The sequence below is a fragment of the Pseudomonas bubulae genome, from assembly GCF_037023725.1.
In the GTDB taxonomy this organism is placed as follows: Bacteria; Pseudomonadota; Gammaproteobacteria; order Pseudomonadales; family Pseudomonadaceae; genus Aquipseudomonas; species Aquipseudomonas bubulae.
Window position 1 is genome coordinate 4,654,854 of sequence record NZ_CP146077.1, and the last position, 57,671, is coordinate 4,712,524.

The following is a 57,671-nucleotide window of genomic DNA, read 5'->3' on the forward strand; positions in this document are numbered from 1 at the left end:
CGGGGCTTTTTTTTGCGCAAATATATCTACAACTGTGGGAGCGGGCTTGCTCGCGATGCAGACAGCGCGGTTCGTCAGGCATACCGAGGCGATTCAATCGCGAGCAAGCCCGCTCCCACAACAGAACGTTACTGCTCCAGCTTCGGCGTTTCCTGGCCCAGGCAACGTACGGCCTGTTTCTTGTTGTTGACCAGCACACCGGTCAGGCCTTTTTGCTCGGTATCGAACAAGACGATGATGCCGTCGATGCACTGCGCCACCTGGTTGGCCGGCGTGAGCGAAACCTTATAGTCCTCCCCCGGGATAGTCTTGAGCATGGTGAAGTCGCTGAGCAGCAAGGCGTCCTCGGGCTTGGCAAAATGCAGGTAACCGTAGTACCACAGGGCGCCCACGGTGCCGATGATGCTGCAGATACCGGTGATGATCAGGGGGATGGCGTTGCGTTCTTCACTCATTGTTGGCTCTCGGATTCAAGTTCGGTGTTCGGTGACGCGGGGTAATTGGCAATTTCGCCCAGGCGCCGCACGCCATTGAAATGTTGCGGGTCATCCAGGTAACGCAGCATTACCTGACGCCAGGTCGGGTCGGCAAACGTCTGAACATGGCCGCCACGGGTCAGTTGCAGCACCTTGGGCGGTGGCGCAGCCTGGTACAGGCGCAGGCCATTGGAAAGCGGCACGATGGGATCATCGAGGCTGTGGAAGATCAGCATCGGCGTGTCGCCCATGTTCGGTATCGCGTAAAGAGCACTGTCGGCATCCGGTACCAGCCAGGACAGCGGCACCTGCAGCGGCCAGGTCAGCCAGGACGTACTCAGGGCAAATTGCCCCACTTCGCGGTAACTGGCCGGCACGCCATCGAGCACCACCGCCTTGACTCGCGCGCGCTGCTGCGGGTGCTCGCTCAGGTAGTGGATGCCCATGGCGCCGCCCAGGCTTTGCCCCAGCACAATCAGCGGCAGGCCCCGGGCTTGCGGCTCATGCTGCAACCAGTCAAAAGCGGCATCGATGTCCTGATACACCGCCGGCAGCCCGGGCTCTCCTTGGGACAGGCCGTAACCGCGATAGTCGAGCATCAGCACTTGATAACCCTGCTCCGGCAACCAGGCAGTGGCGCCGAGATGGTAAGCCAGGTTGCCGCCATTGCCGTGCAGATGCAGCACCGTGCCCTTGAGCGGCACGCCTTTCTTGGCCGGTAGCCACCAACCGTGCAGGCGCGTGCCATCGGCGGCAGTCAGGGTGACATCGCTATAATCCAGGCCAGCGGCCTTCGGGGTAACCGGCTGGCCGGGCTCAGGGTAGAACAACAGGGAACTGCATCCGCTGAGGGTCAACAGCAGGCAGAGTGCAGCCAGGGTTTTCATCAGAACGATTCGCCTGAACGAGTGAGTGTGGGAGCGGGCTTGCTCGCGATGGCATCGACGCGGTTCAACTGAAACACCGCAGCGCCTGTATCGCGAGCAAGCCCGCTCCCACAGGGTTCACAAAATGTTGGAGTAATCCGCTTCGATACGGTCAAGGCTCAAATGGTTGAGGAAGTTGCTGAAGCACATCCAGGCCGAGAGCGCGTTCATGTCGCGGAACTGGTCCGGCAGGTACTTGGGCGCTACCACCAGGCCTTCATCCACCAACTGACGCAGGGTTCGCATGTCCTCCAGGGTGGTCTTGCCACAGAACAGCAGCGGCACTTGTTCCAGCTTGCCTTTACGTACGGCCAGCTGAATGTAGTTGTAAACCATGATGAAGCCCTTGAGGTAGGACAAGTCTTTGGTGAATGGCAGTCCATTTGGCACCGACCCACGGAAAACCCGACTCGCGTTGCCATAACTTTCTGGCATCTCGAAGCCTTGCTCGCGGAAAAACTCGTACACCTGCATGAAATCTGCGCCCTCCTCCACCATATGGATGGCGCGGGTTCGGTTGGTCAGTTTGCGCAGGCGACTGGGGTAGGAGGCAAAGGTGATGATTTCCATCAGGATTGCCAGGCCTTCCTGGGTCACGGTGGAAGAAGGCGGCCCCTTGGACAGGAAGGTGCAGATCGGCTGGTTCAGGCCATTGAGCGTGGTGCCCACATGCACCAGCCCTTCGTGGACTTCGAGGGCGCGCACGTCGCGTTCGTTGAACATCGCATCGGTACGGATCTTGATGTAATCGGCACCCGCCGCCGCATCTGCCACGATACCGTCGGACTCGAACACGCGGATGGTTTCTTCAGCCTCGCCAAACACCTTGTTCAGGCGGCTTTGCAGCAGATTCACGGCATCCTTGGCGGTCAGGATCTTGGCTTCGTCCTTGAGCGCCCCGCGCCCGTCGATGTTGTCCAGGTAATCGGACATCATCAGGCCCAGGTCAGCCAGGGTCGGATCGCCAGCATGAAACGCATCGGAAGCGGCGCCATACAGCTCCTGGGAAATAAGCCCGAAATCCTCGGTGCCACGTGCTTCGAGCATGCGCACCACCATGCGGTATTCCTTGCACATGCGCCGCATGATCTGCCCGACCGGGTTGAATTGCCCCAACTGGCGGGTGATATCCCGCTCGATGTTCTGGAACTCGGACTTCACCGCCGCCGAATCAAAAGCCAGTGGCCGGCCCAGGTAATAGTCGCGATCAACTGCAGGCATGGCCTTGCCTTTGGCCTTTAAAAAGCCCTGGCGGATGCTGTCATCCCACTTCACCGCATCCAGCACGCGGATCGGTGTCTGTGCCAACACGATGCGGTCAGACAAGGTGCGTATCGTGCGCTGGTAGTCGTCCACCGGCAGCTTCCTTCAGTTAACAGCGTTATTTGGCCACACGTTTATAGCGGGCCGCTTCGACAAATACGTCGGAATTGGCCGGGTCATCCAGATAGGCAAAGACTTCAGCCGACGGGCTTTTGATCAGGGTACCCGTCCCTTCAGCGGTTTCCACCGGCTCACCGTTCAACGCGGACTGGCCAATGGCCTGCTTGATCTGATCCAGGTCAAGATCGTAGATCACCAGTTCGCCGTTATCGGTCAGCTCAAATCCGCTGAGGGTATGGTTGCCGCCCAGTTTGGCCGGTATCGCGGCCGAGGCATACCAGCGGCTGCCGTGGCGGGCGACGATAAAGACATAGCGCTCACGGGCCTTGGGTTCGCCCTTGGGGTAAACGACGGCCTGGTAGCGTGTTTTGTCGATGGCACTGATATCGAGATTGCGCGCCTGGCCCCAGGCATCCTTGCTGACCCATTTGCCCAGCAGCTGTTTGGGTGCCGGCTGCGCCTCGATCGGGGCCTGGCTGAAGGTCACGAGACAGCCGTTCAACATCAAAAACGACAATGCCATAAGCATCACGCGCCAAACTTTCATGCCTGCATCCTTCTATAGAGCGGCCAACACCAAGTGCATGTAACGCGTAAGAATAGCCAGACGGTCGTCATCCGCCTCGGGCTGCGCGCCATCAAGTAGGGCCTGATATTCCATCCGACCGATAATCGCCGTCAAGACTTTGGCATCCTGCTGAGGTTGTGTGGAGCCTAGCACTTCGAAGATCTGCCCGGCACCCTGCAGGAAAATCTGCTGATGGGCACGTACCAGCACCGCCAGCCGCGGGTTGATCAATGCGGCCTGATGAAAAGCTTGCTCGGCCATCAACTGGTCGCGGCGGGTGAGCAGTTGGCGCTGAAGGTAATCGGCGGTCATCCGTGCAATATCATCGGCCAGCAGCCCCCGCGCCCGGTGGCTGCCATCGCCCTGGGCCATCATTTCCCGCAACTTGCCTTCGGTGCCCTGCCACAACTTGGCCATAAAGGCCGCACTGCGCTCCACATACTGGGCGAAGGTGTCGTTGATCAGGTCATCGATATCCTTGAAGTAATACGTGGTTGCCGACAACGGCACCCCCGCTTCGGCGGCCACCGCCCGATGGCGCACGCCCCGCACGCCGTCGCGTATGACGATGCGCATGGCAGCATCGAGAATCAACTGGCGGCGCTGCTCGCTGCCATGCCGGCTGGCCTTGCGACCCTGGTATTCGACACTTTGGGCAAGCGCCACCGCAACATTTGCTGCGCCTTGAGGAGGCATCACAGATTCCTTCTGAATTGAGCGGCGTTACCGAAACTGTGGGAGCGAGCCTGCTCGCGAAAGCCACCTTCACGAGCAGGCTCGCTCCCACAAACTCTCCTGATTATTCTGCTGGCTGCATGCCAGGCAATAAAAAGCCGCCTTTAACGGCGGCTTCTTATTCTGCATCGTTACGCTTGCGGGCGCATATGCGGGAACAGGATAACGTCGCGAATCGACGGTGAGTTGGTCAACAACATCACCAGACGGTCGATACCGATACCTTCACCGGCAGTCGGCGGCATGCCGTATTCCAGGGCGCGGACGAAGTCGGCATCGTAGTGCATGGCTTCGTCGTCACCGGCGTCCTTGTCGGCTACCTGTGCCATGAAGCGCTCTGCCTGGTCTTCTGCGTCATTAAGCTCGGAGTAGGCGTTGGCGATTTCACGGCCACCGATGAACAGCTCAAAACGGTCAGTAACGTTCGGGTTCTCGTCGTTGCGACGGGCCAGCGGCGACACTTCGAACGGGTACTGGGTAATGAAGTGCGGTTGCTCCAGCTTGTGCTCGACCAACTCTTCGAAAATCATCACTTGCAGCTTGCCCAGACCTTCGAAGCCCAGCACCTTGGCGCCGGCTTTCTTGGCGATGGCGCGAGCCTTGTCGATGTCGTTGAGGTCGTCAGCGGTCAGCTCGGGGTTGTACTTGAGGATCGAGTCGAATACCGACAGACGCACAAACGGTTCGCCAAAGTGGAACACCTTGTCACCGTACGGTACGTCTGTAGTGCCCAGAACCAGCTGCGCCAGTTCACGGAACAGCTCTTCGGTCAGGTCCATGTTGTCTTCGTAGTCGGCGTAAGCCTGGTAGAACTCCAACATGGTGAATTCAGGGTTGTGACGGGTCGACACGCCTTCGTTACGGAAGTTGCGGTTGATCTCGAACACTTTCTCGAAACCACCCACCACCAGACGCTTGAGGAACAGTTCCGGCGCGATGCGCAGGTACATGTCCATGTCCAGGGCATTGTGGTGGGTTTCAAACGGCTTGGCCGCAGCGCCACCCGGGATGGTTTGCAGCATCGGCGTTTCGACTTCCAGGAAGTCGCGTGCCATCAGGAAGCTGCGAATGTGGGCAATCACTTGCGAACGTACACGGAAGGTGTGACGCACGTCTTCGTTAACGATCAAGTCAACGTAACGCTGGCGATAGCGCTGCTCGGTGTCGGTCAGACCGTGGTGCTTGTCCGGCAGCGGACGCAGGGATTTGGTCAGCAGGCGCACGCTGGTCATTTCAACGTACAGGTCACCTTTGCCGGAGCGGGCCAGGGTGCCTTCAGCGGCAATGATGTCGCCCAGGTCCCAGGTTTTTACTTCGGCCAGGGTTTCTTCCGGCAGGGTCTTGCGGTTGACGTAGACCTGGATGCGACCGGTCATGTCCTGGATCACCATGAACGAGCCACGGTTAAGCATGATGCGACCGGCAACCTTCACCGGAATGGCGGCTTCGGCCAGCTCTTCCTTGGACGCTTGCGCATACTTCTTCTGCAGGTCAGCGCAGAGGCTGTCACGGCGGAAGTCATTCGGGAAGGCATTGCCCTTGGCACGCACGGCAGCAAGCTTTTCCTTGCGCAGGGCGATCAGGGCATTTTCTTCCTGTTGCAGGTCTTGCGGGTCGAGTTGTTGGTCGCTCATGTCTTTAAAAATTCCATCACAGTTCTGTTGCCCCCGCCTTGCGGCAGGGGGAAGCGGGCTTTGGCGCACCCTCTGGGCATCGCACTGGCTTCGCACACGTTTTGTTGCCGACTTACAGCCCTTGTTTCAGGCTGGCTATCAGGTATTCGTCGATATCGCCGTCGAGCACCTTGTCGCAGTCGCTGCGCTCGATATTGGTACGCAAATCCTTGATCCGCGAGGCGTCGAGAACGTACGAGCGGATCTGATGACCCCAGCCGATGTCCGACTTGGTGTCTTCCAGGGCCTGGGAAGCGGCATTGCGCTTCTGGATTTCCTGCTCGTAAAGACGCGCCCGCAGCATTTTCATCGCGGTGTCTTTGTTCGCATGCTGGGAACGTTCGTTCTGGCAGCTCACCACGGTATTGGTCGGCACGTGAGTGATACGTACGGCCGAGTCAGTGGTGTTTACGTGCTGACCACCCGCTCCGGAGGAGCGATAGGTATCGATCCGCAGGTCAGAGGGGTTGATGTCGATTTCGATGTTGTCATCGATTTCCGGCGAAACGAATACAGCCGAAAACGAGGTATGACGACGGTTGCCCGAATCGTACGGGCTTTTGCGTACCAGACGATGGACGCCAATCTCGGTGCGCAACCAACCAAATGCGTATTCGCCTTTGATATGAACGGTTGCACCCTTGATACCGGCAACTTCACCGGCGGACAGTTCCATGATGGTGGCATCGAAGCCGCGCTTGTCGGCCCAACGCAAATACATCCGCAGCAGGATATTGGCCCAGTCTTGCGCTTCGGTGCCACCGGAGCCAGCCTGGATGTCCAGGTACGCGTTGTTGGCATCCATCTCACCACTGAACATGCGGCGGAATTCGAGTTTTTCAAGGGCTTCGCGCAGGCGTTCAACTTCAGCGGCCACGTCATCGACGGCGCCCTGGTCTTCTTCCTCGGCGGCCATCAACAGCAGGTCTTTGGCATCGGCCAGGCCTGTGTGCATCTCATCGAGGGTTTCAACGATCTGCGCCAGCAGGGAGCGCTCGCGCCCCAGTTCCTGGGCGTATGCAGGGTTGTTCCAGACACTCGGATCTTCAAGCTCGCGATTGACTTCGGTCAGACGCTCATGCTTTTGATCGTAGTCAAAGATACCCCCGAATGGTTTCGGAGCGCTCTGACAGGTCCTTGATGCTGTTAAGGATCGGGTTGATTTCCATGGCTGGCGGCACTCTCAGGCGATTTTTACAAAGCCGGGGAGTATACCGTAAACCGAGCGTATCAGCAGCCCGCCTGGCGGGGTTATGTGGCCAGTGACAACAGGTCGCAAGCCTTCTTCGATGAGCGATACGTCGCACACGATTATGGGCACAGAATTACATCTGAAAGACGAGGCCATCTCAGCCGTACGACAAGTTTGAATACTACATAGGAATAATTACCCAATTTGAGAGAAAAGTACTACACGCCAAATAATTGCACTTAAAAACCTGCACCGCTATACCTACAACACACTTACAACACCTGATTCCCTGATACCCACACGCCATATCCGAACAACCAATAATTAAATGGCAGCCCCATGTCGAACTTAGCGAACGGTCACTCATTCGGTATAGCGACCCCCCACTTCAAGTCCTCGATGATGGCCATGCAGGCCTATCTAACATCAGGGGCGACCCCGCATGCCTTATTAAGTGCAGCCGTGTCACTGACGTATAACCTCCCGCACTTATGCGGCCTGGGAGGCGACGCAATTATCATGCAATCAACCCCCCATAATCTGGCCATCTTCAACGGAACGGGCAGAACAGGTTTTCACCAGCATCACGACAACTACTTGCATAAAGGCCTTGTATCAATTCCTCGCAGAGGGATTTACAGCACCATGATCTATGGCTGCCCTTCAGCTTATGATCGTTATACACGCCTACATGACATCGACTTGAACGGCGTATTTAAACACCTGCACGACAATGACTTGAAACATGGCGTGGTGGCGTCCAGCAGTTTGATTCAGGCGTTTGATAACAGCACTAAAGACTCACTCAGACAGACACGGTTTTCACAATGGAACAAATACTTTATTCAACAGCAAGATCCAGCGCCCTTCTACCGTCAAACCCTGGCCACTTTGGCGCGTGAAGGTTTTGCATCCATGTACAGGGGGCAGTTGGCGGCGCAGGTATTTGACGCGCTGTCGACCTGCGACCCGCATTTGTATACACCTGAAGATTTTTCCGACTTTACCCCTAACCCCTCAGAAGTAAAAAAAACCACCTTCATGCACGCCAATGTCACGGCGCATGGCAGTAACAGCCCATGGAAAGAGCTGTTCCTGCTCTTGAAAGTCTACCAGTGGAGTGCCGAAGACACGGCCTTGCTCACACCGGCACAGCTCTGTACGGCAGCCGGGCTGATCGACAGCTGGGTGGCATCGCCGCTTTCTTCAGAGACGCACAGCGATGACAGCCTGAGCCAACAGGCCGCCCTGATCTATCAACAGCTCAAATTCGACAACCCCGAACCTGTGCCTCAATTGTCCAAACCCTCCCACACCATCTTTATGGCATGTGCCGAGGCCGACGGGACCCTGACCGGCATAACCAACTCGATCTTTACCCCCCTGGGGTCACTGTTCGAGATCGATGACACAGGCATTATCCTGAGCAACCGGGCATTCTCATTCAATGGCCCCCATCTGGGTTCGACCTTCAAAGGCAACACAGCCGCCAAACACACCACCAACTGCGTGCGCGTCACCACCGATCACCTGGAATTTATCATTGGTACATCCGGGGGGCCTGTGCAGTCCCAGACACTGGCGTACGTCATCTACAAAATTATCGCTGAGCAATGCCCGGTTCAAACCGCGCTGTCGAGCCCGCGCTTTGCCAATCTGGGCCGGCACCCGAAGACAAACGGCATTACCTATTTAAGCGAATCCGCACAAACGAACCCGATATTTACCTGTACTCACGGGCTATCCGATAAATTCGGGGTGGTACAGCTGGCTGGCATCAACACCCTGACCGGTCAGGTGTTCGCCGCTGCAGACCCTCGTGGCAGCGGTGTGGCGCTGGCGGTATGAAGGCTCACAGTTGCGGTTCAGGCCATGCAGCCATACTGACTGTCGCCAGTGCTTTCTTTCTGGAAGTACTGGATGCAACCATCATGCTGATGGCCATCATCCCCATGGCCAACGACCTGGGCGCCAGCATCAGCGGCGTGACACTGTCACTGGCCACCTATCTACTGGCCCTGGTCTTGTTCCTGCCCCTGAGCGGGCATTTGTTCAACCGTTTCGCGCTTGCCCAACAATTCCTGTGCGGCCTGGCGATTTTTTGCCTCGCCTCCCTGGCCTGCGCCATCAGCCAGAATATTTACCTGCTGTGCATCGCCCGCCTTGTCCAGGGCTTTGGCAGTGCGTTGGTGGTACCTGCCGGACGAGCCTTGATCCTGGCCAACACCCCGAAGATTGCCATTCCCAAAACCATGGCCTGGCTGATTGCGCCTGCGCTCGTCGCCCCGATGGTTGCCCCCTATATGGCCAACCTGCTGTTAAACATCGGCAACTGGCGACTGATTTTTGCCTCTATCGGACTCTTTGCCGCAGGATTGATTATTGCCTGCCGCATCACCCTGTACTCACTGCCTGCCCCTGAAACCCCGCGTTTACAGCTTGATAAACATGCCTACGCACTATGGGCACTGTCCTCATCGGCCTTGTTCATGATGTTTATGGCGGCTTCAAATAACTGGCTCTTCTGCAGCGTTCTGGCCGCAGGTGCAATGCTCTATGGCAGCAAACGACTTTGCACAAGGCTGCACCAGCACGCGAAGGCGCAATTGTTTGATCTGTCCTTGCTCAATGATCCAGCGTTCAAGTTCAACATTCTCTCCGGCAGTTTGTTCCGTATCAGCATTTATGCATTTCCAACGCTGCTGATTATTCACCTCATGAAAAATTCGAATTATTCGCCCGTTTCGATTGGCCACTGCCTGCTGTTTATCTTCGCCGGCAACCTTGTTTCAAAACCCGTGGCAGCCCGGCTATTAACAGGCTGCCGCTGCCTGAAACGCTATTTTATCTATTCGGCACTGACGACATCCGTCACGTTGGGCCTGTTTCTTTTCCCGCCACTGCTCAACCAACTACCGGCACTGTGGTTGATGTGTTTTCTACACGGTTGCGCACGCTCATTTCAATTTCTCGGCTACTCATCCACCGCACTGCGCAATGTGCAACAGCACCGCATGCATCACGCCAATATCCTGATCAGTTCGGTGATGCAACACAACGCCCTGATCGGCCAGGCACTACCTGCCCTTCTGAGTGCTTTCTTTATTCCCGAACACCTGCCGTTCTTCACGATCGGCATGTCCACCGTGACGCTTGCATCACTTCTTACCGTGCTGGGCGCACTGCGCCTGCCCAACTCAAACAGGAGCCATATCGACCCCATGCACTTCAAGTCCGATTAACGGAAAACCTGGGTATGTCCCGTACTCATGTGGTGTTACGCAAGGAGCTGAAGATGAAAGCATTGACGTTGAAAACCACCGTTGAAATTCCGATAGAGGGCGTTCCTCAACTCACCCGATTTGTGTCCTTTGAAGGTGTCGATAAAGAACACTTCGCGCTATTGATTGGTGACTGTCAAACCACTCCCGTACTCACCCGGGTTCATTCCGAGTGCCTGACAGGCGATGTATTCGGCTCAAAGCGTTGCGATTGCGGCGCCCAGCTCAAAGAAGCCCTGTCGCAAATAGCCGCGCGAGGGGGTGGCGTATTGATCTATCTGCGTCAGGAAGGGCGCGGTATTGGCCTGTACTCCAAGTTCGATGCCTACCTGCTGCAAAACCAGGGCATTGATACCTTCACTGCCAACGAGATGCTCGGGTACGCCGATGACTTGAGAGAGTTTGAAAGTGCGGGGGCCATGCTCAAGGCCCTGCATATTCATCACATCGACCTGATTACCAACAACCCGGCAAAAATCCTGGCCCTGGAAAATTGCGATATCACCATCAATACCACCCTGCCCTCCGGGGTTTTCCTGACCGTCGAAAACGAGGACTACCTGCGCAGCAAAATCAATAAAAAACACCATACGATCAACTTGAAAAACAAAAAATGGTGATCGCAATGAGCACTTACATTCTGAATTTTTCACCTACAGGCATGCTACCGACAAAGCAGATGAACCCCCACACACCCATCAGCACCTCAGAAATTATCGACGATGTATTGATGGCCGCCGAACTGGGTGCGTCCATTGCTCACCTGCACGCCAGGGATCAAAAAACCGGCGAACCGACCTGCGACCTCAACACATTTGCCACTCTCTTCGAAGGCATCAGAAAATATAATAAACAACTGATTTTATGCGCCTCACTCAGTGGTCGAAACATTTCCGATCCAACTCTCAGAGCGCTGCCCCTGTCATTGGACGGTGACGCAAAACCCGATATGGGTTCATTGACCTTGTCGTCCATGAACTTTTCCACGCAGCCCAGCATTAATGCCCCGGCGACAATCAACTACCTCGCCGAACAAATGGCGCTAAAAGGCATCTCGCCCGAGGTTGAGATATTTGATAGCGGCATGTCGAACTACCTGCATTGCCTGATCAAAAAATCGTTAATGCCGCCCACTGTCTACGCCAATATTTTGCTGGGCAATATTTTTGGCGCACAGCCCAGTTTTGCGCACATGGCAGCCATTACCAGCTCACTGCCGGGCAATGTCGTCAGTTCTTTCGCCGGGCTGGGCAGCTATCAACTGCGCAGCAATACCCTGGCTCTCGCCTCTGGTCACGGCATCCGCATCGGCCTTGAAGACAATATCTGGCTCGACCATAAACGCACCACCCTGGCGAGTAATCGCAGCCTGCTCGAGCGCATCACCGCCATTGCCAACCTGCAGGAGTTGACACCCGCCACCCCCAGGCAGGTCAGGGAACAACTAGGACTGCAACCTGGACAAGGTCGCTATGGCTTGCCCCCTATCGTTGACTGATACGAGGAAACAGAAAATGGAGAATGTCTGGTTTACTCCCGAAAATTATCAACGCACCTCCAAAAACCTGCAGAGACGCTGTTTGAAACTATTGCTGTCGTTCGCGCCCCCCCAAGGCACATTGCTGGATGTCGGGTGCGGAACCGGTAATACCCTGCTCTTCACGGACAAAGAAAAGATTGAGCAGTACGTGGGCATTGATATTTCCGCTGACATGATTGCGTACGCCAACCGCGCTCATGCAGCACCCAATATCAGATTTATGGTCAGCGACTTCCTGGACTGTCCCCTCGAACACTGGCCAGCGTTTGACGCAGCCGTCTGTGCCGCCTGCCTGCATTGGTTTATTCCCAACGAACAAACTGTTATCGATAAATTATTCAGGGCTTTGAAACCGGGCGGTTACTTATATTTATCCTGTGCGTTCGACTTCGATTATGTACAAGGTGAGCGATCGATCCAGGAGCGGGTGCTGACCGCTATCCGCCAGCAATACCCCTGTATTGCCGAGCCCGTGGTATTCGATGATTTCAGGTTCAACAGGCACTCCCTTGTCACGGCACTTCACGGTTTCGAGATCATTCGCTCGCACCGTATCGAGGAACCCGTGCACTTCAAGACGTTTGAAGATTTCAGGGATTGGCACCTGGGTAGCGGCTCCGTGGTCTATGGCCAGTTCGAAGAAAGCGTCCGCGACCTGGCAATCGCCGCTTACTATCAAAAACTCTATGAGCACTATTGCGCCGCAGAATACAAAACCGCGTATTCCACTGGCTTGATGCTGCTTAAAAGGAGGGCTGCCTGATGTATACCGGAATTGTTCAAGGCACTGCCCGGGTGCTGTCGGTGCACACGCAGGCTGGGCACAAACGTATCGTCCTGGCCCAGAAAGCGTCTCTATTCGAAAACGTTGATATCGGTGCCAGCGTGTCGGTCAACGGCACCTGCCTGACCGTCGTTGCCTACTCTGCAGGCACCGCGACGTTTGATATTTCTCACCGAACGGCCGAAATCACGACACTCAAACACTTGAGTATCGATGAGCAGGTCAATATTGAACGCTCACATCGAACTGGCGATGAGAATGGCGGGCACGCACTGTACGGCCATGTTGAAAGTACCGCGCAGGTCGTGTCGTGGCAGCCACTGGGCGAAACGGTGACTGCGCAACTCCAGCTGGATGCGTCGACCTTTGCCTACCTGTTCAAAAAGGGTTTTGTCGGTATGCATGGCTGCAGCCTCACCATCGATAGCCTGGACGAAGAGCGGCACTGGGTGACGGTCAACCTGATTGCGCAAACACTCGCCCTGACCAATTTGAGCAGCTTGCGGGTGGGTGACCGGGTCAATATCGAAATCGACCAGACCACCCGCACCCTGGTGGATACCCTTAGGACTACCCTGGCCCGCCTGCTCCCAGGAAACCTGTAGCGTACGGCAAAGCAGTCGTCGTTGATGCCATCGCGCGCAGGCTCGCTCCCACGACAGTGCTGTAAGCACTCCGGCTGTGTGAACGACACAAAACCTGTGGAAGCTGGCTTGCCTGCGATGCAAGCGACAAGGTCTTGAGAGCAATCACTCAATACCCACCTGATTACGCCCATTCTTCTTGGCCAGGTAAAGCCCCTTGTCCGCCGCCGAAATCAGCTCACGGCAGTTGCTACCCTGCTGCGGGGTCATGGTCGACAGGCCAATACTGATGGTCAGGCTGGAGCCTGCTGTCGGCGAAATATGCGGGATTTTCATCGCTTCAACCGCCATGCGCAGTTTTTCTGCCACCAGCCGCGCGCCGCCCTGGGAAGTGTTGGGCAGTACAATGGCAAATTCCTCACCGCCATAACGGGCCGGCAAGTCAGATGGCCGGCTGCTGGCATCACGGATGCCCGCCGCCACCTTGCGCAACGCTTCATCGCCGTCCAGATGGCCAAACGAGTCGTTGTATGATTTGAAGTAATCAACATCGATCATCAACAACGACAATTGGTTCTGCTCACGCATGGCGCGACGCCATTCCAGCTCAAGGTATTCATCAAAGTGACGGCGGTTGGACAGCCCGGTCAGGCCATCGGAGTTCATCAGCCGTTGCAGCACCAGATTGGTGTCCAGCAATTGCTGTTGGCTGACCCGCAGCGCACGGTAGGCAGCATCACGCTGCAACAGCGTCATGTAGGAGCGCGAGTGATAGCGGATACGCGCCACCAGTTCGATGTTGTCCGGCAGCTTCACCAGGTAATCATTGGCCCCGGCCGAGAACGCCGCGCTTTTGATCAACGGGTCTTCTTTGGTGGACAACACGATAATCGGGATATTTTGCGTCGCCGGGTGGTTGCGGTATTCGCGCACCAGGCTCAAGCCGTCCAGGCCCGGCATCACCAGATCCTGCAAAATCACCGTCGGCTTGATGCGGATAGCCTGGGCAATGGCCTGGTGCGGGTCGGCACAGAAGTGAAAATCAATGTTCTGTTCAAGGGCCAACCCTCGGCGCACGGCTTCGCCGATCATTGCCTGATCGTCTACCAGCAACACCATGGCCGCGTTTTCATCAGTTTTAACGTCGTCCAACTGCAAGTCGCTCATGCGCGTTCACCTGAATTACTGCCTTCAAGCCACTCTTGCCGGGTTCTACCAGTCATTTGGCAAATTTCTCCAGCAAGCGTGGCGCAATCTTGTCCAATGGGCGAATCTCGACTGCGGCATCGATGGCCGCTGCCGCTTTGGGCATTCCGTACACCGAGCTGCTCTGCTGATCCTGGGCAATGGTGAGAAACCCCTGCTGGCGCATGAGTTTAAGACCTTGAGCCCCGTCACGCCCCATGCCGGTCAACAGCACTCCCACCGCTTCACCATTCCAGTAGCGAGCAACACTTTCAAAAAACACATCGATCGATGGCCGATAAATCTCATTGACCGGCTCGGCGGTGTAAGCCAGCGTGCCATTTTTCAATAGCCTGATATGGTGATTGGTGCCCGCCAGCAGCACAGTGCCCACCTGCGGCGTCTCCCCGTCGCGGGCCAGGCGCACATCAAGTCCGCACGAAGTGCTCAGCCACTCGGCCATACCTGCAGCAAACACCTGATCAACGTGCTGAACCAGTACGATAGCTGCCTCAAAGTTTCTCGGCAGACCTTTAAGCAGGGTTTCAAGTGCAGCCGGACCACCTGCCGACGAACCGATGGCCACCAGCCCTGCCCGCACACCCGGTACACGAGCATGGGTCACTACCGGCTTGACCCGTTTCTCACTCTGCCCCATCAACCAGCCAACATTGAGTATCTTGCGCAGCAAAGGCGCCGCCGCCTCTCTGGGGTTGCTGCCGCCCAGCACGGGGGTATCCACCACATCCAGCGCACCAAAGCCCATGGCCTCAAAAACACGGTGCACATTCTGCTCGCGGTCGATGGTGACAATCACAATCGCACAAGGGCTTTCAGCCATGATCCGGCGCGTGGCCTCGACGCCGTCCATGACCGGCATGATCAAGTCCATCAGAATCAGGTCCGGGGTGTTCTCGGCGCACAGGCGCACCGCCTCCTGACCATCACCGGCAACCCAGATCACATGGTGCGCGGGTTCGAACGCCAGCGCCCGGCGCAAGGCCTCAACCGCCAGGGGCATATCGTTGACGATGGCGATTCTCATGTCTGGGCTCCACCAATGAGTTCAACCACTGCGTCGAGCAGGGCATCGTCATGGAAACTCGCTTTGGCTAGATAATAGTCGGCGCCTGCATCCAGGCCGCGCCGACGGTCTTCTTCACGATCTTTGTACGACACCACCATCACCGGCATTGATTGCAATCGGTTATCGCGACGCAACAGGGTAACCAGTTCGATGCCATCCATGCGCGGCATATCGATGTCGGTAATCAACAAATCGAAATGCTCGGCACGCAGCGCGTTCCAGCCGTCCATGCCGTCAACCGCCACAGCCACTTCATAACCACGGTTAATCAGCAACTTGCGTTGCAGTTCGCGCACCGTCAATGAGTCATCCACCACCAGAATACGTTTGCGGGTCAATTCGGCGGTGTGCCGGTTACGCCGGTCGATACGCTCAAGACGCCCGGTATTAAGCAGTTTGTCTACCGAACGCAGCATGTCTTCGACATCTACGATCAGCACCGGTGAACCATCATCCAGCAAGGCCCCGGCGGAAATGTCCTGGACCTTGCCCAGACGCGGATCAAGGGGCAGGACCACCAGGGTGCGCTCGCCGATAAAGCGCTCAACGGCCACGCCATAGACCGCGTCGCGTTCGCGAATCACCACCACCTTGAGGGTTTCGTCATCGCTCTGGCTGGCAGGGCGCTGCAACAATTGGCTGGCGGCAACCAGCCCCACATGGCGGCCTTCATGCCAGAAGTGCTGACGGCCTTCGAGCTGCACGATGTCGTCGGGCTCCAGGTCGCGCATGCGCTCGATATGGGCCAGCGGGAAGGCATAGGCTTCGTCGGCCACTTCAACCACCAGGCTGCGCACCACCGACAGAGTCAACGGCACTTCAAGATGGAAGCGGCTGCCATGCTGGGGGGTGTGCTCCAGCACAATGGCACCGCGCAACAGGCGCACCATATGCTGTACGGCATCCAGACCCACACCGCGCCCCGATACTTCGGTGACGGTGTCGCGCAGACTGAAACCGGGTAAAAACAGAAAGGTCAGCAGCTCTTCTTCGCTCAGTTGCGCCACCGTCTCCTCGGTGGACAACTGACGCTCGACGATGGTGCGACGCAAACGGTCCAGATCGACACCGGCACCGTCATCGCTCAACTCCAGCACCAGCAGACCGGCCTGATGGGAGATGCGCAGGCGGATCAGGCCTTCGGCCGGTTTGCCCGCCAGCAAGCGCTGTTCCGGGGTTTCAATACCGTGGTCGACGGCATTGCGCAATAAATGGATCAAGGGTGCTTCGAGCTTTTCCAGCACGTCGCGGTCAACCTGGGTTTTCTCGCCTTCGATTTCCAGGCGGATCTGCTTGCCCAGGGCGCGACCCAAATCACGCACCATGCGCTCCTGCCCGACCAGCACATCGGCGAAGGGCCGCATGCGACACGCCAGTGCAGTGTCGTAGAGCAATTGCGCACGCTGGCCAGCCTGCCAGCAAAATTCGTCAAGTTCGGCGGTCTGCTCGCTGAGCAGGTGCTGGGACTCGGCCAGCATCTGCCGGGCATCGACCAGTGCCTGCTCGGCTTCATGGCTGATGCCCGAGACCTGGAGGTGTTCATTGAGCGTGTCCATGGCCCGCAAGTTGGTGCTTTGCATGCGTTTAAGCCGTTGCAATGTCACCAGAAAGGGTTTGAGGCGCTGGGTTTCCACCAGGGATTTGCTCGACAGATCGAGCAGGCTGTTAAGGCGCTGGGCCGTGACCCGCAGTACCCGCTCGCCGCTTTCGGTCAGACGCTGGGGGCGACGTGCTGGCTCCGCTGCCGGCTCGGCTGGCACCTCGACCTGACGCTCAACCACAGGTTCTGGCGCAAATTCGGGTACAGCTGGCGAGGGCATCAACAACAGCTGCGACACGTCAAATTCGGGCGGCGCCACCCGCGCACCGGGGGCAGACGGATCCAGCAGCTCATTCATGTGCGCCACATAGGCGTCGATGTCGTGAGGCGTGACAGTGTTGCCGGGGGTGGCAATGCGCATCAGCAGGTCGGTACCTTGCAACAAGGCATCAATGTGTTCGCGTTGCAGGTACAAACGGCCTTCCTGGGCACTGACCAGGCAGTCTTCCATGACATGGGACACGCTGACCCCGGCATCCACCCCGACAATCCGGGCTGCGCCCTTGAGCGAGTGGGCCGCGCGCATGCAGGCTTCCAGCTGGTCAGCCTGGGTCGGGTTGCGTTCCAGCGCCAGCAGGCCTTCGTTGAGCACCTGGGTTTGCGCCTCGGCCTCCAGGCTGAACAGCTCAAGCAGCGAGGCGTCGCGCATTTGCTCGGGGGTCATGTCAGGCTCCAGGTGATTGCGCTCAACAGTTGCTCTTCATCCAGTAAACGCAGGCTGCGGGTTTTCCACTGCAGCACACCCCGGGTGTATTTGGCGCTGACATGCTCGCCGGAGAGCGATGCAGCATTGATGTCGCCCTCGGCAATATTATGAATGCCATCCACCTCATCCACCGGCAGTACCACGGCTCCACCGTGGGCGGCCACAATCAGCATGCGCGGCATCACCCGCTGCGATGAGGCTCCCGGCGTGGCTGGGTCAAGCCCCAGCAGTTCAACCAGCGACAGGCACGGCACCAGAGTACCGCGCACATTGGCCACACCGCGCAAGGCCCGGGAACGCTGGTGCGGCAGGGAGTGAATGGTTTGCATCGGTGCCACTTCATCCAGGCAACGCGTGGGCAGCCCCAGCCACTCCTCACTCAGGCGGAAAATCACCAGTGAGCAGGTTGCAACCTTTTGCTCATGGGCCTGCGGGGCATAAAGCTCCTGGCTTTGCTGCTCAAATGAATAGCGGTCGAGCAAACGGGTCGCGGCAGCAGCATACGTGTCGCAGTTGCGGCAATGGATATGCTGGGGCAGCAACGGGCAGCTTTTGTCACCGTAGATGCCAATGCGGTTCCAGCAGTCATCAATGGCCTGCGCTTCGGAGTGAATCAAGCTCTGTGCTGCTAAAGCGCTCATTGTTTACGCTCACTTTGAGTGGAACGCCCGTTACGGGCTGCGCGCTCGTGCAAGCGCCGGGCGCCTGCTTCATCGCCTTGTGAAGCCAACAGCGCTGCCAGATGGGCCAGCGCTTCCGAATGCTGGGGTTCCAGGTACAGCGCCTTGCGATAGAAGCCCTGGGCCTCTGAGGTCTGGCCCTGCACATCGCTGAGCAGGCCCAACCAGTAAAACACCTCGGCCTGCGGGTCATGCCGCTGCAAGAACTGTTCGCAGACCGCACGCGCCTCAAGGCTTTTGCCTTCATTGGCCAGGCTGGCAATCTGTTCAAGCAACAGACCCGGCCCATCCACTGGCGAAGCCGATTTTTGCCCGATCGGGGCTTGCGCGCGCGGGGCAAAAGGCCGGCTGGCCGGTGTCGGCACAGGCGCTGGCGCTTTTGGTCGTGCCAGTGGCTTGAGTTCGGCAAGCACAGGGCGCGCTGCCGGCAATGGCTCATGATTGTGGCAAAAGGCAAACGACTGCGGAGCACCGATCGAACGCATGCCCAGCCGGTTGAGCAAGCTGCCTTCGGCCGGACCTATAAATAAAACACCATCATCACGGGTCAGGCGCTTGAGCACATCCAGGGCCTGCTGCTGGGTTTTAAGATCAAAGTAGATCAACAGGTTGCGGCAGAACACAAAGTCATAAGGCTCGTGGCTGGCGAGCAGTATCGGATCCAGCAGATTGCCTGCGGTGAAGCTGACCTGCCCGCAGACCCGCTCCGACAACTGATAACCATCGCTCTCGACACAGAAGTAGCGCTCACGAAAATCTGTTGGCTGACCTCGAAAGGAGTTTTTGCCATACAGCGCGTTTTGCGCACGCTGCACCGAAAGCGGACTGACATCCAGGGCGTCGACCTTGAATTGGTGTGCAGCAAAGCCGGCATCGAACAGTGCCATGGCAATCGAATACGGCTCTTCGCCGGTCGAACACGGCAGACTCAGGATACGCAACGGGCGTCGGCTGCCGATTTCCGCCAGGCGCTGCCTGGCCAGGCGGCCCAGGGTGGCAAAGGATTCGGGGTAACGGAAGAACCAGGTCTCGGGCACGATCACCGATTCGATCAGGGCTTGCTGTTCATCCTGGGAACTGAGCAGGCGCTGCCAGTAGCGATCGTTATCAGCCATGCCCAATGCAATGCAGCGCTGGCGTACGGCACGTTCGATAATCGCCGGGCCGACCGATGCCACATCCAGGCCGATGCGCTGCTTCAAATAGTCAAAAAAACGCTGATCAAGACTCATGGCGCCACCTGGACGCAGGTGTCATCTTCGCCCTGGGCAAAAAGCAGAGCAGACACCGCAGGGCTGAGCAGATCGTCGACACTTAACCACTGCAACAGCCCGGCCTCATCTTTACGCACCGGTCCCAGGTAAGGCGCATCGCGGTTATCGACACCGTAGGGCTGAAACTCCGCCGGATGGCAGCGCAAAGTGTCACTGGCCTGTTCAAGCAGCAGGCCGAGCAATTGCCCGCGATAATTGACCAGCACCAGCCGGGTGCTGGTGCGGGCTACGGCGGCGGTGCCAAAGGTCATGGCACTGATATCGATCACCGGAACCATTCGATCACGATGAGCAAAAACCCCCGCTACCCACTCGGGGGCATGGGCTATGGGCTTGAGAGGCAAGCGCGGCAACACTTCGACCACATCGCCAGCGGCCAGTGCATAGCGCTCGTTACCAATATAAAACACCAGAAACAGGCGTTTTTGCGACACCTTGGCGCCCGGTTTTTTGGCTGAAAGCTCGCTCATCAGACTTTGAAACGCGAAACGCCGCTGCGCAACCCAACGGCAACCTGACTCAATTCGTCGATCGCGAAGCTGGCCTGACGCAGGGACTCGACGGTCTGGCTGCTGGCATCACCCAATTGCACCAGCGCAAGGTTGATCTGCTCGGCACCGGTAGCCTGAGCCTGCATGCCTTCATTGACCATCAGTACACGCGGCGCCAGGGCCTGAACCTGATGGATGATCTGCGACAGCTGCTCGCCCACTTGCTGCACTTCGGACATGCCGCGGCGTACTTCTTCAGAGAACTTGTCCATGCCCATCACGCCCGCCGACACTGCCGACTGAATCTCGCGCACCATCTGCTCGATATCGTAGGTAGCCACGGCAGTCTGGTCGGCCAAACGGCGCACTTCGGTAGCAACCACAGCAAAACCGCGGCCGTATTCACCGGCTTTTTCAGCTTCAATGGCCGCGTTAAGCGACAGCAAATTGGTCTGGTCGGCGACCTTGACGATGGTCACCACCACCTGGTTGATGTTACCGGCCTTCTCGTTGAGGATCGCCAGCTTGGCGTTGACCAGATCGGCAGCCCCCATCACCGAGTGCATGGTTTCTTCCATGCGGGCCAGGCCCTGCTGCCCGGAACCGGCCAGGATCGAGGCCTGGTCGGCTGCCGAGGTCACTTCGGTCATGGTGCGCACCAGATCACGGGACGTGGCGGCAATTTCCCGGGAAGTTGCACCTATTTCCGTAGTGGTGGCTGCGGTTTCAGTGGCTGTGGCCTGTTGTTGCTTGGAGGTAGCGGCAATTTCCGTAACCGACGTAGTGACCTGCACCGAAGAGCGCTGGGCCTGGGACACCAACGTAGTCAGCTCGGCCATCATGTCGTTGAAGCCGGTTTCCACCGCGCCAAACTCGTCCTTGCGCTCCAGATTCAAGCGCGAGCTCAGGTCACCGGAACGCATCACTTCCAGAATCGTGACGATACGCTGCATCGGCGACATGATTGCGCGCAGCAACAGGAAGCCACACAGCGCTGCTGCAAGTACGGCAATAACCAGGGAAATGATCATGCTGATCTTGGCAGTCAATACGGCGTGCCCAATATTGTCAGTGGCGAGCTTGGCCGACTCGCTGTTGCCTTCAATGATGCTGTTGAGCAACTTGCGGCCTTCCATCCAGGCTGGAGCCAGTTGCTCACTAAGCACCTTGTGGGCCTGGGCGTAATCCTTGTTCTGATAGAGATCAAGAATTTTCGCCAACACCACGCCGTACTCTCCATGCAGACGCTCGAAGTCGTCGAAGTGGGCCCTGTCTTCACCTTCAAAAATAGTGCCGCGATAGTTATCCAGTTCTTTGTTCAAGCGGTCTTCGTAGCTGGCGTACAACTTGCGGTCTTCGTTGGTCAGGTCACGCTGATTAAGCGAGCCCACCAGCTCCAGGGTCAGGACATAGCTGTCGACCCAGGCGCTACGAATCATCGAACTGTAATAGACCCCGGGAATCGAGTCGGTTTGCACCTTTTCTTCACTGGTTTCGATCGACAGCAGGCGCGAGTAAGACGCAACAACCATCAGCAGCATAATGGCGATGATTACAGCAAAGCTCGCCAAGATGCGTTGGCGTAACGTCCAGTTCTTCACAGTCGATCCTCGGGTGCCATTCAAATGAAGGTGAGTATAGCCGAGGGTAAGCAATGATTCGTACAGGCGTTGAGACAGATCTCACAGCAATAGACAAAAATTCCTACATGCAAAACTTCAAACCTGTGGGAGGGCTGTTGTCAGAACATCAATGCATTGGTCAGGTCGCCCATGGGCGCTTGCCCCCGCGCCTTCATGGCATCGTCACGTTGCTTGAGGCCATCCAGCACTTCCAGCTGATGCACCCGGCTAATCAGGCGCAGAATCGAAGCGGTGTCATACACCGTGTGATCCACCGTCCCCTTGCGTGCGAAAGGTGATACCACCAGAGCCGGAATCCTTGTACCCGGCCCCCAGCGATCACCTTTGGGCGGTGCAACGTGATCCCACCAGCCACCGTTTTCGTCCACGGTAAGCACGATCACCATGTTTTGCCATTGCGGGCTGTTGCGCAGCACCTTGAGCACACGGTCAAGGTGCCGGTCACCAGCAGCCACATCGGCATAGCCAGCGTGCAGGTTGAGGTTGCCCTGAGGCTTGTAGAAACTCACGGCTGGCAGGCTGCCAGCCTCGGCGTCAGCCAGAAAGCGGTTGCTGCCGGACTCATCGCCCAGGCCTGCGTCGCGCAGGCGCTTGCTGCGCTCCTGCGGGTTCTGCGGGCCTTGTTGAACAAAGTAGTTGAATGGCTGGTGGTGGTACTGGAAGTTGGGGATCTTGGGGATCCCGTCCGAGCCCTTGAACTGCTCCAGCGTGGCCTGCCAGGCCCCCGCGTACCAGGCCCAGTCAATGTTCTTTTTGCTCAGTTTGTCGCCGATATGCTCATGGCTTTGTGGCACCAGTACGCTTGGCAGGTCGGACTTGGCATAGTCGGGACGCTCGGGGTCGCGGATCCAGGTCGGCCAGTAAGGCGGCGCCATGGTGTTGACTGCAAAACCGTCCGGAGTAAGAGCGCTGGGACCGAACTGCGCGGCGCCGGTCATGGCGCTGGCCGGGGATTTGTCCAGAGCCTTCAAGCGTGTACCGGCAGGGTCATCGCCCTGCAAAACAGCAATCTGCGCCTCGGCAACAGAGGTATTCGCGTTCGGATAGAACGGCACCGCTGCGCTGATCAGGTATTGGTGGTTAAGGAACGAACCGCCAAAAGCCCCCTGGAAGAAGTTGTCGCACAGTACGAATTCACGGGCTACGTCCCACAGACGCAGCGAATACTGCGACTGGGCGTAGTAACCCATGGGCAAGCCGCCGGAATCCCCCCAGGCCACGAACTGGTCGTTCTTGCCATCGTTGATCTGCATCTGGTTCTGATAGAACACATGCCACAGGTCGCGGGTCACCAGATTCAACGGCAGATCTTGCTGATTCGGCCCTTTCAGCGCGAAGGGGGCGTTGGGCAGGTTCTCCTGAAACTGCTCACCCGGCGCATAGGTCACGCCATCTACCGTCTGCGGTCCCACTTGCAGCAGCCCGCCCCATATCGGTGGCAGGGTCTGTAGCAGGCTGCCATCACGGTCGCGTTGCTGGTAGTCGGCGGGTTTGAGGGCCGACAACGGCTTCTCGACACCGGGGAAATTTGCAAACAGGTTGTTGAAGCTGCGGTTCTCGGCATAGATCACCACGATGGTCTTGACCTGTTCGTGGAGCTTTTTGTCCAGCTCGGCCGGGGTCAGCGGTTGCGGCCTGACGGGGGGTTCATGCTGACTGCTGCCGCAAGCGCTCAAGGTGGCCGCGCCAACGCCCAGTGCGGCAGCACCGGCGAGGAAGCGACGGCGGCTGCTGTCGGCAGGGCATTGGGTGTCCTGGTCTTTCTTGTCGCTCATTGCGGCTTCCTGATTACACGTAACAAATTATTTCTGGCGGGCAGGCTAACAGGGGATTATGACGGGGAAGTTGCAGTGGATCGAAGCCACGAAGCATAAAAAAACGCCCCGGGCCGTTGCGGCTCGGAGCGTCTAAAACAAGCATGTTGCGGCGCCTGCATCGTGATGCAGGCTCGCGCCCACAGAGTGCGCTAGCCCTGCGCCTGCTTGACCTGGGCTTCCAGCTCGATCTTGAGCCCCGGGTCGAGCTTGAGCTGTTTGGCCAGCTCTTCCAGATAGGCGCGCTCCATGAAATGTTCTTCATCCACCAGAATCAGGCTGGCGATATACATTTCGGCCGCGATTTCCGGGGTGCTGGCAGCTCTGGCAACCTCTGCCGGGTCCAGCGGCTTGTTCAGTTCAGCTTGCAGCCATTGGCGCAATGCAGGGTCGCCATTGAGTTTGTTCAACTCGCCATCGATCAGTTGGCGCTCACGCTCATCCACATGCCCATCAGCCTTGGCAGCAGCCACCAGGGCCTTGAGGATCGCCTGGCTGTGTTGCTCCACTTGCGGCGCCGGAACACGGTCAATGGTTTGCGGCTCGGTCTGCGGTGCCGTGCCCTGATTGGCCTGCCAGTTGCCGTAAGCCTTGTAGGCCAGAACGCCCAGGGCGGCAAGGCCGCCATAGGTCAGTGCCTGACCACCGTATTTGCGCGCACTCTTGTTGCCCAGCAGCAGCCCCAGGGCACTGGCTGCCAGAGCGCCGCCACCCGCGCCGGAAAGCAGGCCGCCCAGACCACCAGACCCGAGCAGGTCACCCAGGCCGCCTTTATCGTCACGGGAGGCGCTGCCTTGGGCGCCGGTTTTTTTCGCCAGCATCTGTTGGCCGGATTTAAGCAGTTGGTCGAGCAAACTCATAAGCATCCTCTCTTAACAGGGTCAGGGGGCGCCAGAAAACCCGCCCGCAGGCAGGTTTATCGTAAAGAGCACTGGCTATCAGTCGCGCAGGTCGGACTCATGAATCGGTTGGTCGCGATGGGTCGCGCGCTGGTACTGGGCTGGCCAGATGGCCTTTTTACCGCCCAGGTCATCGTCTGCATGCAACGGCCAATACGGGTCACGCAACAGTTCACGCGCCAGCAGGATCAGGTTGGCCTGCCCGGTACGCAAAATATGCTCGGCCTGGGCCGGTTCGGTGATCATGCCCACCGTACCGGTGGCAATGCAGGCCTCCTTGCGCACGCGCTCGGCAAAACGGGTCTGGTAGCCAGGCCCCACCGGAATCTCGGCATTGGCTGCGGTACCGCCCGAAGACACGTCGATCAGGTCCACGCCCAATGCCTTGAGGCGTCGTGCCAGTTCGACGGTTTCGTCAGGGTTCCAGCCGTCTTCCACCCAGTCGGTGGCCGAGACCCGCACAAACAGCGGTAGCTCCTGCGGCCATACACCGCGCACGGCCTCGGTGACTTCCAACACCAGACGGATGCGATTCTCGAACGAACCGCCGTATTGGTCACGTCGCTGGTTGCTCAACGGTGAAAGAAATTGATGCAACAAGTAACCATGAGCAGCATGTACTTCAACCACCGAGAAGCCAGCCTCCAGCGCTCGCTTGGCGGCAGCCACGAACGCCTGGATAACCTCTTTGATCTGGGTCTCGTCCAGTTGCACTGGCGCAGTGTGCTGTGGGTCGAAGGCAATGGGGGACGGCCCGACAGGCACCCAGCCGCCCTCCTCCACCTTGACGCTGCCATGCTTGCCCAACCAGGGGCGGTGGGTGCTGGCCTTACGCCCGGCATGGGCCAGTTGGATGCCGGCTACAGCGCCCTGGGCGCGAATAAAGCGGGTGATGCGTTGCAGGGGTTCAATCTGCTCGTCGTTCCACAGGCCCAGATCCTGGGCAGTGATACGGCCTTCGGGGGTGACGGCAGTGGCTTCGGTAAAAATCAGCCCGGCGCCGCCAACGGCACGGCTGCCCAGGTGGACCAGGTGCCAGTCATTTGCCAGTCCATCGACGCTGGAGTACTGGCACATTGGCGAGACCGCAATGCGGTTAAGAAGGGTCAGTTGGCGCAGGGTATAGGGTTCGAGCAGCAGACTCATGGGTCACCTCTAATTCCAGTGGGCAGGCTCCAAGTACTTCTGAAGAGCCTAGTCGACAACACTGGATGAGGGGGAGTTCATATCGCAACGGGACGTGGTGGTTTTGGTGGGAGCGGGCTTGCTCGCGATGCGGGCACCGCGGCCTGTCAGGCCAACCGCGGTGATAGCATCGCGAGCAAGCCCGCTCCCACAGGGGATTGGCGGATTAGCGCGGCTCGATATGGGCAATCATCAACTGTACGGTTTCGTTGCCGCGAAATTCGTTGAGGTCAAGCTTGTAGGCCAGTTCCACCCAGCGAATGGTCGGGTTCGGCCACACTTCGCGATCGATCCCGAAAGCAATGCCGTCGAGCTTTACGCTGCCGCATTCGGTCTTGAGCACGACTTTCAAATGCCGCTCCCCCACGATGCGTTGCTCCACCAACTGGAATACCCCGTGGAACAGCGGTTCGGGAAAGTGCTGCCCCCATGGCCCGGCATTGCGCAGGGCACGCGCCAGCTCCAGGTGAAACTCTTCCACTGCCAGGCTGCCGTCAGACAGCATGCGCCCGGTCAGGTCTTCTTCACGCAATTGACGCCGCACTTCAGCATCAAAGGCCTCACAGAACAGCGGGAAGTTAGCCTCAGGCAAAGTCAGCCCGGCCGCCATGGCATGGCCACCGTATTTGCTGATCAAGTCCGGATGCTGTGCAGCCACCACACTCAGTGCATCACGAATATGAAAGCCCGGCACCGATCGGCCGGAGCCCTTGAGCATGCCATCCCCGGCATCGGCAAAGGCAAAAGTCGGGCGGAAGTAACGCTCCTTGAGCCGCGAAGCCAGAATTCCGATCACCCCCTGATGCCACTCGGGGTCGAACAGGCACAGGCCAAACGGCATGCTGTCGATGGTCAGATCCTTGAGCTGGGCCAGCGCTTCACGTTGCATGCCCTGCTCGATGGATTTGCGGTCCTGGTTCATTTCGTCCAGTTGCGCAGCCATTTCCCGCGCCGCATTGGCGTCATCGGTGAGCAGGCATTCGATACCCAGGCTCATGTCGTCCAGGCGCCCGGCGGCATTCAGGCGCGGCCCGAGGATAAAACCCAGGTCGGTGGAGGTGATTTTCGCATGGTCACGCTTGGCCACTTCCAGAATAGCCTTGAGCCCGGGCCGGGCACGCCCGGCACGGATGCGCTCAAGCCCCTGGTGTACCAGGATGCGGTTGTTCGCATCCAGCGGCACCACGTCCGCGACGCTGCCCAGCGCCACCAGATCCAGCAATTCGGCAATATTCGGCGCCTTGCTGTTCTGGTACCAGCCCAGGCTGTTCAAGCGCGCGCGCAAAGCGATCAGCACATAGAAGATCACCCCTACCCCCGCCAGCGCCTTGCTCGGGAACTCGCAGCCGGGCTGGTTGGGGTTGACGATGGCATCCGCGGCCGGCAATTCACTGCCCGGCAAGTGGTGGTCGGTAACCAGCACGCTCAAACCAGCTTTTTTGGCTGCGGCCACACCTTCGATACTGGAGATTCCGTTATCGACCGTGATCAACAAGTGCGGCGTGCGGGTCAGCGCAACTTCGACGATTTCCGGGGTCAGGCCGTAGCCATACTCGAAGCGGTTGGGCACCAGGTAATCGACATGGGCCGCCCCCAGCAGGCGCAGACCGAGCATACCCACGGTGCTGGCCGTGGCACCGTCGGCGTCAAAGTCGCCGACGATCAGAATGCGTTGGCGCTGCTCAAGCGCGACCACCAGCAAGTCCACCGCTGAATCAATGCCCTTGAGCTGCTGATACGGGATCAACCGCGCCAGGCTCTTGTCCAGCTCAGCTTGCGACTGCACACCCCGTGCGGCGTAAAGGCGGGTCAGCAGGGTTGGCATTTCGCCCAGAAAAGGCAGGGGTTCAGGCAATGGACGAGGTTCGATGCGCATAAGCAGGTGAAGAGTCTCTAAGCGTAAAAAAGGGTTGGAACTTAGCCGCGTTCGCCTTGCAGCCACTGCAGTTGCACTTCGTGCTGGCCGCGATCATCTGTCACGAAAATCGTACCCTCGCTGATCATCACGTCCCACTTGATAACCCGTGGCATATCTTTGGCCAGCACCTCAAGAATCTCTTGCGGAACGGCTGCGATATTGACGTTCTTCAGGTTCTTGATTGCAGGAATCACCTTGCCTTCCCACACACGCAAGCTGCCATAGGCCAGCAGGCTGGTGCGCTCGGTACGGCGCGAGCACCAGGTCAGACGGTCGGCATCGGGCTGTCCGACTTCGATCCAGTGCAGAACACGGTCATCCAGGCTTTTTTCCCACAGGGCCGGTTCGTCTACATCTGACAGGCCTCGACCAAAAGACAGCTGCTCGTTGTACCAAAAAGCGTAGGCCAGAAGGCGCACAGTCATGCGTTCTTCGGTCTCCGAAGGGTGGCGGGCGATGGTCTGCTTGACGCTTTCATAGACCCCGCGATCGAGATCGGTAAGGTTGAGTTCAAACTTGTAGGTCGTGGACGGCTGTGCCATGAACGGGCTTCTTGATACGGAGAAAGGCGACAAGTCTAACCGATACACCGTGATTGAACGAATCGGCCAGCTTCTTGCCAGCCGCCAGCTATGTTAAAAGGCTGTACTCGCTCGCCCTTGGACAAGGATTCCACATGCCGCTCGCCACCAAACCCCTTTCAGGCCTTAAAGTTGTTGAATTGGGTACCCTGATCGCCGGGCCATTTGCATCGCGCATTTGCGCCGAGTTTGGCGCCCAGGTGATCAAGGTCGAATCTCCTGACGGCGGCGACCCGCTGCGAAAATGGCGCAAGCTGTATGAAGGCACATCGCTATGGTGGTTCGTCCAGGCGCGCAACAAAAAATCCCTGACCCTGAATCTAAAACACCCCGACGGTCTGAGCATTCTCAAGGAGCTGCTGACAGACGCCGATATTCTGATCGAAAACTTTCGCCCCGGGGTTCTGGAGAAACTCGGACTGGGTTGGGATGTGCTGCATGCACTGAACCCCAAGCTGGTGATGGTGCGCCTGTCCGGCTTTGGCCAGACCGGCCCGATGAAAGATCAGCCGGGGTTTGGTGCGGTCGGCGAATCCATGGGCGGGCTGCGTTATATCACCGGTTTCGAAGATCGTCCGCCAGTGCGCACAGGCATCTCGATTGGCGACTCGATTGCCGCGCTGTGGGGTGTGATCGGTGCCCTTATGGCTTTGCGTCATCGCGAGGTCAACGGCGGCCAGGGCCAGGTGGTAGACGTGGCGCTCTACGAAGCGATTTTTGCCATGATGGAAAGCATGGTGCCCGAGTTCGATGTGTTCGGTTTCATCCGTGAACGTACCGGCAATATCATGCCGGGAATTACGCCCTCTTCCATCCATACCAGCCTGGACGGCAAGCACGTACAGATCGGCGCCAATGGCGACGCCATTTTCAAGCGCTTTATGCAGATTATCGGGCGCGACGATCTGGCCAACGACCCGGAGCTTGCACACAACGATGGTCGTGACGCACGCCGTGACGAACTGTATGGCGTGATTGACCGCTGGGTCGGCTCGCTGCCGCTGGCCACGGTACTTGAACAACTGGGCGCAGCGCAGGTGCCTGCCAGCCGTATTTTCTCGGCAGAAGACATGTTCAGCGATCCACAGTTTCTGGCCCGTGAAATGTTCCTGCAGGCCAAACTGCCTGACGGTAAAGACTTCAAGATGCCCGGTATCGTGCCAAGGCTCTCCGATACTCCGGGCACGGCAGATTGGGTAGGCCCCGAACTGGGTGCACATAATATCGAGGTGTTGAACGACCTGGGTTACGACGCTGCAGCAATCGCCAACCTCAAGCAAGCGGGCGCCATCTAGGCGTGTTGCCCATTTTTAGTGGCCACCCAAGGAGATCAGCAGCATGACCCAGCGTTCGACCTTGCGAAGACTTTGGGCAGGCCTGATCACCGCATTGTTTCTGGCCTGGGCCCCTGGCAGTCAGGCAGCACCCACACTCATCTGGTTGTTGCGCGACCTGCCACCGTTAACGGTGTTTCATGGCCCGCAAAAAGGTAAGGGGATAGTCGACCAGGTGATGCCAGCCCTGATCGCAGGCATGCCGCAATACCAGCACGTGATAATGCGGGTTAACCGGGCTCGGGCCCTGCAGATGCTTGAAGAACCCTCGCTGACCTGCGATCCGGCGCTGATCTGGAATCCCGCCCGCGCCCTCTCGATCGTTTACTCCGAGCCCGTTGCGATCATGCACAGCAATGGCATGGCCATACTGCGTGAGAATCAGCATTTGATCGAACCCTTTGTCCATGACGACAAGGTAGACCTGCCGGGGCTGCTCAAGGCGCAAACCCTCAAGCTTGGAGTCATTGCCAAACGCAGCTACGGAGTATTGATTGATAGCCAGCTGAAGCTGAGCCCGCCAGGCCAGATTGTCATGCATTACGGTAACGATCCGTTGGGCAGCCTGCTGCAAATGCAACATGCAGGCCGTATGCCGACGCTATTGGGCTACTGGCCAGAAATCCAGGCCAAGGCCAGTCAGCAAGGTTTGTCATCCGACGAACTGCTGTTTTATCCGATCCAGGGCGCCCCGGAATATCAGTCGATTTACGTTGGCTGCTCGGACACTGCGCAAGGACGTGAGGTCATTAGCAGGGTCAATTCGATACTCACCACATTGGGCTCGCCATCCCTGTCTTACCTGGATGAGCAATGACACGTACGCATAAAAAAACCCCGAGCAGTGGGGAGGCTGCTCGGGGTTTAACAGGGTCATGATAACCCGCTCAACAGGCTACAAGTATCGGAGCAATAAACTTGCTCCTGCTGATGAAAAATCTGACAAACCAAACCTGCTGGAAGTTCCCCCGGTACTGGCAATTAATCTGCATTCGCGCCATCAGCACTTATCTGCTGTAGCTCGAAGGCACCCAACAATTGCCCCAGCGCCCCTATGGTCACGGGTTTTGACAGACACCCCAGCACCCTGAGACCTTGACTGCGGGCCACTCTGGCCGCCCTCTCGACCACCGGAGGTGCAGCAGCACTCAAAATGATCAACGCTGCAGCTTTGCGTTCAAGGGCCAACTCGCTGATCAGCTCCTGCCCTGATGCCCCTTCCATATACAAATCACAAATGGCCACGTCTATGGCACCGCGCCTGAGCAAGGACTCGCGGGCGCAATCAACGCTTTCGGCCGTCAACACGTCAAAAATGCGGAAGGCGTTCAACATCTGATGCAACACCATTAATTGAAACGGGTTGTCTTCAAGAATCAATACTTTCAAAGATCGCATCATGGGCCTTCAGGCATAAACCTAGCGCTACAGAGGAGGTAAACCTTAGTGGGCTCAACACTCAATACACATAGGACATATCTGTAAATACCATAGGAATCCACAACGCCTTTCATTTACTGGATCAAACCAGCTTACTGATCCCACTTTTTAGCTTCAGATTTGTCGAACCATCCTCCTACCAGCCCCTCCAGACGCCCAGTCTCTGAATAAAACGGAACAACCCACTGATAGATTTCCATGCCTCCGGACTTAAACTCCACCCAACGTTTTTGGTAACAGGGTTTGCGGCTTTGAATCATGCGCATTATTTCCCGCTGGAGCTTCTCGGCCAGCTCCTTCGAAAACAAATCAACATCAGTCACCTTTAACCCGCGAATCCGTCCCAACTGGACAGATAAACGCTGCTCATAGCTTTGATTGCAGGTAATCAGCTCTCCCTCCAGGCCAACCACGAAAATCGGGCTGGGAATGCCATCCAGAAAGCGGTGACTGAGCCCCAACTGCTCATTCAGGGTTTTCTCGGATTGACGCGCAATAATCAGTTGCCTGCGCAGAAACCAGTTGTACACAAACAACATAAGCCCGGCCGCAATCAAGACCGCTATCGCCCAATAAAGACGGGCTGAGTGATACAGGCCACTCTCGATGATCAGCGGTTTGCCCACCCCCCCCAGCCACTTGGTTCTCAGCGCCCGAATCTCGGCCATGGGCATGGCTTCCAACGCCTTGTTCATGATGCTGAAAAGCTCCGGGTATAGAACAGGGACCGAAAAGCTGGCGGCAGCCCATTGCCCGTCAACACTGCGTCCGACCTTGAGGCGCCCCGGTGGGTAAAGATGAGCCTGTGTCTCTGTTTGTATCGTCGCATCTGCCTCGCCATTGGCGACCGCGTGACGTGCCTGGGCGTAGGTATCAACCAGATGCAAGGTGATTGCGGGGTATTCACGTCGAATCAAGTCTTCGAGGGCGTGCCTGGCTGGAAGCGCCAGAACCTTGCCGGCCAGTTCGTCCAATGAACCCAGCCGGGAATCATTGACTCGTACAACAAACACCCAGGGTGCCCCACCGTAGGAATAGGTGAAGTTCAAAAAAGCTTTGCGCTCACGACTTCTGGAGAGGCTTGAGTTCATCAGTGCCTCGCCACTTTTGAGCATGTCGAGGATTTGTACCGTTGAAAACGCTTCTGTATGTACAAACTGCAACCCGGTCATGCGAGAAATTCGCGCCAGAATATCCACACTCAGCCCTACCCAACGACCGTCCCCGGTCTTGAATGCGTACAAGGGGAACTGCTGGGTCGCCAGGGCTACAACCGGATTGCGCTGGATCCACTCAAGCTCGCCAGGCAGCAGGTTGATATGCGATTGAACAGCGTGCCCTTCAAGCCCGATGATCCAGCGTGAAAGCACCATGCGCGATGTATTGTCATCAAGGCTGCCCAGCGCGCGGTTGATCAGCAACCCAAGTTCGGGGTCAGAGAGGCGTGTAGCAAATGCAAAACCGGAGGATGGCAAGGCGCTATCACCGATAATGCGCACCCCCGAATGAGGCCGGACACTTTTGAATGACTGCACGATAAGTTCATTGCCGATAAACCCGTCGATATCCCCCTCAACCAGCGCGTCCATTGCATTATGCAGGTCACTGATGGTGGTGATTTCACTGTCAGGGTAAAACGCCTGGGCGGTATGAATATCGACGTAGCCCTCCATAAAGCCGATTTTTTTCCCGACCCAGTTTTTGACCGGCTCTTCCTCACATGAGCGACAAACGATAACCAGTCGATCAGTCATGTACTCCCGGGAAAAAGCTACACCTTCAATCCCTCGCTCAAACCCGCTGGCGCTGGCCAGAATATCGATATTGCCGGCCAGCAGCTCTGCAACGGCCTGATCACGACGCCTGTAGCCCAGGACTTCAACAGGCACGCCCAACGTGTCTCGAACGATGCTCAGGTAATCTGCGCTGATGCCCTGATAGTTATTGCGGTCGTCGGTGATGTCGACCGGTTCGTAATCACCGATGGCGATACCAACCCGTAGCGTTCCATGATTGGCCAGCCATTGCCGCTCCGGGGCATCCAGTTGCAGAGGCTGGATATCCACAAAGCGTGTTGCGAGCCTGAAAGGCGTTCCGGAAGCGCCCATCACCGGCAGGGCCAGGCTCAACAAGGCCATGCCCAGCACTATGCGCATCCATGATTCAAATGTCTGGTGAATACGTGACATGACAGCATCCTTGACCGGGTATTCGCCAGCACAGAAGGGGCGAAGACCTGGCAAGTTTGCCATGCACCAATAAAAAAGCCCGTCAGATGACGGGCTTCAAATTACGTAAGACGAATGCCGTTAAAGCGGCTTGCCACGGTTGCCATGCTGGCTGACAAAGCCCTGGACAGCCTTGAGGTCATTAGCCAGTACGGTGTAACGCTCCTCTCGCTCAAACAAGTCAGAAAGGTGAGACGGCAGTTCGAGCGCTTTTCCTATGCCGGCTTTTTCAACCGCTTCAGGGAACTTGACCGGATGTGCCGTGCCCAGAATGACCATCGGGATATCCAGACTGCGACGGCATTCACGGGCCGCACGCACACCGATAGCGGTGTGCGGATCGAGCACTTCGCCGCTTTCGACAAATACCTGAGCGATGGTTTCGCAGGTTTGCTCATCATCAACCGCCAGCGAATCAAACAGACGACGCGCTTCGGTCCAGCGATCTTCATCAACGCTGAAATTACCGGTTTGCTTGAAGGTATCCATCAGACCGGCAACGGCTGCGCCATTGCGACCATGAAGGTCGAACAGCAAGCGCTCGAAGTTCGACGACACCATGATGTCCATCGACGGCGACAGAGTCGCGTGCAAGGTGTCCTTGGCGTACTGATTGCCGCTCATGAAGCGGTGCAGGATGTCGTTGCGGTTGGTGGCAACGATCAGCTGGTTGATCGGCAGGCCCATGTTGCGTGCCAGGTAGCCAGCAAAGATGTCGCCGAAGTTGCCGGTAGGCACCGAGAACGACACGGAACGGTGTGGCCCGCCCAGTTGCAGGGAGGCATGGAAGTAGTAAACGATCTGGGCCATGATCCGCGCCCAGTTGATCGAGTTTACGGCGACCAGGCGTGTACCCTTGAGGAAACCCTGGTCGGCGAAGCTGGCCTTGACCATTTCCTGGCAGTCATCGAAGTTGCCTTCGATGGCGATGTTATGAATGTTGTCACCGAACAGCGTGGTCATCTGCCGACGCTGGACTTCCGATACCCGGTTGTTGGGGTGCAGGATAAAGATGTCGACGTTTTCGCAATGCTTGCAGCCTTCGATCGCCGCCGAACCGGTATCCCCGGAAGTCGCGCCGACAATCACCACACGCTCGCCACGCTTGGCCAGCACGTAGTCGAGCAAGCGGCCGAGCAGTTGCAGGGCAAAGTCCTTGAACGCCAGGGTCGGACCGTGGAACAGCTCAAGTACCCATTCATTGCCGTTTAGCTGACGCAGTGGCGCTACAGCTGCGTGGGAAAACGCGCCGTAGGTTTCTTCGAGAATCTTCTTGAAGTCAGAATCCGGAATGCTGCCGGTGACAAACGGGCGCATGACCCGAAAGGCCAGCTCGTGATACGGCAGGCCGGCCCAGGAGGCGATTTCTTCCTGGGTAAAGCGCGGCAGGTTTTCCGGTACATACAAACCGCCATCACTGGCCAGACCGGCCAGCAACACATCTTCAAAATTCAGGGCCGGTGCCTGGCCACGGGTACTGATATAGCGCATGGGTTCAAACCTTCGGTTTGAGCGCCAAGCGGTTTAGCGCCAGGCAACAAGTAAAAGCCGATGTGCTCTTGCTTGCCGCTTGCCGCTGCCGCTTGCCGCTCTTAATTAATTAAGATGCTCAACGCGGATGCGAACGACCGGACCCACAACGCCCTGCAATGCTTCAAGCGCGGCAATGGCATCGTTGATGTGCTGTTCAATTACCCGATGGGTCAACAGGATCATTGGCACCAGGCCGTCATGCTCTTCGACTTCTTTCTGCATGATCGATTCGATGTTGATGCCGCGCTCGGACAAGATGCTCGCCACCTGGGCCAATACGCCCGGGTGATCTTTGGCCTGGATGCGCAGGTAGTAGGCGCTTTCGCACGCTTCGATCGGCAGGATCGGATGGTCGGAGAGCAGATCCGGCTGGAAGGCCAGGTGCGGTACGCGGTTTTCCGGGTCGCTGGTCATGGCACGCACCACGTCTACCAGGTCGGCAACCACGGACGAAGCCGTTGGTTCCATACCGGCGCCAGCACCATAGAACAGGGTCGAACCGGCAGCGTCACCGTTGACCATGACTGCGTTCATTACGCCGTTGACGTTGGCGATCAGGCGGTCAGCCGGAATCAGCGTCGGGTGAACCCGCAACTCGATGCCGTTGGCCGTGCTGCGTGCAACACCCAGATGCTTGATGCGATAACCCAGCGCCTCTGCGTAATTCACATCAGCGGTTGTCAGCTTGGTGATGCCTTCGGTGTAGGCCTTGTCGAACTGCAACGGGATACCGAAAGCAATCGACGCCAGAATGGTCAGCTTGTGCGCCGCATCGATACCTTCAACGTCAAACGTCGGGTCTGCCTCGGCATAACCCAGCGCTTGTGCTTCAGCCAGCACGTCTTCGAACGTACGGCCTTTTTCGCGCATTTCGGTGAGGATGAAGTTACCGGTACCGTTGATGATGCCCGCCACCCAGTTGATACGATTGGCCGAGAGACCTTCACGGATCGCCTTGATCACCGGGATACCGCCTGCAACGGCCGCTTCGAACGCCACGATCACGCCCTTTTCCTGGGCTTTGGCGAAGATTTCATTACCGTGAACGGCAATCAGCGCCTTGTTCGCGGTCACGACATGCTTGCCGTTTTCGATGGCCTTGAGCACCAGTTCACGGGCGATGGTGTAACCACCAATCAGCTCGATAACAATGTCGATTTCAGGGTTGGTCGCAACAGCGAATACATCGTTGGTAATGGGGGTACCGGTAATGTCGCACTGAGGGTTTGGCGTACGCATTGCAATTTGCGCAACCTGGATACCACGCCCGGCACGGCGGGCAATCTCCTCGGCGTTACGCTTTAGTACGTTGAAGGTGCCGCCACCGACGGTCCCGAGCCCACAGATACCTACTTTGACCGGATTCACGCTGAACTCCCCATAAAACGGCCGACTCAAGGTCGGCCGTGAAAAACAACCGTGGATTGCCACGGTTCTCTATTAATGGCCGGGCAACTGAACTGCCCCGCCATGATCGTCACAGGCTTATCGTGACGACACTGGATTATTTAACACTGAGTGCCAGCTTGCCAACCTGCGCAGCAGGCTGATAACCCGGAATCACCTGACCGTCAGCCAAAACGATGGCTGGCGTGCCATTGACGCCGATGGACTGGCCCATGGCGAACTGCTTGGCAACCGGATTGGCGCATTTTGGCGCCTCGACGGTTTTACCATCAGTCATCTTGTCCATCGCCGTTTTTTTATCCTTGGAACACCACACCGCCTGCAGCTGCTGGTCACCCGGTGAGCCGAGGCCCTGACGCGGGAACGCAACATAGCGCACTTCAATCCCCATCTTGTTCAGTTGCGGGACTTCGGCATGCAATTTGTGGCAATACGGGCAAGTGGTGTCGGTAAATACCGTGATATGGGACTTGGTTTCGCCGATGGCAGGGTAAACGACGGTCTCTGCCACCGGAATGCCATTAATCAACTTGGCCACGCCAACACGTTCGGCCTGCTCGGTCAGGTTCACCGGCTTGCCGTCCTTGAGCTGGAACATGTAGCCCTGAACGATGAACTGGCCATCGGCACTGGCATACAGCACGCGGCTGCCCTTGAGCTTGACTTCATACAGGCCGGCCATGGGGCTGGCACTGATGCTCTCGACCGGCACATCCAGTTGCAGGGTTTCGAGGCTCTTGCGGATTGCTTGTTCGGCGCCGGTATCGGCGAACGAGAAGGTGCTGACCAACGCAATGGCTGCGGCGGCGAAAATCTGGATCACACGCATGGGAACTCCTGAAGACGGGCAAAGCTGCCAACCCCGATACCCGTCCTGAAACAACGGGTTTGGGCGGCGCGCTTTCTAAACCGGCAAAGCCTACCACAGATGGCCTGCATGACCGACTCCGACTAGCCACGCGGGTGATGGAGGGCATGCAGGTCCTGCAGTCGGGCACGGGCAACATGGGTGTAAATCTGTGTCGTCGAGAGGTCGCTGTGCCCCAGCAGCATTTGCACCACACGCAAATCGGCGCCGTGATTGAGCAAATGGGTGGCGAAGGCATGGCGCAAGGTATGTGGCGACAGCGACTTGTTGATCCCGGCCACCCTGGCCTGATGCTTGATGCGATGCCAGAAGGTCTGGCGGGTCATCTGTTCACCGCGCTGACTGGGAAACAGCACATCACTGGGGCGACCGCCCAGCAGCTCATGCCGGGCATCGCGCATGTAGCGCTCGACCCGGACGATGGCCTCCTCCCCCATCGGCACCAGGCGTTCCTTGCTGCCCTTGCCCATCACGCGCAAAACGCCCTGGCGCAGGTTGACCTGCTCCAGGGTCAGGCTGATCAATTCGGTTACGCGCAGGCCACAGGCATACAGTACTTCAAGCATGGCCCGATCACGCTGGCCGATGGCCTCACTCAGATCAGGGGCGGCGAGCAGCGCTTCTACGTCTGCCTCTGACAGGGACTTGGGTAATGGCCTGCCCAACTGCGGCATATCGACCTGCAAGGTAGGGTCGACGGCAATCAGGTTTTCTCGCAGCAGATAACGATAAAAGCCACGCAAACCTGAGAGCAAGCGCGCAGTCGAGCGAGGCTTGTAGCCCTGCTCCAGGCGCCAGGCGAGGTGATCGAGGATCAACTCGCGCCCGGCGCTGGCCATAGCGATACCGCGCTCCTGCAACCAGCCATTGAATAAGGCCAGGTCACTGCGATAAGCACCGCGGGTGTTGTCCGACAGGCCTTTTTCCAGCCACAGGGCATCCAGAAAACGGTCGATAAGTGGGTCGTCTATAGCGGGCATTGGCTCTCGAAACGCACAGGCCGGAGGCTGCGCACAAATATAAAGTGAATTGCAAAAGTGAGCGCTAGTCTTTCATGGCTGGCGGATGCCATAAACCCCAAGTTTTCACAGGATGACCTTATGACCGAACAACAGATTTTGCTGTCTTTCGGCGGCATCGGCATCGCTGCCCTGGGCTCACAGTGGCTGGCCTGGCGACTGAAGCTGCCGGCCATCCTGTTTCTGCTGTTGAGCGGGATCCTGGTCGGCCCGGTATTGGGCTGGCTGGACCCGCAAGAATTGTTCGGCCCGCTGCTGATGCCGCTGGTCTCACTGGCGGTGGCGCTGATTCTGTTTGAAGGCAGCCTGACCCTGCATTTGTCCGAGTGGCGCGAAATCGGCACTGTGGTCCATCGGCTGGTCACTATCGGTGCGCTCTCGACCTGGGCCGTGATCACCTTGGCGACCCATTGGCTACTGGGCTTTGACTGGCTTCTGGCCTTGCTGTTCGGCACGCTGACACTGGTCACCGGGCCTTCGGTGATTGTGCCGATGCTGCGCGTAGTACGGCCCAAGGCATCGATTGCCAATATCCTGCGCTGGGAAGGCATTGTCATCGACCCGATTGGCGCGCTGCTGGCGGTGGTGGTCTACAGCTTTATCATCGCCAGCGCCACGGGCGAGGGCCTGAGCCACAGCCTGCTGACCTTTGCCGGGGTGATTGTATGCGGCAGCTTGTTCGGCATTGTAGGTGGCTGGATCATGGGGCAGATCGTACGCCGCCAATGGCTGCCGGAGTACCTGCACAGCCTGGCCACGCTGGCAGCAGTGCTGGGCGTATTTATTGGCGCCAATACGGTGATGCATGAGTCCGGACTGCTGGCGGTCACCTTGATGGGCATGTGGATGGCCAATATGAAGGGGGTGGATGTACGCAACATCCTGCACTTCAAGGAAAACCTGAGCATCTTCCTGATCTCGGGGCTGTTTATCCTGCTGGCGGCGCGCCTGGACTTGAACGCCATGATCGGCCTGGGGCCTGTGGTGCTGGTGTTGCTGCTGATTATTCAATTTATCGCCCGGCCGCTGAACGTGGTGATTTCGACCTTTGGCTCAAAACTGAACTGGCGCGAACGCGCCTTGCTCGCCTGGATCGCCCCACGCGGGATCGTCGCGGCAGCCGTTTCAGCAATTTTTGCGATCCGCCTGGACGAAGCAGGCCATGACGGCGCGCTGCTACTGGTGCCCCTGACCTTTGCAGTGATCATCGGTACGGTGGTGCTGCAAAGCGCGACGGCACGGCCCCTGGCCCGCCTGCTCAAAGTGGCGGAGCCGGCCCCCAGCGGTTTTTTGATCGTTGGCGCCAATGGCCCGGCCCGGGTTATTGGCAAGGCATTGCAGCAACTGGGCAGCCGCGTACTGCTAACCGATTCCAACTGGGAACACATTCGCGCCGCGCGCATGGACAACTTGCCCACTTACTTTGGCAATCCGGCTTCAGAGCATGCCGAGAGTCACCTGGATCTGGTGGGGCTGGGGCATTTGCTCGCACTGTCACCCTCTGGCGAGTTGAATACCCTGGCAGCGGCACGCTTTCATCACGAGTTCGGGCTGCAGCGCTTGTTTACACTGACCAATGGCCAGGAAATTCGCCGCACTGACAAGCATCGCGCCAGCCACGAGTACCGCGGTCAAGCCCTGGGCAACCCGGCGCTGACCTACGGCCAGCTCGCCAGTGAGTTGAGCCAGGGAGCCGAGCTGTACAGCACCACACTGACCGACAACTTCACCTGGGCGGACTACCTGGCCCTGCATGGCAAGCGCGTCACCCTGCTCTTCGCCCGCGACAACACTGGCTGGGTGCATGTAGTGACACCTGACAGTGAATTGAAACCAGGCTCCGGGTGGACGCTGCTGGCGTTGATCAGGCACCCGTAGCAGCTGTTACGAGGCAAACCCTGGCAACACCGGTACCGGGCGCTTGTCATCATCGATGGCGACAAAGCTGAACAAGCCCTGGATCGCCAGTTCGCGACCATCGCAGCTCATGCTTTCGACATACACCTCGACCTCAACCTTGAGGCTGGTGTTGCCAACTTTAACCACACGCCCCACCAGCTCAACGATGGAGCCAGCCGCGATCGGATGGTTGAAATCAATACGGTCCGTGGACACAGTCACCAACGGCAGACGACAAAAACGCGTTGCGGCAATAAACGAAACTTCGTCCATCCACGCCAGCGCGGTGCCGCCAAACAGGGTGTTGTGGTGATTGGTGGTAGAGGGGAATACCGCTTTGGTAATACGGGTAACGGAGAGGTCGGTACGGCGTTGAATCTCTTGCTCACGCGAAGTCATGCTTTCTTACTACCTACAACTGGACAAAGGTCTGACAAATCTCAGGCAACAAAAAAGCAGCCCGAAGGCTGCTTTTTTCTGCATCGGGAAGCTGGACTTAAGCCAGTTTTTCCTTGATGCGAGCTGCTTTACCCGACAGGTCGCGCAGGTAGTACAGCTTGGCTTTACGCACGTCACCGCGACGCTTAACAGCCATGCTGTCGATTTGCGGGCTGTAGGTCTGGAAAGTACGCTCTACGCCAACACCGTTGGAGATTTTACGAACAGTGAAAGCACTGTTCACGCCACGGTTACGCTTGGCAATCACTACACCTTCGAAAGCTTGCAGACGCGAACGATCGCCTTCCTTCACTTTCACCTGAACGACAATGGTGTCGCCCGGGGCAAAAGGAGGGATCTCTTTAGTCATCTGCTCTGCTTCGAGTGCAAGGATGATTTTGTTAGTCATGCTGTGCTCCTAAGGTAGATCAACTGATCTACCATCGATACGTTGTTAACTATCGTCCCGCTCGCGGATGTATTCCTCGAGCAGCTTCTTCTCTTCTCCAGAAAGCGAGCGGCTTTCCAGAAGATCGGCGCGTCGTTCAAAGGTCCGCCCAAGGGACTGCTGTAAACGCCAACGCCGGATGTGTGCATGATTGCCACTAAGCAATACGTCGGGAACACGCTGATCCGCATACACCTCCGGTCGGGTGTAGTGCGGGCAATCCAGCAGACCATCCGTGAAGGAATCTTCCTCCGCGGAGTCCGCATGCCCTAAAGCTCCAGGCAGCAGTCGTGTAACCGCATCAATCAGAACCATCGCCGGCAGCTCGCCACCAGAGAGTACATAGTCACCAATTGACCACTCTTCATCGACATAAGCGTCTATAAAACGCTCGTCAATGCCTTCATAACGACCTGCAATAAGGATTAATGCTTCCTCATTCGCCAGCTCGCGTACCGCCGACTGATTCAGTTGACGGCCTTGGGGCGACAGGTAAATCACCTTCGCCGCCTCTCCGGCTGCTTCTCTGGCCTGAACCAGTGCATCTTCCAGAGGCTTGATCTTCATCACCATGCCCGGACCACCGCCAAATGGGCGATCATCCACAGTGTGATGCCGATCCGTTGTGTAGTCTCGCGGGTTCCAACAAGTCAGCTGCAAGAGCCCTTGTTTCACCGCACGACTAGTGATGCCGTAGTCGCTGATGGCGGAAAACATTTCGGGAAACAAACTGATCACTTCTACGCGCAATTTAGCCACGCTTAGAAGTCCGCATCCCAATCCACCTTCATCTCGCCAGCTGCAAGGTCGACGCTCAACACGCATTGCTCTGTATAGGGCAACAAGCGATCACGATCATCCAGGCTACCTGGGCAAGGTTTGACTTCCATGACATCGTTCGAGCCAGTTTCCATCAGGTCAACAATCTTGCCGAGCAATTGCCCTTCAAGGTTGGTCACTTTCAGTCCCTGCAGCTGGTACCAGTAGTACTCGCCGTCGGTCAGCTCAGGAAACAGGTTACGCGGCACGCAGATTTCGAATTCACGAAGAAGACCAGCTTCATCACGGTCATCGAGACCCTTGAGCTTTACAACCAGAAACTTGCCGTTATGAGAACGGCCACTGACCAGCTCTGCCTGTCGTACATCATTACCGCGCCGAAGCGTCAGTTTTTTGTAGTCCAACAGGTTATCAATTGGATCCGTAAAGGAATAAACCTTCACTTCGCCGCGCACGCCGTGAATCGAGTAGATTTTGCCGATAACGATCAAATCATCAGCAGTTTCAGGCGTCACGCTCATATTGCTCAGGCCGCAGCCTTAGCGTTTTCTTTAACCAGCTGAGCAACACGCTCAGACAGTTGAGCACCAACGCTCAGCCAGTAGGCGAGGCGGTCTTCTTTAACGGAGAAACGGATTTCCTGACCACGGGCAACCGGGTTGAAGAAACCAATTTGTTCCTTGTGGGAACCGTCACGTGGGTTACGGCTGTCGGTAACGGTCAAGTGGTAAAACGGGCGCTTTTTGGAGCCGCCAAGGGCAAGACGGATTGTTAGCATGTGAACATCGTTCCTGTAGTCGGTGCTGCAAATCTAAAGGCACAGCGGGCATAGGTGCCCGAAAGGCCGCATATTCTAAGGAATATCCGGACTTTTGCAAATGTCTTTTTCTGGCGCCTATCGGCATGCCGTACAGACTTGCAACTAGGTCACCACGAATGGTGACAGGTCAGCTCCCGCACAGTGCGGGTTTGCCGGGTGTCTCGCATTGCTGCGAGTTGCCCGGACGCAAGCGTCCGGGCGGGTAAATTACATTTTTGGCATGCCGCCGCCGGGCATCATCGAGCCCATGCCGCGCATCATTTTCGCCATCCCACCTTTGGTGGAGAATTTTTTCATCATCTTTTGCATCTGCTTGTGCTGCTTGATCAAGCGGCCGATGTCCTGCACCTGAGTGCCGGAGCCCATGGCAATCCGGCGTTTGCGCGAACCGCTGATCAGCTCAGGGTCGCGGCGCTCGGCCGGGGTCATGGAGTTGATGATGGCTTCCATCTGCTTGAACTGTTTCTCAGCTGCGCCCTGGGCATTGCCCATTTGCGCCAGATTGACACCACCCATGTTCGGCAGTTTGTCCATGAGGCCGCCAAGGCCACCCATGTTCTTCATCTGTTGCAGCTGGTCACGGAAGTCTTCGAGATCGAAGCCTTTGCCTTTTTTAAGCTTTTTAGCCAGTTTGTCGGCTTTGTCTTTATCGAGGGTCTGTTCGGCCTGCTCGATCAGGCTGAGCACGTCGCCCATGCCGAGGATGCGCGAAGCGATACGATCCGGGTGGAACGGCTCGAGCGCATCGCTCTTCTCACCCATACCGATGAACTTGATCGGCTTGCCGGTAATGGCTCGCACGGACAACGCCGCACCACCCCGGGCATCACCGTCGACCTTGGTCAGGATCACCCCGGTCAGCGGCAATGCATCACCGAACGCCTTGGCGGTGTTGGCCGCATCCTGGCCAGTCATGGCGTCGACGACAAACAGGGTTTCTGCCGGCTTGACGGCCGCGTGCAGCTCCTGGATCTCGGTCATCATCTCGGCATCGATATGCAGGCGACCTGCGGTATCGAGGATGACCACGTCGATGAACTTCAGCTTGGCTTCCGCAATGGCGGCGCGAGCGATGTCTACCGGCTTCTGGCTAAGGTCGGACGGGAAGAAGGTTACACCGACTTCATTGGCCAGGGTTTCGAGCTGTTTGATCGCAGCCGGACGATAAACGTCGGCCGAGACCACCATCACAGTTTTCTTTTTGCGCTCTTTAAGGAAGCGCGCCAGCTTGCCGGCAGTCGTGGTTTTACCAGCGCCCTGCAAACCGGCCATCAATACAACGGCTGGCGGCGTGACATTAAGGACCAGGTCCTCGTTGGCAGCGCCCATCAGGCTTTCAAGTTCAGCCTGAACAATTTTTACAAACGCCTGGCCCGGCGTCAGGCTGCGCGACACTTCAGTGCCGACAGCGCGCTCTTTGACCGCAGCGACGAAGTCTTTGACCACTGGCAAAGCCACGTCGGCTTCCAGCAACGCCATGCGTACTTCACGCAGGGTGTCTTTGATATTGTCTTCGGTCAGCTTGGCCTTGCCGGTGACATGGCGCAGCGTCTGCGAAAGACGGTCGGTTAAATTTTCAAACATGCGCGATCCTTTCAGGCCCAAAGTAGACCGGGGTTATTGCGGCCCAGCCCGTGTAAAACTGATGCTCGGCGAGCCTGCGGCGTGGGCAGGTCGCGGATTATAGCGAAGACTGGCCGTGTCCGACACCATGCCGTCGGCTTATGTGGTCTTTCGTGCACAGGCGGTTGTATGCCAAACTCAGTCCTTTCGGGCTTGCCTAACAGGATTTATGCTCCCCTTGTCACCCAGTTTGCTACCCAGCCTCGCCGCCGCCTGCTTGTATGCCGCTGCGACCTTCTATCAGGGCTCTTGTCTGCGCCAGGGCGCAAAGGCAAACAAACGCCTGTTGGTGACGCTCGGCATTCTTGCCGTACTTGCCCACGCCGCCAGCCTGTTCACCCACCTGATGACGCCTGCAGGCCTTGAACTGGACTTCTTCAGTGCAGCCAGCCTGATTGCCGTGGCCGTGATTACCGTGACCCTGGCGGCCTGCGCCCGCATACCGGTCGAGAACCTGCTGCTGCTTTTATACCCGCTGGGCATGCTGACAGTACTGCTGTCCGAATTCGCCCCGCCCGGCACGGTTCAGGTCATTAATGAAGAGCCAGGCATACTCGCGCATATCCTGCTGTCGATTCTTGCCTATGGCATGTTCACCATTGCGGTGTTCCAGGCGCTGTTGCTGTCGCTGCAGAACTATCAGCTCAAGCACAAGCATCCCAAGGGCCTGATCAAGAACTTCCCGCCACTGCAAACCATGGAAAGCCTGCTCTTCGGCTTTCTCTGGGCCGGCTGGTCGCTGCTTTCGCTGTCCCTGGTTTCCGGTTGGCTGTTTCTGGGCAACCTGTTCGCCCAGCACCTGGTGCACAAGACCCTGCTGGCCTGCCTGGCCTGGATCGTATTCAGCGTGTTGCTGTGGGGCCGTCACCACCTCGGCTGGCGCGGTCACAAGGCCATCCGCTGGACCTTTGCCGGTTTTTGCCTGCTGATGCTGGCCTACTTTGGCAGCAAGCTGGTTCGTGAATACATTCTGCATATCTGACGGGCGATAATTATGGATAGCTTGCCCCCTGGGCCGATTCTAACAATTTCGGCACTATTGATCGCAGGAGCCGCTGTATTTATCGGCTTTATACTGGGCAAAAGCAGTGCCCGCGCCAGGCGCACCAACGCCCAGCAGCTGCGAGAGGAGGCTCCCCAGCAACAGGACGAGCAGCCCAACAGCCGTCCGGCCCTGCTATCAGGCATCCATGCGCTGGACAACATCACGGTCAACGATATCCTGATCCCGCGCAACGAAGTCGAAGGCCTGAACCTCGACGACCCGATCGAAGACCTGATTGAGCAGTTGCGCCAGACCTCGCGCACACGCCTGCCGGTGTTTCACAACGACATCAACCAGGTCGAAGCCATCCTCAATACCCGCCACATCCAGCACATGCTGCCCGACGCCAGCCTGACCAAAGAAGCACTGCTGGCCGTTTGCCACGAACCTTACTTCATCCCCGAAAGCACCCCGCTGCAACTGCAACTCCTTAACTTCCACAAGCAGCAGCGCCGCCTGGGCGTGGTGGTCGATGAATACGGCGAAGTGCTTGGCATCGTGACGCTTGAGGACATCCTCGAAGAGATCGTCGGCGAGTTCGAAGACGAGCAGAATATCGATAACCCCCATATCGACCCCCTGCCCGACGGCCGTTATGTTGTCGATGGTGCAGCCTCCATTCGCGAGCTGAACAAGGCCCTGGGCTGGCACCTGCCCTGCGACGGCCCGAAAACCCTCAATGGCCTGGTCACCGAAGCGCTGGAAACCATCCCCGAGACTACCGTGTGCCTGAAAATCGGCGGCTATCGCCTGGAGATCCTCCAGACCGAAGAAAACCGCGTCAGCCGCGTACTGATCTGGCACAACAGCGTCAAGCCCGCGGTTTAATCGCCGCGCAAGGTCTTGTTACATTTGAGCGGGCCTCCCTATAATCATCATCGCTTACCCAAGCCTCGCCAACACGCGTGTTACCCGCACCCAGCGCTGTCGGCGCGTTGTATGACGCAGTACCTGCGTACGTTCCCATCCTGAACTGCGCTTGCACCCTGTTATCCCTCAGGGCCAACGACCATAAAAATTGCTCGCCATGTCGCACCGCCAAAGCGGACATCGGCACAGGGCTCATAACTGTCAGGGATATACGCATGACCTCCAGCACAACCTATAGCGAAGCTACGCCCGACAAGCCGGCCAACTCCGCCACCCGCGTCGCCACGGCCAGCTTTATTGGCACGGCCATCGAGTTCTACGACTTTTATGTGTATGCCACCGCCGCTGCACTGGTGATAGGCCCGGTATTTTTTCCGCAGACATCCGGTACCGCACAAATGCTGTCGGCGTTTCTGACCTTCGGCATCGCCTTTCTCGCCCGCCCGCTGGGCTCATTCCTGTTTGGCCACTTCGGTGACCGCATCGGACGTAAATCCACCCTGGTGGCCTCACTACTACTGATGGGCGTGTGCACCACATTGATCGGGGTGCTGCCGGGCTACGCCACGATCGGCGCCTGGGCCCCGATCCTGCTGTGCGTGCTGCGCTTCGGCCAGGGCCTGGGGTTGGGTGGCGAATGGGGCGGCGCGGCATTGCTGGCCACCGAGAACGCCCCCAAGGGCAAGCGCGCCTGGTATGGCATGTTTCCGCAACTGGGGCCTTCGATCGGTTTTCTGGCGGCCAATGGCCTGTTTCTGATTCTGGCCATGAGCCTGAGCGATGAGCAGTTCCGCTCCTGGGGCTGGCGCATCCCCTTCCTGCTTAGCGCAGCGCTGGTGATGGTGGGTCTGTATGTACGCCTGAAGCTGGAAGAGACACCGGTGTTTGCCAAGGCCGTAGCACAGCACGAGCGGGTGAAAATGCCCATCGTCGAACTCTTCAGCCAATACTGGGCACCGATGCTGCTGGGCGCCGCTTCGATGGTGGTGTGTTACGCACTGTTCTATATCTCGACAGTGTTTTCCCTGAGCTATGGCGTCGCCACCCTGGGCTATACCCGCGAAACCTTCCTCGGCCTGCTGTGTTTTGCCGTGCTGTTCATGGCGGCGGCCACACCTCTGTCGGCCTGGGCCAGTGACCGTTATGGACGCAAGCCGGTGCTGATAGTCGGTGGCGTGCTGGCGATCTTGTCAGGTTTTCTGATGGAGCCTCTGCTCACCCACGGCACCACCTGGGGTGTGGCGCTGTTCCTGTGCATCGAGCTGTTTTTGATGGGCGTGACCTTTGCCCCGATGGGTGCCCTGCTCCCTGAACTGTTCCCGACCCGCGTGCGCTATACCGGCGCGTCGGCGGCTTACAATCTGGGTGGCATTGTCGGAGCTTCCGCTGCACCTTTTTTTGCGCAAAAGCTGGTGAGCATGGGGGGGTTGAGCTGGGTAGGCGGGTACGTGTCGGGCGCAGCGATTCTCAGCCTGATTGCCGTACTGTGCCTGAAGGAAACGAGAGAGGCTGACCTGAACAAGGTAGCTTGAAGAAACACTTAACCTGTGGGAGCGGGCTTGCTCGCGATTGCAACGCCTCGGTACATCAGATGTACCGGGGCAATTGAATCGTGAGCTAGCCCGCTCCCACAATGGTTTTTACAGCTCTACAACTACTGCCTTGGCCGCGCGGGTCGCTTTGGCGCGAGCTGCTTCAATCGACTCATCGCGAGCCAGGGCCACGCCCATGCGACGCTGGCCGTTGACCTCTGGCTTGCCGAACAGGCGCAATGCGGTGTCCGGTTCGCTCAGGGCAGCACCCAGGTTGGCGAATGCCGTCCGGGTCGACTGGCCTTCCACCAGAATCACCGCCGAAGCCGATGGCCCGAACTGACGAATCAATGGAATCGGCAGGCCGAGAATGGCGCGAGCATGCAATGCGAACTGCGACAGATCCTGAGAAATCAATGTCACCAGGCCGGTATCGTGCGGGCGCGGCGACACTTCGCTGAACCACACCTGATCGCCCTTGATAAACAACTCAACGCCAAACAGACCACGACCACCCAGCGCTTCAGTAACAGCCTTGGCGACACGCTCGGACTCGGCCAGAGCAATCGGGCTCATGGCCTGTGGCTGCCAGGATTCCTGGTAATCGCCCTTCTCCTGTCGGTGACCAACCGGTGCGCAGAACGTGGTACCGCCAATATGGCGCACGGTCAGCAAAGTAATTTCGTAATCGAAGTCGATAAAGCCTTCGATAATGACCCGACCCTTGCCCGCACGACCGCCTTCCTGCGCGTAGTCCCACGCAGCCTTTACCTCCTCAGCACTGCGCAGCAGGCTCTGGCCCTTGCCTGACGAACTCATCACCGGCTTGACCACGCACGGGAAGCCCAGATCCAGCACGGCGGCGCTGTAGTCTTCAAAGGTGTCGGCAAAATGGTACGGCGAGGTTGGCAGGTCCAGCTCTTCGGCTGCCAGGCGACGAATGCCTTCGCGGTTCATGGTCAACGACGTGGCACGCGCCGTTGGAATAACGGTGAAACCTTCAGCTTCCAGCTCCACCAGGGTGGCGGTGGCGATGGCTTCGATTTCCGGAACGATGAAATGCGGCTTTTCGGCTTCGATGACGGCACGCAGGGCGGCGCCGTCAAGCATGTTGATCACATGACTGCGATGGGCAACCTGCATGGCAGGTGCATTGGCGTAGCGATCGACGGCGATCACTTCGACCCCCAGGCGCTGCAATTCGATGACAACTTCTTTGCCCAGCTCACCGCAGCCACACAACATGACGCGGGTCGCAGTGGGCGACAGTGGAGTTCCGATACGGGTCATTTCAGGTCCTCAAGGAAACAAAATCATCGAAGGCACTGACCAAGCCAGCGCCTGCAGGGGGATACAAAGGCCGGCATTTTACATGACTAGACCGAGGCTTTGCGCAAACGCCAGGCCATTGCCAGCCATACGCAGGTGACGCCGGCGAATTTCGAGGCCATGGCGGTAATGATCACGCCAGGGGTGAAGGCATCGATCATGCCGAAGAAGATAAAGGTGTCGATCGGGATGCTCAGCGCAGAGCTGATCCACAAGCGGTCATGCAAAGGCCGCTTGGTGATGCTGAAGACCAGCCAGTCGATGCACTCGGACACGGCGAAGGCAGTGGCGCTGGCCAGTGCAATGGAAGGATCGGAGGTGACGTACGACAACACCAGGGCCGCCAGCATGGCCAGCAGGGCACCGTGACCGAATCGGGTTTGCACCATGTCGCGCAATACAAACACCAGGCCACCCCAGGCTGACCAGATTATGTCCAGGTGCGGCGCAGTGGAAAACGCGTAGTTGATCAGCACGACGCTGGCGATATAAGCGACAAGAAACAGCATGGCAGCGGGCGACACCTCTAAATAAGGCGCACAGGGTACTTGAGTCGCAGTCGATTTTGTACCCGCGACATCCCCCTGCGGGAGCGGGCTTGCTCACGATGATATCAGCGCAGTTTGCCTGACAGGTCGCGGCGCCTGCATCGCGAGCAAGCCCGCTCACACAATAAAGAAGCGTTTTCAGCTACCGGAACCCAACATCCACACCACACCACTGGCTTTGGCCCGCTCATGGCACAGCACTAGCACCTCGCGGCGCTCCGGGTTGGTCATGCGGCTCCAGCGGGTGATTTCCGCCACGGTACGCTGGCAGCCACTGCACACATCGTCGTCGTCCAGCGCGCAGATATTCACACAGGGCGAGGCGACCGGGCGCTCTGCTTCTGTCATTGCTCTTGCACCTGAAGGTCACGGGCATATCGCTGGCCGTTCTTGACGTAGTGGGCCGCGCTGGCTTCCAGCAATTTTTTCTGCTCATCCGTCAGGTCACGTACCACCTTGCCCGGCGACCCCATGACCAGCGAGCCGTCCGGAATTTCCTTACCTTCGCCAATCAACGAATTGGCGCCAATGATGCAGTGCTTGCCGATTTTCGCGCCATTGAGGATCACCGCATTGATACCGATCAGGCTGTAATCGCCCACCGTACAACCATGCAACATGGCGTTATGACCGATGGTCACGCCCGTGCCAAGTGTGAGCGGATAGCCCATGTCGGTATGCATCACCGCGCCATCTTGCACATTGCTGTGCTTGCCGATCAGGATCAGTTCGTTATCGCCACGCAACACGGCGTTAAACCAGACACTGGCGCCCTCTTCCAGGCGCACCTTGCCGATCAGGGTGGCATTGGGTGCGGTCCAGCTTTCGGGATGGGTTTCGACGAACGAGTCGCCCAGGCGGTATTTCATGGGATGTCCTCAAGGCAGGCGTGGCCGTCTGCTGACGGCTCTAAATTGGAATGGAACGTTCAGGCGGGGTATGCAGGTTGATATTGACGTCGTCATAGAGCAGGTTCATCAGCTCCACGATCATGATTGCCGTCAGCCCCCAGATTTTATACACGCCAAAACGGTAGCTCGGCACGTACCAGCTACGGCCCTGGTAGTCGATGCGATGAGTGTGCTCACGCGGATCCTGGCGGAAGAACTCCAGCGGCACGCTGAATACCGCGGCGATTTCGGCGTCATTGGCCAGATACTCAACGTAATCCGGGACCAGACCGACATAAGGCGTTACGCGAATACCGTGTAACGAGATCAAGGGGCTCAGCGGCCCGATCACCTCGACCAGCCCCGGCGGCAAGCCGATTTCTTCTTCGGCCTCACGCAGGGCGGTGAACACCAGGTCGGGGTCTTCCGGGTCGCGGCGACCGCCCGGAAAAGCCACTTCACCACCGTGGGTCGACAACCCGCTGGCACGCAGGGTGAGAATCAGCTCAGGCTCAGAACTGCGTGTGACCGGCAACAACACCGCAGCTTCCGGGTAATTCCGTTCTGTTTCCAGCGTCCGTGGGGTATAGCGGCTCACACGGCCAAGCAGCTCGTCCAGCATAGGTCATCTCGATCCGGCACTTATCGGGCATCATGCACCAAATCGCACCGGGCACCCAAGTCCTACAGTGTCGCAGCCCGCCAGACCACACTTGCCGCGAGCCCACCTCAGCCCCCAAGATAGGCAACGAGCCAGAGACCACAGCATGAAATTTTGTAGCCAGTGCGGCCATTCCGTCAGCCAGCATATCCCGCAAGGCGATTCGCGCCTGCGCTATGTCTGCGACCACTGCCAGACCATTCATTATCAAAACCCCAATATTGTCGCCGGTTGCGTGCCCGTGTGGGGCACACAAGTGCTGCTGTGCCGTCGCGCCATCGAACCGCGCAAAGGCTACTGGACACTGCCCGCAGGCTTTATGGAGAACGGCGAGACGGTTGAAAACGCGGCCCGACGCGAAACCCTGGAGGAAGCCTGTGCCGTGGTTGAGAACCTGGCCATCTACACCCTGATCGATGTGCCGCATATCAATCAGGTGCATATTTTCTACCGCGCCGACCTGCTGGGCCCGAACTTCGCAGCCGGTGAAGAGAGCCTGGAAGTGCGCCTGTTCGAAGAAGTCGACATCCCTTGGTCAGAGCTGGCTTTCCGCACGGTCAGCCGTACCTTAGAATGCTTTTTCGCTGACCGCCCGGGCGCTCACTACCCCGTACGCAGCGAGGCTGTAGCACCGCTGGCCAGCCTGAAGACCGCCCAAAAATAATGCTGCTTGCCTTGTAACTCAGGAATGTTCCTCTAATGCGTTGGTTGCTCGCTGCTCTATGCCTGTCATTTGCCGTTACCTGCCAGGCCTCTGTTGTCATAACCGTAAACGGCAAACCCGTTGATAAAAACCAGGTCCTGAAACCCGCCCCTTCGTCGCTTCCGGTACGTCCCGGGCAGAATATCGACAAGGTGCTGGTCATCAAGTCTGCCCGCAAGCTGGAGCTGATCAGCAACGGCAAACCGGTCAAGACCTACCGCATCTCCCTGGGCAAACAACCCAAGGGCCCAAAAGTACGCGAAGGGGACAAACGCACTCCCGAGGGCATCTACTGGGTCGACTGGCGCAAAAAAAGCGACAAGTTCAACCTGGCGATGCACATCAACTACCCCAACATCAGCGACGCTGCCACGGCCCGGCGTGAAGGCCTGAACCCGGGCTCGATGATCATGATCCACGGCACTCCGGACAGCGAAGACAACCCCGAGGAACTGTTCCATACCCTGGACTGGACCGATGGTTGTATCGCGATGAAAAACCACGAAATGCGTGAAGTGTGGAACCTCGTTCCAGACGGCACCATGGTTGAAATCCGCCCGTAGCCAGCTGTCATACGAGCAACAAAAAACCCGCTGACCGGTAACGGTTCAGCGGGTTTTTCATATGACTTGTGGCTAGAAATCAGCCAGTTGCCACACTTCGTACGCCGGGGTTTCATACGGGTGACTGTGCTTGAGCGCAGCCACCACGGCCTGAATCAGATCATCGGCGACGACCAGCTCAACCTTCCACTCCCCCACATACTCGACCTGACCAGTTTGCCCGATGAACGGCTGGCTGCCGTCCAGCGCGCGAAACTGGCCCTGGCCCATGGTCTGCCAGGCGCAGTGGTCATAGCTGCCGATCCGTCCGCCACCGGCAGCGAATACGGCATCCTTGACCACGTCCACATGGCTCGGAGGAACGAAAAAGCTGAGCTTGTACATGCTCTTAATCTACCCACACACGAGCGTTACGGAACATGCGCAACCACGGCGCATCTTCGTTCCACTCTTCCGGGCGCCACGAGTTCTGCACGGCGCGGAATACCCGCTCCGGGTGCGGCATCATGATGGTCACACGGCCGTCACGGCTGGTCAGGCCGGTAATCCCGCGCGGCGAGCCGTTAGGGTTGGCCGGGTAGTTTTCCGTGACCTTGCCGTGGTTGTCGACGAAGCGCAGCGCCACCGAACCGGACAGGTCCGCTTGCAGCATGGCTTCTTCGCTGGCGAACTCGGCATGACCTTCACCATGAGCAATGGCGATCGGCATGCGCGAACCGGCCATGCCCTGCAGGAAGATCGAGTTCGACTCCTGAACCTGAACCATCGCCACGCGGGCTTCGAACTGCTCGGAACGGTTGCGCACAAAGTGTGGCCACAGCTCGCTGCCAGGGATCAGTTCGCTCAGGTTGGACATCATCTGGCAACCGTTGCACACACCCAGGGAGAAGCTGTCAGTGCGCTCGAAGAAGCTCTGGAACGCATCGCGGGCACGGGCATTGAACAGCGCCGACTTGGCCCAGCCTTCACCGGCACCCAGTACGTCGCCGTAGGAGAAACCACCGCAGGCAACCAGACCTTTGAACTCGTTCAGGTCGACACGGCCGGCCAGAATATCGCTCATGTGTACGTCGATTGCATTGAAACCGGCACGGTCAAACGCCGCGGCCATTTCAACCTGACCGTTGACGCCCTGCTCACGCAGGACAGCCACTTGCGGACGAATGCCTTTCTTGATGTACGGCGCGCTGATATTGGCGTTGACGTCAAAGCTCAACTGGGCAGTCAGGCCCGGGTTGTCTTCTTCGAGCAGCACGTCGAACTCTTGCTGTGCGCAGTCCGCGTTGTCACGCATACGCTGGATCTGGAAGCTGGTTTCAGCCCACTGGCGTTGCAACTCGCCACGCTGACCGACAAACACTTTTTCACCGTTGAAGGTGATGGTGACTTCGCTGTTGTTCAGCGGCTGGCCGATCACGTCGACACACTCGCCCAGGCCTGCAGCGCTGAACTGTGCAAGCACATCAGCAGTCGCGTCCTGACGCACCTGAATCACGGCGCCCAGTTCTTCGTTGAACAGGATGGCTGGGAGCTGGCTGGCGCTGTCTGCGAGGCAATCCAGGGTCAGGTTCAGACCGCAGTGGCCGGCAAAGGCCATTTCCATCACGCTGGTCAGCAAACCACCGTCGGAACGGTCATGGTAAGCCAGCAGGTGACCATCGGCATTCAGGCCCTGGATCACCGCGAAGAAAGCCTTGAGGTCTTCTGCGTCATCAACGTCAGGGGCCTGCTTGCCCAGCTTGCCGTAGGTCTGGGCCAGGATCGAGGCGCCCATGCGGTTCTGGCCACGGCCCAGGTCGATCAGGATCAGATCGGTCAGACCTTTGTCCATGCGCAGTACCGGGGTCAGGGTCTGGCGAACGTCGAGCACCGGGGCAAAACCGGTCACAACCAGCGACAGCGGCGAGGTCACGGTTTTGTCCGTGCCCTCTTCGCTCCAGCGGGTTTGCATCGACATCGAGTCCTTGCCCACCGGAATGGTGATGCCCAGCTCAGGGCACAGCTCCATGCCGACAGCCTTGACGGTGTCGTACAAGCGGGCGTCTTCACCCGGGTGGCCTGCAGCGGACATCCAGTTGGCTGACAGCTTGATATCGCTGATCTTGCCAATGCGCGAAGCCGCGATATTGGTCAGGGTCTCACCAATTGCCATGCGGCCCGATGCCGGAGCATCCAGCAGTGCCAGCGGCGTACGCTCGCCCATGGCCATGGCTTCACCGGTGTAGACGTCGAAGCTGGTTGCGGTGACAGCAACGTCAGCCACAGGAACCTGCCACGGCCCGACCATCTGGTCGCGGGCAACCAGACCGGTGATGGTGCGGTCGCCGATGGTGATCAGGAAGCTTTTGCTGGCAACGGCCGGGTGATGCAGAACGCGCTCGACGCACTCGCCGATGCTCAGTTGTGCCGGGTCGAAATCATCGCCCAACTCTTCTTCGCGAACAGCCGAACGGTGCATGCGCGGCGCCTTGCCCAGCAACACTTCCAGTGGCATGTCCACCGGGTTGTTGCCGAAGTGGCTGTCGGTCACGGTCAGTTGCGGCTCGGCAGTGGCTTCACCGACGACGGCAAACGGGCAACGCTCGCGTTCGCAGATCGCCTGGAAGCGCTCGAAATCTTCGACGCCCACCGCCAGAACATAACGTTCCTGGGATTCGTTGCTCCAGATTTCGTGCGGGGCCATGCCCGGCTCGTCGTTTGGAATGTTGCGCAGTTCGAAACGGCCACCACGGTCGCCGTCGTTCACCAGCTCAGGGAATGCGTTGGACAAACCGCCAGCACCCACATCGTGGATAAAGCTGATCGGGTTCTTGTCACCCAGCTGCCAGCAGCGGTCGATCACTTCCTGGCAACGACGCTCCATTTCCGGGTTTTCGCGCTGTACCGAAGCGAAGTCCAGGTCAGCCGAGCTTGCGCCGGTGGCCATAGAGGATGCTGCACCGCCACCCAGGCCGATCAGCATGGCCGGACCGCCCAGCACGATGAGCTTGGAGCCCACGGTGATTTCGGCTTTCTGCACGTGTTCGGCGCGGATGTTGCCCATGCCGCCGGCCAACATGATCGGCTTGTGGTAACCACGCACTTCTTCGCCACGGGGGGTGGTGATGGACTGCTCGAATGTACGGAAGTAACCGGTCAGGGCAGGACGACCGAATTCATTGTTGAATGCAGCACCGCCCAGCGGGCCTTCGATCATGATGTCCAGCGCGGTAACAATGCGCTCAGGCTTGCCGTACGGCACTTCCCACGGTTGTACAAAGCCCGGGATCTGCAGGTTGGACACGGTGAAACCGGTCAGGCCAGCCTTTGGCTTGGCACCACGACCGGTTGCACCTTCGTCACGGATCTCACCACCGGAGCCTGTCGCTGCACCCGGGAACGGGGCAATGGCGGTCGGGTGGTTGTGGGTCTCTACCTTCATCAGGATGTGCACTGGCTCCTGCACCGCACCGTACTGGCGGGTTTCAGGATCCGGGAAGAAACGCCCGGCAACACTGCCGACGATAACCGACGCGTTGTCTTTATAAGCAGACAGAACGCCTTCGCTGTGCATCACGTAGGTGTTCTTGATCATGCCAAACAGGCTCTTGTCCTGGCTTTGGCCGTCGATGTCCCAGCTGGCGTTGAAGATCTTGTGGCGGCAATGTTCGGAGTTGGCCTGGGCAAACATCATCAATTCGATGTCGTGCGGGTTGCGACCCAGACCGTTGAAGGCATTGACCAGATAATCGATTTCGTCTTCGGCCAGGGCAAGGCCCAGCTCGACGTTGGCTTTTTCCAGCGCTGCACGACCGCCACCCAGTACGTCAATCGCGGTCAGCGGCTTTGGCTCGGCGTGGCTGAACAAGCCTGCAGCCTGCTCCAGAGCGCCCAGCACGATTTGCGTCATGCGGTCATGCAATACAGCGCCGATCAGTTCGGCATCCGCATCGCTGAACTGGCCAGCTACATAGAATGCAATGCCGCGTTCCAGGCGCTGGATTTTAGCCAGGCCACAGTTACGGGCAATGTCGCTGGCCTTGCTCGACCAGGGAGAGATGGTGCCAAACCGCGGCAACACCAGGAACAGTCGGCCGCTCGGCTCTTGGACCGGCACGCTTGGGCCGTACTTCAGGAGACGAGCCAGTACCTGCTGTTCATCGCTGGTCAGCTCACCGGTGGTATCGGCAAAGTGGGCGAATTCAGCATACAAACCAGTGACAGACGGAACCTTGAGGCTCAGTTGTGCAAGGAGTTTGCTGTGGCGAAAGGCAGAAAGGGCAGGAGCGCCGCGCAGGATCAACATCTTCGGGACAGCCTCGGGAGGGGTATGCTTTGAGGCCGGGCATTCTAGCCTAAACCGTTCGCCACGGCACCCGAAACGGCACACCTGAAGCGCACCAGACGTCGCGAATCGACCAAAGCCTTATTCTTTATAGCTATCAGCCGCTTAACGGATGCTCGATTATGATCTTTAAACAGAGCTCTACCCCCCATTTTACAAGGGTTTGAGCGATTTTCGCGGTCAATATCAGAATGACTGGAAATTGTCGAGATATGGCACCCGTGCTGCTTTGCGTATACTGCGCGGATGTTTTCTCTAACTGATATCCGCCCGCGCTGCGCCAAATGGCTGCTCGCAACCGGACTCTTCCTGATGCTCAGTGCCTGCGTTGAAAAACCCAGCACCCTGGAGCGCGTAAAGGAGGATGGGGTACTGCGGGTGATTACCCGCAACAGCCCTGCGACCTACTTTGAGGATCGCAATGGTGAAACCGGCTTTGAATACGAGCTGGTGAAGCGTTTTGCCGACGATCTTGGGGTTGAGCTCAAAATCGAGACCGCGGACAACCTGGACGAACTGTTCAATCAACTGGGCCAGCCTGACGGCCCGGTTCTGGCTGCTGCCGGACTGGTCAGCAGCGAGAAACGCCTGCAACAAGCCAGATTTTCCCACCCGTACCTCGAAGTCACACCACAGATCATCTACCGCAACGGCCAGTCCCGCCCCACCTCTGCTGCAGATCTGGCCGGCAAGCGCATCACGGTCCTTAAAGGCAGCTCCCACGCCGAGCAACTGGCCGAACTGAAAAAACAGTATCCCGGAATCGAGTACGACGAATCCGACGCGGTCGAAGTCGTCGATTTGCTGCGCATGGTCGATGAAGGCCAGATCGACCTCACGCTGGTCGACTCCAACGAAGTGGCGATGAACCAGGTGTACTTCCCCAACGTGCGCGTCGCCTTTGACCTGGGCGATGCACGCAGCCAGCGCTGGGCAGTGGCGGCCGGTGAAGACAACAGCCTGCTCAACGAGATCAACGCCTATCTGGACAAGGTCGAAAAGAACGGCACCCTGCAACGCCTTAAAGACCGCTACTACGGGCATGTCGATGTCCTTGGCTACGTTGGCGCGTACACCTTCGCCCAGCACCTGCAACAGCGCTTGCCCAAGTACGAAAAGTTCTTCAAGGAAGCGGCCAAAAAAGAACAGATCGACTGGCGCCTG

52 protein-coding genes and 1 pseudogene (1 of these 53 only partly in view) are annotated in these 57,671 nt (G+C 58.1%); 15 read left to right on the forward strand and 38 right to left on the reverse strand.

Going from position 1 to position 57,671, the window contains the following annotated elements; translation table 11 throughout:
- Positions 1-128: 128 nt before the first annotated feature.
- From V6L81_RS21400 to prfB, 7 genes are all read right to left on the reverse strand, one after another.
- On the reverse strand, positions 129-455 hold the full coding sequence (locus V6L81_RS21400) for a hypothetical protein (RefSeq protein ID WP_029611547.1): 327 nt from the start codon (positions 453-455) through the stop codon (positions 129-131).
- Entirely contained in the window at positions 452-1,363 is a 912-nt protein-coding gene (locus V6L81_RS21405; protein WP_138738570.1) for an alpha/beta hydrolase, read from the reverse strand. The genes V6L81_RS21400 and V6L81_RS21405 overlap by 4 nt, the downstream gene beginning before the upstream one ends.
- A gap of 117 nt (positions 1,364-1,480) precedes the next feature.
- On the reverse strand, positions 1,481-2,758 hold the full coding sequence (locus V6L81_RS21410) for a flavohemoglobin expression-modulating QEGLA motif protein (RefSeq protein ID WP_095001280.1): 1,278 nt from the start codon (positions 2,756-2,758) through the stop codon (positions 1,481-1,483).
- 25 nt (positions 2,759-2,783) lie between these two features.
- A complete protein-coding gene (locus V6L81_RS21415; protein ID WP_095026621.1) occupies positions 2,784-3,332 on the reverse strand; it encodes a hypothetical protein in 549 nt (182 codons plus the stop codon).
- Positions 3,333-3,344: 12 nt separating this feature from the next.
- Positions 3,345-4,049: a TetR/AcrR family transcriptional regulator gene (locus tag V6L81_RS21420; protein ID WP_095001278.1), complete on the reverse strand. Its 705-nt coding sequence runs from the start codon at positions 4,047-4,049 to the stop codon at positions 3,345-3,347.
- Positions 4,050-4,219: 170 nt separating this feature from the next.
- Entirely contained in the window at positions 4,220-5,722 is a 1,503-nt protein-coding gene (gene lysS / locus V6L81_RS21425; RefSeq protein ID WP_095001277.1) for a lysine--tRNA ligase, read from the reverse strand.
- Between the two features lie 112 nt (positions 5,723-5,834).
- Positions 5,835-6,930 (reverse strand): peptide chain release factor 2 gene (gene prfB / locus V6L81_RS21430; RefSeq protein WP_130872011.1). Its coding sequence is split into 2 segments (ribosomal slippage): positions 5,835-6,857 and positions 6,859-6,930, totalling 1,095 coding nucleotides; the frame shifts between segments, so codons are not numbered across the junction.
- Positions 6,931-7,355: 425 nt separating this feature from the next.
- On the opposite strand from prfB, the gene V6L81_RS21435 reads away from it, so the two are divergent.
- From V6L81_RS21435 to V6L81_RS21460, 6 genes are read left to right on the forward strand one after another with little or no spacing between them, the layout of a single operon-like run.
- Positions 7,356-8,801, forward strand: coding sequence for a gamma-glutamyltransferase (locus tag V6L81_RS21435; RefSeq protein ID WP_176464959.1), 1,446 nt, complete (start codon positions 7,356-7,358; stop codon positions 8,799-8,801).
- On the forward strand, positions 8,798-10,195 hold the full coding sequence (locus V6L81_RS21440) for an MFS transporter (RefSeq protein WP_095020558.1): 1,398 nt from the start codon (positions 8,798-8,800) through the stop codon (positions 10,193-10,195). Before V6L81_RS21435 ends, V6L81_RS21440 begins: the two co-directional genes overlap by 4 nt.
- A gap of 14 nt (positions 10,196-10,209) precedes the next feature.
- Positions 10,210-10,854, forward strand: a complete 645-nt coding sequence (gene ribA, locus V6L81_RS21445; RefSeq protein ID WP_232527636.1) for a GTP cyclohydrolase II RibA — start codon at positions 10,210-10,212, stop codon at positions 10,852-10,854.
- Between the two features lie 5 nt (positions 10,855-10,859).
- Positions 10,860-11,732 (forward strand): 3-keto-5-aminohexanoate cleavage protein, encoded by an 873-nt coding sequence (locus V6L81_RS21450; protein WP_095001395.1) that lies wholly within the window; start codon positions 10,860-10,862, stop codon positions 11,730-11,732.
- Between the two features lie 16 nt (positions 11,733-11,748).
- Positions 11,749-12,537, forward strand: coding sequence for a bifunctional 2-polyprenyl-6-hydroxyphenol methylase/3-demethylubiquinol 3-O-methyltransferase UbiG (locus V6L81_RS21455; RefSeq protein ID WP_165484566.1), 789 nt, complete (start codon positions 11,749-11,751; stop codon positions 12,535-12,537).
- The gene (locus tag V6L81_RS21460; protein WP_095018188.1) at positions 12,537-13,163 is read left to right on the forward strand and encodes a riboflavin synthase subunit alpha; all 627 of its coding nucleotides are present in this window, start codon (positions 12,537-12,539) and stop codon (positions 13,161-13,163) included. Before V6L81_RS21455 ends, V6L81_RS21460 begins: the two co-directional genes overlap by 1 nt.
- A 144-nt stretch (positions 13,164-13,307) precedes the next feature.
- On the opposite strand, the gene V6L81_RS21465 is transcribed toward V6L81_RS21460, so the two are convergent.
- The 12 genes from V6L81_RS21465 to V6L81_RS21520 all read right to left on the reverse strand — a co-directional run bounded on the left by V6L81_RS21465 (position 13,308) and on the right by V6L81_RS21520 (position 28,166).
- Complete coding sequence (locus V6L81_RS21465; RefSeq protein ID WP_095001271.1) at positions 13,308-14,309, reverse strand: diguanylate cyclase; 1,002 nt, start codon at positions 14,307-14,309, stop codon at positions 13,308-13,310.
- Between the two features lie 52 nt (positions 14,310-14,361).
- Positions 14,362-15,372 (reverse strand): chemotaxis response regulator protein-glutamate methylesterase, encoded by a 1,011-nt coding sequence (locus tag V6L81_RS21470; RefSeq protein ID WP_095001270.1) that lies wholly within the window; start codon positions 15,370-15,372, stop codon positions 14,362-14,364.
- Entirely contained in the window at positions 15,369-17,678 is a 2,310-nt protein-coding gene (locus tag V6L81_RS21475) for a hybrid sensor histidine kinase/response regulator (protein ID WP_095001269.1), read from the reverse strand. The genes V6L81_RS21470 and V6L81_RS21475 overlap by 4 nt, the downstream gene beginning before the upstream one ends.
- Positions 17,675-18,361 (reverse strand): chemotaxis protein CheW, encoded by a 687-nt coding sequence (locus V6L81_RS21480; RefSeq protein ID WP_338660319.1) that lies wholly within the window; start codon positions 18,359-18,361, stop codon positions 17,675-17,677. The genes V6L81_RS21475 and V6L81_RS21480 overlap by 4 nt, the downstream gene beginning before the upstream one ends.
- Complete coding sequence (locus V6L81_RS21485; protein WP_095018191.1) at positions 18,358-19,632, reverse strand: protein-glutamate O-methyltransferase CheR; 1,275 nt, start codon at positions 19,630-19,632, stop codon at positions 18,358-18,360. The genes V6L81_RS21480 and V6L81_RS21485 overlap by 4 nt, the downstream gene beginning before the upstream one ends.
- A complete protein-coding gene (locus V6L81_RS21490; protein WP_338660320.1) occupies positions 19,629-20,144 on the reverse strand; it encodes a chemotaxis protein CheW in 516 nt (171 codons plus the stop codon). The genes V6L81_RS21485 and V6L81_RS21490 overlap by 4 nt, the downstream gene beginning before the upstream one ends.
- Entirely contained in the window at positions 20,144-21,766 is a 1,623-nt protein-coding gene (locus V6L81_RS21495; protein WP_095001265.1) for a methyl-accepting chemotaxis protein, read from the reverse strand. Before V6L81_RS21495 ends, V6L81_RS21490 begins: the two co-directional genes overlap by 1 nt.
- Before the next feature lie 140 nt (positions 21,767-21,906).
- Positions 21,907-23,583: an acid phosphatase gene (locus V6L81_RS21500; RefSeq protein WP_130872007.1), complete on the reverse strand. Its 1,677-nt coding sequence runs from the start codon at positions 23,581-23,583 to the stop codon at positions 21,907-21,909.
- A 191-nt stretch (positions 23,584-23,774) separates the two neighbouring features.
- Positions 23,775-24,482, reverse strand: coding sequence for a tellurite resistance TerB family protein (locus V6L81_RS21505; RefSeq protein WP_095018194.1), 708 nt, complete (start codon positions 24,480-24,482; stop codon positions 23,775-23,777).
- Between the two features lie 78 nt (positions 24,483-24,560).
- Complete coding sequence (locus tag V6L81_RS21510; protein WP_153398752.1) at positions 24,561-25,667, reverse strand: NADH:flavin oxidoreductase/NADH oxidase; 1,107 nt, start codon at positions 25,665-25,667, stop codon at positions 24,561-24,563.
- A 205-nt stretch (positions 25,668-25,872) separates the two neighbouring features.
- Positions 25,873-27,582: a single-stranded-DNA-specific exonuclease RecJ gene (gene recJ / locus V6L81_RS21515; protein ID WP_338660321.1), complete on the reverse strand. Its 1,710-nt coding sequence runs from the start codon at positions 27,580-27,582 to the stop codon at positions 25,873-25,875.
- Positions 27,583-27,623: 41 nt separating this feature from the next.
- A complete protein-coding gene (locus V6L81_RS21520; protein WP_016781928.1) occupies positions 27,624-28,166 on the reverse strand; it encodes a YaeQ family protein in 543 nt (180 codons plus the stop codon).
- Between the two features lie 134 nt (positions 28,167-28,300).
- Between V6L81_RS21520 and V6L81_RS21525 the strand changes: the two genes are divergently transcribed.
- Together V6L81_RS21525 and V6L81_RS21530 are read left to right on the forward strand one after the other, a co-directional pair.
- The gene (locus V6L81_RS21525) at positions 28,301-29,500 is read left to right on the forward strand and encodes a CaiB/BaiF CoA-transferase family protein (RefSeq protein ID WP_095001260.1); all 1,200 of its coding nucleotides are present in this window, start codon (positions 28,301-28,303) and stop codon (positions 29,498-29,500) included.
- 43 nt (positions 29,501-29,543) lie between these two features.
- Entirely contained in the window at positions 29,544-30,356 is an 813-nt protein-coding gene (locus V6L81_RS21530; RefSeq protein WP_240881684.1) for a TIGR02285 family protein, read from the forward strand.
- 164 nt (positions 30,357-30,520) lie between these two features.
- Here V6L81_RS21530 and V6L81_RS21535 read toward each other — a convergent pair whose 3' ends face one another.
- The 6 genes from V6L81_RS21535 to xerD all read right to left on the reverse strand — a co-directional run bounded on the left by V6L81_RS21535 (position 30,521) and on the right by xerD (position 37,995).
- Positions 30,521-30,940 carry a response regulator gene (locus V6L81_RS21535; RefSeq protein WP_095001258.1) on the reverse strand — a complete coding sequence of 140 codons (420 nt, stop codon included), beginning with the start codon at positions 30,938-30,940 and terminating at the stop codon, positions 30,521-30,523.
- A gap of 131 nt (positions 30,941-31,071) precedes the next feature.
- A complete protein-coding gene (locus V6L81_RS21540; RefSeq protein ID WP_338660323.1) occupies positions 31,072-33,168 on the reverse strand; it encodes a transporter substrate-binding domain-containing protein in 2,097 nt (698 codons plus the stop codon).
- Positions 33,169-33,288: 120 nt separating this feature from the next.
- Entirely contained in the window at positions 33,289-34,698 is a 1,410-nt protein-coding gene (gene thrC, locus V6L81_RS21545; RefSeq protein WP_133144292.1) for a threonine synthase, read from the reverse strand.
- Positions 34,699-34,803: 105 nt separating this feature from the next.
- Positions 34,804-36,108, reverse strand: a complete 1,305-nt coding sequence (locus V6L81_RS21550; RefSeq protein WP_016781922.1) for a homoserine dehydrogenase — start codon at positions 36,106-36,108, stop codon at positions 34,804-34,806.
- A gap of 136 nt (positions 36,109-36,244) precedes the next feature.
- The gene (locus V6L81_RS21555; protein ID WP_095001255.1) at positions 36,245-36,976 is read right to left on the reverse strand and encodes a DsbC family protein; all 732 of its coding nucleotides are present in this window, start codon (positions 36,974-36,976) and stop codon (positions 36,245-36,247) included.
- 122 nt (positions 36,977-37,098) lie between these two features.
- Positions 37,099-37,995, reverse strand: coding sequence for a site-specific tyrosine recombinase XerD (gene xerD / locus V6L81_RS21560; RefSeq protein WP_338660324.1), 897 nt, complete (start codon positions 37,993-37,995; stop codon positions 37,099-37,101).
- A 120-nt stretch (positions 37,996-38,115) separates the two neighbouring features.
- Here xerD and V6L81_RS21565 point away from each other — a divergent pair, with 120 nt between their 5' ends.
- Complete coding sequence (locus V6L81_RS21565) at positions 38,116-39,912, forward strand: sodium:proton antiporter (RefSeq protein ID WP_338660325.1); 1,797 nt, start codon at positions 38,116-38,118, stop codon at positions 39,910-39,912.
- 6 nt (positions 39,913-39,918) lie between these two features.
- Here the strand turns inward: V6L81_RS21565 and V6L81_RS21570 are convergent, their stop codons facing one another.
- From V6L81_RS21570 to ffh, 6 genes are all read right to left on the reverse strand, one after another.
- Positions 39,919-40,332 (reverse strand): acyl-CoA thioesterase, encoded by a 414-nt coding sequence (locus V6L81_RS21570; RefSeq protein WP_095001252.1) that lies wholly within the window; start codon positions 40,330-40,332, stop codon positions 39,919-39,921.
- Between the two features lie 97 nt (positions 40,333-40,429).
- Complete coding sequence (gene rplS, locus V6L81_RS21575) at positions 40,430-40,780, reverse strand: 50S ribosomal protein L19 (protein ID WP_003440273.1); 351 nt, start codon at positions 40,778-40,780, stop codon at positions 40,430-40,432.
- A gap of 45 nt (positions 40,781-40,825) precedes the next feature.
- Positions 40,826-41,578, reverse strand: a complete 753-nt coding sequence (trmD, locus tag V6L81_RS21580) for a tRNA (guanosine(37)-N1)-methyltransferase TrmD (RefSeq protein WP_003440270.1) — start codon at positions 41,576-41,578, stop codon at positions 40,826-40,828.
- Between the two features lie 2 nt (positions 41,579-41,580).
- Entirely contained in the window at positions 41,581-42,120 is a 540-nt protein-coding gene (gene rimM, locus V6L81_RS21585; protein WP_048363294.1) for a ribosome maturation factor RimM, read from the reverse strand.
- Between the two features lie 5 nt (positions 42,121-42,125).
- Positions 42,126-42,377 carry a 30S ribosomal protein S16 gene (gene rpsP / locus V6L81_RS21590; RefSeq protein ID WP_095001251.1) on the reverse strand — a complete coding sequence of 84 codons (252 nt, stop codon included), beginning with the start codon at positions 42,375-42,377 and terminating at the stop codon, positions 42,126-42,128.
- Positions 42,378-42,626: 249 nt separating this feature from the next.
- Positions 42,627-44,003, reverse strand: coding sequence for a signal recognition particle protein (gene ffh, locus V6L81_RS21595; RefSeq protein WP_095001250.1), 1,377 nt, complete (start codon positions 44,001-44,003; stop codon positions 42,627-42,629).
- 208 nt (positions 44,004-44,211) lie between these two features.
- Between ffh and V6L81_RS21600 the strand changes: the two genes are divergently transcribed.
- The 3 genes and pseudogenes from V6L81_RS21600 to V6L81_RS21610 all read left to right on the forward strand — a co-directional run bounded on the left by V6L81_RS21600 (position 44,212) and on the right by V6L81_RS21610 (position 47,489).
- Entirely contained in the window at positions 44,212-45,024 is an 813-nt protein-coding gene (locus V6L81_RS21600) for an inner membrane protein YpjD (protein WP_095001249.1), read from the forward strand.
- A gap of 186 nt (positions 45,025-45,210) precedes the next feature.
- A pseudogene (locus tag V6L81_RS21605) lies at positions 45,211-45,915 on the forward strand (transporter associated domain-containing protein); the annotation flags it as partial.
- Positions 45,916-46,172: 257 nt separating this feature from the next.
- The gene (locus V6L81_RS21610; RefSeq protein ID WP_095024902.1) at positions 46,173-47,489 is read left to right on the forward strand and encodes an MFS transporter; all 1,317 of its coding nucleotides are present in this window, start codon (positions 46,173-46,175) and stop codon (positions 47,487-47,489) included.
- Positions 47,490-47,597: 108 nt separating this feature from the next.
- On the opposite strand, the gene purT is transcribed toward V6L81_RS21610, so the two are convergent.
- The 5 genes from purT to V6L81_RS21635 all read right to left on the reverse strand — a co-directional run bounded on the left by purT (position 47,598) and on the right by V6L81_RS21635 (position 50,878).
- Positions 47,598-48,779 (reverse strand): formate-dependent phosphoribosylglycinamide formyltransferase, encoded by a 1,182-nt coding sequence (gene purT / locus V6L81_RS21615; protein WP_338660326.1) that lies wholly within the window; start codon positions 48,777-48,779, stop codon positions 47,598-47,600.
- An 86-nt stretch (positions 48,780-48,865) separates the two neighbouring features.
- Entirely contained in the window at positions 48,866-49,327 is a 462-nt protein-coding gene (locus tag V6L81_RS21620; protein ID WP_095018202.1) for a VUT family protein, read from the reverse strand.
- Positions 49,328-49,504: 177 nt separating this feature from the next.
- Positions 49,505-49,714, reverse strand: a complete 210-nt coding sequence (locus V6L81_RS21625) for a DUF1289 domain-containing protein (RefSeq protein ID WP_016781908.1) — start codon at positions 49,712-49,714, stop codon at positions 49,505-49,507.
- Positions 49,711-50,235 carry a gamma carbonic anhydrase family protein gene (locus V6L81_RS21630; RefSeq protein WP_095001245.1) on the reverse strand — a complete coding sequence of 175 codons (525 nt, stop codon included), beginning with the start codon at positions 50,233-50,235 and terminating at the stop codon, positions 49,711-49,713. Before V6L81_RS21630 ends, V6L81_RS21625 begins: the two co-directional genes overlap by 4 nt.
- Positions 50,236-50,275: 40 nt before the next feature.
- Positions 50,276-50,878: a CoA pyrophosphatase gene (locus V6L81_RS21635; RefSeq protein ID WP_095001244.1), complete on the reverse strand. Its 603-nt coding sequence runs from the start codon at positions 50,876-50,878 to the stop codon at positions 50,276-50,278.
- Between the two features lie 145 nt (positions 50,879-51,023).
- On the opposite strand from V6L81_RS21635, the gene V6L81_RS21640 reads away from it, so the two are divergent.
- On the forward strand, positions 51,024-51,581 hold the full coding sequence (locus V6L81_RS21640) for an NUDIX hydrolase (RefSeq protein WP_095001243.1): 558 nt from the start codon (positions 51,024-51,026) through the stop codon (positions 51,579-51,581).
- Positions 51,582-51,616: 35 nt separating this feature from the next.
- Positions 51,617-52,183, forward strand: coding sequence for a murein L,D-transpeptidase family protein (locus tag V6L81_RS21645; protein ID WP_095001242.1), 567 nt, complete (start codon positions 51,617-51,619; stop codon positions 52,181-52,183).
- 72 nt (positions 52,184-52,255) lie between these two features.
- Here V6L81_RS21645 and V6L81_RS21650 read toward each other — a convergent pair whose 3' ends face one another.
- Positions 52,256-52,567, reverse strand: a complete 312-nt coding sequence (locus V6L81_RS21650; protein ID WP_095001241.1) for a YqfO family protein — start codon at positions 52,565-52,567, stop codon at positions 52,256-52,258.
- A gap of 4 nt (positions 52,568-52,571) precedes the next feature.
- Positions 52,572-56,468 carry a phosphoribosylformylglycinamidine synthase gene (gene purL / locus V6L81_RS21655; protein WP_095023045.1) on the reverse strand — a complete coding sequence of 1,299 codons (3,897 nt, stop codon included), beginning with the start codon at positions 56,466-56,468 and terminating at the stop codon, positions 52,572-52,574.
- A 285-nt stretch (positions 56,469-56,753) separates the two neighbouring features.
- Between purL and mltF the strand changes: the two genes are divergently transcribed.
- A protein-coding gene (mltF, locus tag V6L81_RS21660; protein WP_095001239.1) for a membrane-bound lytic murein transglycosylase MltF crosses the window boundary here: on the forward strand, positions 56,754-57,671 show its 5' portion. 540 nt of this gene lie beyond the right edge of the window; only the first 918 of its 1,458 coding nucleotides appear in the window; it begins with the start codon at positions 56,754-56,756; its stop codon lies off the right edge, out of view.

Bases quoted from the DNA above. Each gene is read 5' to 3' on its own strand.
- ribA (WP_232527636.1), top strand. From the start codon at position 10,210: ATGTCCCGTACTCATGTGGTGTTACGCAAGGAGCTGAAGATGAAAGCA.
- V6L81_RS21625 (WP_016781908.1), bottom strand. From the start codon at position 49,714: ATGACAGAAGCAGAGCGCCCGGTCGCCTCGCCCTGTGTGAATATCTGC.
- V6L81_RS21455 (WP_165484566.1), top strand. From the start codon at position 11,749: ATGGAGAATGTCTGGTTTACTCCCGAAAATTATCAACGCACCTCCAAA.
- purL (WP_095023045.1), bottom strand. From the start codon at position 56,468: ATGTTGATCCTGCGCGGCGCTCCTGCCCTTTCTGCCTTTCGCCACAGC.
- V6L81_RS21510 (WP_153398752.1), bottom strand. From the start codon at position 25,667: ATGAGTCTGCTGCTCGAACCCTATACCCTGCGCCAACTGACCCTTCTT.
- V6L81_RS21555 (WP_095001255.1), bottom strand. From the start codon at position 36,976: ATGCGTGTGATCCAGATTTTCGCCGCCGCAGCCATTGCGTTGGTCAGC.
- V6L81_RS21440 (WP_095020558.1), top strand. From the start codon at position 8,798: ATGAAGGCTCACAGTTGCGGTTCAGGCCATGCAGCCATACTGACTGTC.
- V6L81_RS21570 (WP_095001252.1), bottom strand. From the start codon at position 40,332: ATGACTTCGCGTGAGCAAGAGATTCAACGCCGTACCGACCTCTCCGTT.
- rimM (WP_048363294.1), bottom strand. From the start codon at position 42,120: ATGAGCGTGACGCCTGAAACTGCTGATGATTTGATCGTTATCGGCAAA.
- V6L81_RS21620 (WP_095018202.1), bottom strand. From the start codon at position 49,327: ATGCTGTTTCTTGTCGCTTATATCGCCAGCGTCGTGCTGATCAACTAC.
- V6L81_RS21485 (WP_095018191.1), bottom strand. From the start codon at position 19,632: ATGAGTCTTGATCAGCGTTTTTTTGACTATTTGAAGCAGCGCATCGGC.
- V6L81_RS21530 (WP_240881684.1), top strand. From the start codon at position 29,544: ATGACCCAGCGTTCGACCTTGCGAAGACTTTGGGCAGGCCTGATCACC.
- V6L81_RS21565 (WP_338660325.1), top strand. From the start codon at position 38,116: ATGACCGAACAACAGATTTTGCTGTCTTTCGGCGGCATCGGCATCGCT.
- V6L81_RS21540 (WP_338660323.1), bottom strand. From the start codon at position 33,168: ATGTCACGTATTCACCAGACATTTGAATCATGGATGCGCATAGTGCTG.
- V6L81_RS21450 (WP_095001395.1), top strand. From the start codon at position 10,860: ATGAGCACTTACATTCTGAATTTTTCACCTACAGGCATGCTACCGACA.
- purT (WP_338660326.1), bottom strand. From the start codon at position 48,779: ATGACCCGTATCGGAACTCCACTGTCGCCCACTGCGACCCGCGTCATG.
- V6L81_RS21645 (WP_095001242.1), top strand. From the start codon at position 51,617: ATGCGTTGGTTGCTCGCTGCTCTATGCCTGTCATTTGCCGTTACCTGC.
- V6L81_RS21505 (WP_095018194.1), bottom strand. From the start codon at position 24,482: ATGAGTTTGCTCGACCAACTGCTTAAATCCGGCCAACAGATGCTGGCG.
- V6L81_RS21650 (WP_095001241.1), bottom strand. From the start codon at position 52,567: ATGTACAAGCTCAGCTTTTTCGTTCCTCCGAGCCATGTGGACGTGGTC.
- V6L81_RS21405 (WP_138738570.1), bottom strand. From the start codon at position 1,363: ATGAAAACCCTGGCTGCACTCTGCCTGCTGTTGACCCTCAGCGGATGC.
- lysS (WP_095001277.1), bottom strand. From the start codon at position 5,722: ATGAGCGACCAACAACTCGACCCGCAAGACCTGCAACAGGAAGAAAAT.
- V6L81_RS21415 (WP_095026621.1), bottom strand. From the start codon at position 3,332: ATGAAAGTTTGGCGCGTGATGCTTATGGCATTGTCGTTTTTGATGTTG.
- ffh (WP_095001250.1), bottom strand. From the start codon at position 44,003: ATGTTTGAAAATTTAACCGACCGTCTTTCGCAGACGCTGCGCCATGTC.
- V6L81_RS21600 (WP_095001249.1), top strand. From the start codon at position 44,212: ATGCTCCCCTTGTCACCCAGTTTGCTACCCAGCCTCGCCGCCGCCTGC.
- V6L81_RS21525 (WP_095001260.1), top strand. From the start codon at position 28,301: ATGCCGCTCGCCACCAAACCCCTTTCAGGCCTTAAAGTTGTTGAATTG.
- V6L81_RS21535 (WP_095001258.1), bottom strand. From the start codon at position 30,940: ATGATGCGATCTTTGAAAGTATTGATTCTTGAAGACAACCCGTTTCAA.
- xerD (WP_338660324.1), bottom strand. From the start codon at position 37,995: ATGCCCGCTATAGACGACCCACTTATCGACCGTTTTCTGGATGCCCTG.
- V6L81_RS21465 (WP_095001271.1), bottom strand. From the start codon at position 14,309: ATGAGCGACTTGCAGTTGGACGACGTTAAAACTGATGAAAACGCGGCC.
- rpsP (WP_095001251.1), bottom strand. From the start codon at position 42,377: ATGCTAACAATCCGTCTTGCCCTTGGCGGCTCCAAAAAGCGCCCGTTT.
- V6L81_RS21630 (WP_095001245.1), bottom strand. From the start codon at position 50,235: ATGAAATACCGCCTGGGCGACTCGTTCGTCGAAACCCATCCCGAAAGC.
- V6L81_RS21520 (WP_016781928.1), bottom strand. From the start codon at position 28,166: ATGGCACAGCCGTCCACGACCTACAAGTTTGAACTCAACCTTACCGAT.
- V6L81_RS21480 (WP_338660319.1), bottom strand. From the start codon at position 18,361: ATGAGCGCTTTAGCAGCACAGAGCTTGATTCACTCCGAAGCGCAGGCC.
- V6L81_RS21460 (WP_095018188.1), top strand. From the start codon at position 12,537: ATGTATACCGGAATTGTTCAAGGCACTGCCCGGGTGCTGTCGGTGCAC.
- recJ (WP_338660321.1), bottom strand. From the start codon at position 27,582: ATGCGCATCGAACCTCGTCCATTGCCTGAACCCCTGCCTTTTCTGGGC.
- rplS (WP_003440273.1), bottom strand. From the start codon at position 40,780: ATGACTAACAAAATCATCCTTGCACTCGAAGCAGAGCAGATGACTAAA.
- V6L81_RS21500 (WP_130872007.1), bottom strand. From the start codon at position 23,583: ATGAGCGACAAGAAAGACCAGGACACCCAATGCCCTGCCGACAGCAGC.
- V6L81_RS21640 (WP_095001243.1), top strand. From the start codon at position 51,024: ATGAAATTTTGTAGCCAGTGCGGCCATTCCGTCAGCCAGCATATCCCG.
- V6L81_RS21400 (WP_029611547.1), bottom strand. From the start codon at position 455: ATGAGTGAAGAACGCAACGCCATCCCCCTGATCATCACCGGTATCTGC.
- V6L81_RS21420 (WP_095001278.1), bottom strand. From the start codon at position 4,049: ATGCCTCCTCAAGGCGCAGCAAATGTTGCGGTGGCGCTTGCCCAAAGT.
- V6L81_RS21635 (WP_095001244.1), bottom strand. From the start codon at position 50,878: ATGCTGGACGAGCTGCTTGGCCGTGTGAGCCGCTATACCCCACGGACG.
- V6L81_RS21610 (WP_095024902.1), top strand. From the start codon at position 46,173: ATGACCTCCAGCACAACCTATAGCGAAGCTACGCCCGACAAGCCGGCC.
- V6L81_RS21490 (WP_338660320.1), bottom strand. From the start codon at position 20,144: ATGAGCGAGCTTTCAGCCAAAAAACCGGGCGCCAAGGTGTCGCAAAAA.
- thrC (WP_133144292.1), bottom strand. From the start codon at position 34,698: ATGCGCTATATCAGTACCCGTGGCCAGGCACCGGCCCTGAATTTTGAA.
- V6L81_RS21435 (WP_176464959.1), top strand. From the start codon at position 7,356: ATGGCCATGCAGGCCTATCTAACATCAGGGGCGACCCCGCATGCCTTA.
- V6L81_RS21470 (WP_095001270.1), bottom strand. From the start codon at position 15,372: ATGAGAATCGCCATCGTCAACGATATGCCCCTGGCGGTTGAGGCCTTG.
- V6L81_RS21475 (WP_095001269.1), bottom strand. From the start codon at position 17,678: ATGACCCCCGAGCAAATGCGCGACGCCTCGCTGCTTGAGCTGTTCAGC.